This is a genomic window from Corynebacterium sp. TUM25020 (assembly GCF_056388495.1).
In genome coordinates this window covers 229,008-285,951 of the sequence record NZ_JBWJFG010000003.1, presented here as the reverse complement: position 1 = coordinate 285,951, position 56,944 = coordinate 229,008, and the positions used below count along the sequence as shown (strand labels likewise).

Sequence of the window (56,944 nt, the reverse complement as noted above, 5' to 3'; positions counted from 1 at the left end):
CGGCATGTCCGGCACGGAAGTCTGCCGACAGCTGCGCCAGACCTCCAGTGTTCCGGTAATTATGGTCACCGCTCGCGACAGCGAAATCGACAAAGTCGTTGGCTTGGAACTCGGCGCCGATGACTATGTGACCAAGCCTTATTTCGCCCGCGAGCTGATCGCCCGCATCCGCGCGGTGCTGCGCCGCGGTGGCGAAATCGAGGTTGAGACTCCAGCTGAGGATGGTTTAGTACTGCAGGAAGATCGCGTGATGATGGACGTTGAGCGCCACATCGTCACCGTTGACGGCCAGAAGGTTCCGATGCCGCTCAAGGAATTCGACCTGCTCGAATACCTCATGCGCAACAGCGGGCGCGTGCTCACCCGTGGCCAGCTGATCGATCGTGTCTGGGGCGCCGATTATGTCGGCGACACCAAGACCTTGGATGTCCACATCAAGCGGTTGCGTTCCAAGATCGAGCGTAACCCCTCGCGCCCAGAGATTCTGGTGACCGTCCGCGGCTTGGGCTACAAGTTCGAGGCTTAGAGCCCGCGCCGCCGTGCCTCCGCCGTCGCCGGGTGGATCGATAGTAGTGGGAATCCGCTCGGTGAGATCTGCGCCAGCTTCTCACGTTCCGCGCAGTGAGCCGCGACGACTTCATAGGCTTCTGCACCGATGAGCTCTGTCAGCTCCTCGCGCCCGGTGCGCCATAGCGCCTCGCTACCTGCGTGGCAGTTCGGATCCGAGGAGCAGTACCAATCGAAGTCCTCGCCGCCGTCGCCCCACCCGCGCCGGTTGTATTCAGTGACGGTCGTACGCAGCATCTCCACCCCGTCGGGCCGCGTTTCCCAGTCCTCGAGTCGCCGCAGTGGCACCTGCCAGCACACCTCGGGCTTTGCCGCAGGCAGTTCCACGTCGTTGCGCAGCGCCCAGGCATGCAATGCACACCCCTGACCCGCAGGGAAGCCCTGGCGGTTAGCGAAAATGCACGCACCGTTCGTGGTTACCGTCTTGAGGGCGGGTTCCATCTCGCCCTCGTCGTTTTCAAGCTCGTCCCATTCGAGCCATGGCTCGAGTTCGTCTGTGCTCTCGTTGTCGTTGCTGTAGTCGCTGTGTTTTTTATGACGCCCAGTCGCCTCCCATTCTTCCATTTCAGCGGGACGGTTCTGCCAATCTTCCGCGGTGAGCTTTTCCGCGACATTTCGCAGGGTCGCACGGTCGTCTTCATCCGTGAGAAATGCTCCGTGAGTGCAGCAGCCGACGTCCGGATTCTCGGCGTCAATACCTAAACACGCTTCGGTGCCAAACCGGCAACGGTACGTGGACAGCAACCAGGTGAGATCCACCTGAATAATGTGTTCTGAATCGGCGGGGTCGATGAATTCCAGCCATTCGCGTGCGTGGTCAGCGGGCATTTCGCGGCCGGCTCGGATGGAAAGATCGGCAGGGGTTCCCTCCGGGTAGCCGGTAGCCAGATTGTTGTTGGGACCTTCTGGCTGAACCGTCGAGGGGGTTGCAGATTCGCTTTCCATAGACGTTTCATTCACGAGTTCCACCGTAGACGCATTAGGCTGGGAGGCGTGCGATTAGGTGTGCTTGACGTAGGTAGCAATACAGTTCATCTGGTGGTCGTCGATGCACAGCGCGGCGGACCGCCGACCCCCATGAGCAATTGGAAAACACCCATGCGCTTGGTGGAGTACCTGGATGACAAGGGAGCGATTAACCACAAAGGGCAGGAAAAGCTCCTCAACGGTGTGGCATTGGCGAAGGAGATGTCCGAGCAGTTCCGCTGTGAGGAAATGCTGCCTTTTGCCACCTCCGCAATCCGTTCAGCGGAAAACTCCGACAAGGTGTTGGACAAAGTGGAGAAGGAAACCGGGGTGCGCCTGCGGATTCTTTCGGGGGATGATGAAGCGAGGCTGACGTTCCTGGCGGTGCGACGTTGGTACGGCTGGTCAGCGGGACGGATTTGCGATCTGGATATTGGCGGTGGATCGCTGGAAATGTCCATCGGAATGAACGAGGATCCGGATGTCGCCTGCAGTGTGAACCTGGGAGCTGGGCGGTTGACTCGCGAATGGTTCGATACCGATCCGCCGTCGAAGAAGAAGATTGCTGCGCTGAAGGAATTCATCGACGAAGAGCTGAATGATCCAGTGGAGAAGCTGTTGGACTCCGGTGATATTGACTTGGCGGTGGGTACGTCTAAGACCTTCAGAATGTTGGCGCGACTCACAGGTGCAGCGCCTTCTTCTGCAGGCCCGCGGGTCAAGCGCACGCTGACTCAGGCTGGTCTGCGCCAGTTGATTGCCTTTATATCCCGCATGACCGCCGCCGATCGCGCGGAGTTGGAGGGAGTAAGTGCCGAGCGCTCTCACCAGGTGGTTGCCGGTGCACTTGTGGCGGAAGCGACGATGCGCAAGCTAGAGATCGATGTGCTGCACATGTGCCCGTGGGCGCTGCGCGAAGGAGTGATCTTCCGGCAGCTCGACCATAGTTCGCAGACGAACTAACAATCCTTAACCTGGTTGATAGACCCCGTGGTGCTGTTGCAAAGTTGGGGCAGTAGGAAGAGCGACGTGAAATAGTCACAGCCATGGGTATCTTCTCCGGTTGTCATTTCCCCTCGTGGCATCATTCTGTGGGCAGTGCGGTGGTACTGCCGCTACGGGGTGAGCTACCGCGATCTGGAGGAAATGATGACTTCAGCGGGGCGTGCCGGTCGATCACACCACGATCTACCGCTGGGTCCAGAAATACGCCCCTGAGCTGGACAAGCAAACACGGTGGTACCGGCAGGTACCTGACTGGCAGGCTAGTTCCTGGCGGGTGGATGAGACCTATATCCGGGTCGGCGGCAGGTGGTGCTACCTCTATCGGGCGATCACCGCCGGTGGCCAGACCCTGGACTTTTACCTCTCTCCGAAGCGAAACGTGGCCGCAGCGAAGCGTTTCCTGGCCAAGGCCCTCAGATCCAATGCGTCAGCCGGGTATCCCAGAGTGATCAACACCGATAAAGCACCCTCCCTAGCCAGGGCAATCGCCGAGTTGAAGTCAGAGGGAATCTGCCCGCCAACAGTGGAATACCGGCAGGTGAAATACCTCAACAACATCCTGGAAGGCGACCATGGTCGGCTGAAGCGGATCCTCGGGCCGAAAGGCGCGTTTAAGAACCGGACATCTGCATATCGGGCGTTGAAAGGGATGGAGGCGATGCACTCATTGCGGAAAGGGCAAGGCGCGATGTTTGCCTACGGGCAACCGAACCCGGACGCGGTGATCGTCAACCGGGTCTTCGAGACGGCCTAACAACGCCCACACGCAGCGGCCATCAGGGAATGAGAAACTGAGTCTTCGCTGCTCTCCGCCCAACTTTGCAACAACACCGTTTTGAACTTCTTGCAGCTTCATATAGATGCGATGGCTCAATGAATAAGGCACCGCACCAGTCGGGTTCCTCTAACCTCATGAAAGCTAGGTGCACTAGCAGTCCACCGAAAGAATGCCCTATGACAGTAACCTGCCGGTTAGTTATCGTGTGGTGTGGTCGGCCCAGAACTGGATTTCTTATAAGTGGGGCGACAAGCGCCAGTTGCTCCAAGCCAGGTGCGGGGGAGTACAGTACTCTGTTTGAAGACATATGTTTAAAGTGACACTTGAGGGCAGAACGTAGGCGAATGCCTCGTGCCTCTGCTATTCAGGTGGTCAAGTGATGGGATCAATGGATGAGTGAGAAGCTGACAGTCGCCGAACTCCTCGCCCGCAATGGGCGAGAAAGCAGTTCCGCTGACACTGGCCGGCGTCGACGTCGTCACCGCAACTTGGAACAGGGCGGCGTGTCCGTTGCCGAGCTGACGGGTTCCATTCCAGTAGTCCAGACTGAGGACGACGTAGCTAAGGCAGCTAAGCCGGAAGACGCGGCTGCGAAGGTAACTGAGAAGCCCGCAGCACCGAAACAAGAGCCAGCAACTACGCAAGAGATCCAGCAGGATCAGCGTTCCGTGAGCCGCACTTCGGAGCGCCCGGAGGAAAAGACTGGTCAGCTTTCCAACGTTGAGTCTTCCCCAAAGAAGGCTGCCGAGGCGCCAAAAGAGCGAAAGGCAACGGAGCCTACCTTTGGAGATGTTGCGCGTGGTCGCGTAGCGGAAAAGCCCGCTGAGCCCACTCAGCCCACTCAGTCCACTCAGCCCGCTGAACCCGCTAAGACTACTAAGGCCACCAAGGTCACCAAGCCGATCAAGCCATCCAAGTCTGCAGTAGCCGGCACGGCCGCAGGAACCGCGGCTGCAGGCACCGCTGCGACTGAGGCGGCTTCGGGTACTGACGCTAAGACCCCTGAAAAGGGTGGCGTCACAAAGCGCGAAAAAGACAGCGCAAAGAAGAAGGCAGTAACAGCTGCAGCCGCGCCTGGCGTGTCGAGTGACGAGCGGGCGCAGTTCGCGGAGCTCGAGCGCACTCTCGAGGATGGCGAAGTCGTCGAATACGAAGACGACACGATTTCCTGGCCAATGATGATCCTGCAGGCGATCCTTGCTATCGCTGTGGGCGTGGGCGTGTTCTTCGGATTCAGCCTGGTATGGGCCAAGGCGCCGACGATCTTGGCACTGGTACTGGCAATCGCCGTGACGCTGCTGCTCGTCGGCTTGGTACACGCACTGCTACGCCACCGCGACAAGCTGCTGATGATCCTCGCAGCCGTCGTTGGACTCGTGCTCACGATCGGGCCGCGTTTGGTTCAGGGGCTATAGAAGCCCGATATGTTCACTGGCATGGGGGGAGCCAGCGGGGAGGTAGCAGGAAGCCGCCAATCCTGGCACGCTGGGTTATATGACTCAAATTGGAATTATTGGCGGAGGAAATATCGGCGAGGCCCTGCTGGCCGGAATCGTTGCGGATACGAAGGATGCCGCAGACGCTAAGAAAATCATCGTTGCGGATCCGTCGCAGGAGCGACTCGACGAGCTGAAGGATAAGTACGGCATGGTCACCGCCCACGAGGGGCGCGAGGCTGCTGAAGGTACCGATATCCTCTTCATCTGTGTGAAGCCCAACATCGTCCCCATTGTTTTGGATGAGGTGGCGGAGGTGCTGGATAGCAACTCGCAGGACACGATCGTGGTTTCCCTGGCTGCGGGCGTCACCATCGGCACTATGGAATCCACTTTGCCGGCCGGTACCACCGTGGTGCGCACAATGCCGAATACCCCAATGCTGGTCGGTCAGGGCGCCATCGGTATTGCGGGCGGTCGCTTTGCCGAAGAGGGTCAGCTGAAGACGGTGCAGGACATCATGTCCAAGGTCGGCGAGGCTGTCATCGTCAAGGAAAAGGACCTGGATGCGGTGACGGCTGTGTCCGGCTCTGGTCCGGCCTATATCTTCCTGGTTGTGGAAGCCATGATCGAATCGGCAGTGCAGCTGGGGCTGGCACGCCCGCTGGCGGAGCAGCTGGCTATCGCTAACGTGCAGGGCGCGGCCACCATGATGTCCCAGAACTTCGCCGAGGGCGGGGATACACCGTCTGTTCTGCGCACCAAGGTCACAAGCCCGGGCGGTACCACGGCGGCGGCTCTGCGCGAGCTGGAAGAGTCCGGCCTCCGCGGAGCCTTCTACCGTGCGATGGAGGCATGTAAGGATCGTTCTGAAGAGCTGGGTGCGCCGAAGCCGAGTGCACAGTCTGCGAACAACGACGACTAGTTCGGCGCATAGCGGTAGCGTCACGCCCATTTGGGGTTAGTTTCACCGCTACACAGTCGACCCCAGTGATCTTTTTAGACACATTTATTTAACACAAATCACGCCTGTTCAATCCAGTCACGAGCGATCACTGGCGTGAGCTTTATTACCCCGAGTTGCGTGAGTCACTCGGGGCAAACTGCCCTCAATGGTTCCCCTTGTTGCACATTGTTCACAGGTTTCACGTTATGATGGTTCGCGAGCGATCACGTGTGACGTCCTGCAGGAGGGGAAGCCTGCAGCGCATGAGAGCGCAAAAGAAAGAGAATGATCTATGGCTAACACCGATAATGGAACATTTCTGACCGTCGCAGAGGTCGCTGATCTGATGCGCGTGTCGAAGATGACTGTTTACCGCTTGATCCACTCGGAGGAGCTGCCTGCCGTTCAGGTTGGCCGCAACTTCCGTGTTCGCGGATCTGCCGTTGATGCGTACCTCGGAGCTTCCGAGTACAACCCCGGCCAGACCGGCTAAAGAACCGTACCTGTAGTTCTCAGATACGGTCTGATTTAGCAGAAACAACAGTCCTCCATTATCGGTACTCAGTGGCTTCGACCGCTGACCCGGTGATGGGGGATTTTTGTTTCTCCGCGGTGGGGGAGGCTAAACTGTGGAACATTCGTGTCTGCGAGTGTGAGCAAACTCTTATGCGGTCGCCCGTCGCGGCGGCTCGCGCACATTCGAGGACACATCTTCCCTGCCGCCGTAAAAGGTCCGGCGGTGGGGGAGCAGACCTTTGCATTGAAGAGATAACTAACCGAGAGAAACGAGGCTTACCCCATGGGTTCTGTCATCAAGAAGCGCCGCAAGCGCATGTCCAAGAAGAAGCACCGCAAGATGCTGCGCCGGACTCGCGTTCAGCGTAGGAAGCTCGGTAAGTAACCTCCGCTGCCGCATATAAATAAACCCACCGCGGACGCCCCGATATAAGGCGCAGCCCCGGTGGGTTTTTGCGTGCTTGCGGGGTGACACTGGGCGCTAGCGGGACTGCTTCCGCCAAACCCACGCCCAACCGCTAGCCAGCCCCAGTGCACCGGCTCCTAGGGCAAGGCGCAGGCCACCTACTCGTCGGAGCATGCGGCGTAGTCGCCGATAGTCACGTACCTCCCAGCCCCGCTCGGTCGCAGCCTTTCGCAGCTTCGAATCCGGGTTAATAGCCACCGCCGTGCCCACGGTCGACAACATTGGCAGGTCATTTACGGAATCGGAGTATGCGGTACAACGGCTCAGATCCAGCCCTTCGTAGTTCGCCAGGGCGATCACCGCATGCTTCTTTTCCTCACCATGCAGCAAGTCACCGACCATGCGGCCGGTAAAACGACCATTCTTTACCTCGGCCACCGTGCCCAATGCGCCGGTGAAGCCAAGCTCCTTAGCGATGATCTGAGCCAGCTGCACTGGCGAGGCCGTCACCAACCACACCTGTTGCCCTGCCTGGATATGCATATCGGCCAGTTCCTTGGTGTCCGGGAAAATTCGCTCCGCTATGGTCGCGTCCCAGATCTCCTGTGCCATCTCGATAACCTCGGACTCCTTACGTCCCTTCACGAGTGCCAGGGCTTGTTCGCGGCCACTGGAGATATCGTCGGCGCTTTCCTTACCCAATGTGCGAAACTTCAGTTGCACCCAGATGAAGCCAAGTAGCTGCCGGGCGGTGAAGAAGCGACGCTTCGCCAGGCCACGCGCGAAGAGCAAAATTGAAGCTCCTTTGATGAGCGTGTTGTCCACGTCGAAAAATGCACCTACGCCCGTGTCCTGCGGAATCGATGGATCCGGATGTTCCAGGTGGCGCGGCGGCATCGCTGCGATGCCCGCACCTTCCAGGTTCGCTAGGCCGGTGCGTAGCTGATTGCCGTCAATCGCGTAGTTGTGCGCGAGCTGATCCAGCTGCGCTTCGCTGAGCTCCCACAGTGCTTGTGGCGCCCCGGTGCCGTACCCGACCTGTAGGTTTGGAGACGACGCCACCTTTTCCTTTACTTCATGCTCAGTAGCGGCCTCATGATCTGCGTGGCGAACCTTTGCAGCGCGCTCGTCGCGGAGCTCGCGGAAATATGCCCTGGCGCTCAGCGACAGGGCGCGCAGGTAACCACGCCATTCGCTACTGGTATCGCGCCAACCCGCGCGCCAGCGAGGGCCTGGCTTGGGGGTGTTCGACGGTTCCAGATCAGGCGCTTCATTCACATAGACAAAGTTACCCTGAAAGCACCGCATAAGCGTCCCTCTGCAAGAGCGCTTGTTCCGTCCATGCTGACGGGTAGCATGATCACCCGTGAGTTCCGACAACATCGCAGCAGATAATGCTTTCGCCACAGCTGGGCAGCCGCAGGTACGCGTGCAGCTGATTACCCGTTCGACTTGCGGATCCTGTGCCCGCGTACACCAGCAAATCCTCCCCATCGCACATCGCTATGGCACGACGGTGGAAGTGATTGAACTGGACCGTGGTGGCGTCACAAAGGAAAAAGAAGAATTGGCACAAGAATTTGGCGATCGTGTACCGGTCGTGCTCGTCGACGACGAGGAAGTCGCCTGCTGGGAAATCGACGACGATGACCTGATCGCAGCGCTGGAACAGAACCACTAACTGAATCGATCGGGCGCAAGGGGAGCCCAGCGAGCCCCATATATCAGCCGTGGGAACTCGTTTTGGCAACGGGGTGGGTTAAGGGCTACCGTAGACACTCGTAACAACTTGGGGGTGAGCCACGTGCTGCCGCCCTAAGTGATCCCCGCAGGAGGCCTGAAGACAAATGAGTAGTAACACCCGGACTGGTTCCGCGTCGGTGTTGCTGGTCGGGCTGTCTTTCCGTTCGGCGCCGGTGACGATGCTGGAGCAGGCCTCGGTGGCTGATGCGGATCTTCCTAAGCTGCAGCTTTCGTTGGTGGATAACGATGTGATTTCCGAATCTCTTGTGCTGTCCACGTGTAACCGCATGGAGTTTTACACTGTCGCCAACGCCTTCCACTCCGGGTTGGATCATGTGGTGGAGACGGTTGCGCAGTTCTCTGGCTTGCAGGCCGCGGACTTGGAGCCGCATTTGTATGTGCACTACGCCGACTCCGCGGCGGAACATATGCTGAAGGTCGCTTCCGGGCTGGATTCCATGGTCGTGGGGGAGCAGCAGATCATCGGCCAGCTGCGCAGCGCCTATCAGTCCGCCAATGAAACGGGCACAGTCGGGCGCACCCTGCACGATCTGACGCAGCGCGCCCTGCGCACGGGTAAGCGCGTACACGCCGAGACCAGCATCGATTCGGCAGGTGCTTCCATGGTCTCCTTCGCGGTGGATCAAGCTCTGCGCTATGTCGAGCCCGCGCACGTTCTTTCCTCTGTTGTGGATGACGCCCCTACGTCCCAACCCCTGGCAGGCCACCGCGCGCTGATCATTGGAGCGGGAGCTATGGCCTCCCTGGCATCGACCTACCTGGGGAAGCTGGGTATCGACCACGTGACTGTGGCCAATCGCACGCTGTCGCGGGCGGAGAACTTGGTAAACCATGCTCGCGAAGCCGGGGTGGATGCCTCTGCTGTGCCACTTGATGGAGTGGCGGATTGCCTGAATGCGGTGGATATTGTGGTATCCGCGACCGGTGCTGTCGGAAATGTCGTGACCGAACAGGCCGTGCGAGCCGCGGTAGATGCCGGGGCTGGCTTCGGTTCTGCCTCCAGCGCCGGGACAAAGGTGCTGATCGATCTATCTATGCCGGCGGACATTGAGCGTTCCGTGGCCGACGTTGAGGGCGTCAAGCTGCTGAACATCGAGGAACTCACCACGATGGCGGGCGAACGTGTGAAGGACGAGGATCCCGCCCGAGAGATCGTCGCTAACGAGTTGCAGAGCTTCTTGGAACAGCAGCGTGCGCAGTCCGTGGTGCCCACTGTTAAGGCTCTGCGTAAGAAGGCCGGTGAGGTTATGGCCGAGGAGCTAATGGCATTGGAGCGCCTGACCCCCGACATGTCCGAAGCGGATCGCGCAGCAGTAGCTAAGTCGATGAAGCGTGTGGTGGATAAGTTGTTGCACACGCCGACGGTGCAGGCAAAGAAGCTTTCCGCCGGAGGCCAGCAGGTTAGTTACCCGGATGCGCTCGCGGCGTTGTTCAACTTGCCGAACGGCATGGTGGATTCTGTTACGCAGCCGGGGCAGGTTAAAGCAGGCACACCCCAGACTGTGAGATCTACTACAGGAACCGTTGCCCGCGCCGATCAAATCCCAAGCGCTGCCCGTATTAGCCAGGTAGCGAAGGAGGCTTAAGACTTTTCATGTCCAATACCACGCCTAACCCGACCGCTGAACACAGCCGCACTTTCCTGATTGGCACCCGTAGATCCGCCCTGGCAACCACTCAGACCAGTCATGTCCGCGCAGCCATGCTCGCTGCGGGCTACCAGGCAGAACTGCACCTCGTCCATACCCCGGGTGATGCCTCGCAGGCCGCACAGACACCGGTCGCGCAGATCGGCGTGGGCGTCTTCACTGAGACCTTGCGTAAGGCTCTCGAAGCTGGCGAATGTGATGTCGCCGTGCACTCCTTCAAGGATCTGCCCACCGCACCCGACCCACGTTTTCGCACCGTAGTCCCGCGGCGAGTGGATCCGCGTGAGGTGTTGGTGAGCCGCAATGGCGAAGCATTGCTGGAGCTGCCACAAGGCGCCAAGGTAGGTACGTCTGCTCCCCGCCGTGTCTCCCAGATTCGGGCAGTCCGCCCCGACCTGGAACTAATGCCACTGCGCGGCAATATCGATACCCGCATGGGTCGCACGGAAAAAGATCTGGATGCGGTGGTTCTAGCCCGCGCCGGGTTGGAGCGCGTCGGACAGCTGAACCGCGCTGCCGAGTCGATCGACCCGAGCACGATCATGCCCGCGCCAGCTCAGGGTGCGTTGAGCGTGGAGGTACGCGCTGACGATGACGCTGCCTGGCAGGCGGTTAGCCACCTGGATCACCTGCCCAGCCACATGGCTGCCGTCGCGGAACGTGCCGTCCTTTCCACCCTGGAAGCCGGCTGCACCGCCCCCGTAGCGGCGTATTCCCTGTGGACAGAGCCGGAGGACACCGCAGACAGTGCGCCGGAACAGCACGTTCTGCGCGTATTCGGTGGCGTATTCGCTATGGATGGATCCCGCAAATTAGTGCAGGTTGGCGAAGCTACCTTCGACATACCATCTCCCACCTCTGATAAGGGATTCCCGGCAGCTGAGGAACCCCGTTGGCAGGAGTACATAGATGCCGCCAGAGCCATAGGCACTGACATAGGCAAAAACCTTCTCAAGGATGGTGCCGCCGAGATAGTGGCTGAAGCCGATTAACTCACTTTCTTTGTGACGCCCTCAGGGGATGAATCACAGCCCTTTCAACTCGGCAGCGAAGTGCCAAAAGTCCTGGAGACATTCACATTTCCTGTTGAGCACTGCTTTCAAAAAATCTTAATAACCCCGACAAAATAGAAAGTTCCACCATGACCGATTCCGGATTTGCCCAGGTAGGAGGCACTGATTCCGCTACCGTGGCGTCAGTAGCCGACCTGGCTCCCACTGGACACGGCCGGATCCTCTTCGTGGGCGCGGGCCCCGGAAACCCGGAGCTGTTGACCATCCGTGCGCGCGACATTCTGGAGACCACCGCTCACGCTTGGGTCGACCCGGCTGTATTGGGATCCGTACGGAACATCATTGCCACCCGGCTCCCGGTGCCGCAGGCCAAGCTGGATGCCGCCGAAGCTGAGTGGGAGGCACAGGTAAAGGCAGCTAAGGAAGCTGGCGCTCGCCGTCGTCCGCCGCGCCCCGCCCCGCCGACCGCTGCCGAGATCGTGCTGGCTGCCCCGGCGGCAACGGAAAATACTCCGCAGGCTACGGAAGAACAGACCTCCGGCGAGTCCGCGGAAGAACTCGATTCCACTGGAGTTTCCCTGGCCGTAGCCCCAGACGTGCTGGCCGAGCAGATGATCGCCTGTGCAAAGGCAGGCAACGACGTTGTGCGACTCGTCGCCGGTAATCCGCTGAGCAACCCGGCCGTCATGGATGAGCTGCAGCACGTCGCGGCCAGCTCCGTGGACTTCCAGGTGATCCCGGGCATGACAGGTTCCGTGGCCGTGCCCGCTTTCACCGGCATCGGTGTAGGACCTGACGTTACCGAGGCGGACGTACGCGGCGGAACTGATTGGGATCAGCTGGCCGCCGCCGGCTTGCCGCTGATAATCACCGCAGCCCCGGACGACCTGGCCACAATCGCACAGGAACTGAAGTCCCGTGGCATTGCGGGAAACACCCCCGCGACAGTGACACTGCACGGCACCACCCGCCGCCAGCGCAGTTACGACGCCACGCTGGATACGATGAAGTCCATCACCACGCAGTCCGGCCCAGCCGCCAAGGACGGCGAGCTGCCTGATGAGCTGATCGTGACTATCGGTTCCCAGGTCGGCAACCGCTCCAAATACTCCTGGTGGGAAAACCGCGCACTCTATGGCTGGACCGTCCTGGTGCCGCGTGCGAAGAACCAGGCCGGCCCAATGAGCGCCCGTCTAGCCTCGCACGGCGCAATCCCGGTGGAGGTTCCCACGATCTCCGTCGAGCCGCCGCGCAGTCCCGTACAGATGGAACGCGCAATCAAGGGGCTCGTGGACGGTCGCTACCACTGGATCGTCTTCACCAGCGTTAATGCCGTGAAGGCCGTCTGGGACAAGCTTCGTGAGTTTGGCCTGGACGCCCGCGCTCTTGCAGGTGTGCGCGTGGCCGCTGTAGGGCCGAAGACCTCTCAGGCGGTGAAAGATCTGGGCATCACGCCTGAGCTGTTGCCCAAGGATGACGCACGTAATGCCGCTGGTCTGGTGGATGTCTTCCCACCGCACGATCCAGACCTGGATCTGGTGGACCGTGTGCTACTGCCACGCGCAGATATCGCCACAGACGTGCTGGTCGATGGCCTGATTGAGTTGGGCTGGGACGTCGAGGACGTGGTGGCTTATCGTACAGTCCGCGCCGCCCCGCCGAGCCCGGAGATCCGCGACATGATCAAAACCGGTGGTTTCGACGCGGTCTGCTTCACCAGTTCCTCGACCGTGAAGAATCTGGTGGGAATCGCCGGCAAACCGCATAACCGCACGATCATCGCCTGCATCGGGCCGATGGCCGCGCAGACCGCCCGTGAGCATGGCCTGCGCGTCGACGTGATGCCCGAAGCAGCTGGGGTACCGGAGCTGGTTGACGCCCTCGCTGCCCACGTCGCTGACCTGCGCGCCAAGGGACAACTTCCGCCGCCGCGAAAGCGGAGGCGGCGTCGGAAAAAGACCACCGAAAAGTAAAGCACTGACCGGCGGATAAGCACCTCGGCGACCGCGTGACGGGGCGATGAACTCCCGTCCGAGCGCGGGAGTAGCATCGTGGACATGACTTCGAACTACACCCCGTTTCGCCGTCCCCGCCGACTTCGTACGTCCCCGCAGATGCGTAATTTCACTGCGGAGACGGATCTGAACCCCAACAGGCTGGTGCTGCCGATGTTTATCGCTGATGGGCTGGATGCGCCACGCGATATTACGAGCCTGCCGGGGGTGCAACAGCACACCGAGGATTCGCTGTTGCGCGCAGTGGAAGAAGCTGCGGAGGCGGGCGTGGGCTCCATCGACCTGTTCGGTGTGCCCCGGGACGAAGACAAGGATGCAACCGGTAGCCAGGCGGTGGCCGAAGATGGCATTCTCAACCACGCGGTGCGCGCCGTTCGAGAGCGTTTCGGCGACGATATTTTGGTCATGGCCGACACCTGTCTCGACGAGTTCACAGACCACGGCCACTGCGGTGTACTTTCCACGGATCGCTTTGGCCACCAGATCGTTGACAATGACGCCACCCTGCCGCAGTACGCCAAAATGGCAGTAGCCCAGGCGGAGGCCGGCGCCCACATTGTGAGCCCCTCCGGAATGATGGATGGACAGATTCGCTACATCCGTGAAGCACTGGATAATGCCGGCTTCCAGGACGTGTCAATCATGGCGTATTCCGCGAAGTACGCCTCCGCGTTCTTTGGACCTTTCCGCGAGGCCGTTGGTTCCTCGCTGCAGGGCGATCGCCGCACCTATCAACAGGATCCGCGCAACCTACGGGAATCCATCTTGGAAACCCAACTGGATATCGACGAGGGTGCGGACATGGTTATGGTCAAGCCCGCAATGCCATACCTGGACGTGCTGCGTGAAATAGCTGATATTTCTCCGGTGCCGGTCGCGGCCTACCAGGTCTCCGGGGAGTACGCGATGATCTCCGCCGCCGCCCACAAGGGGTGGATTGACCTGGACGCTTCGATTATGGAATCCATGTACGGCATCCGTCGCGCCGGAGCAGACATCATCCTGACCTACTGGGCCACCCGCGTAGCCCAGACGCTCAATGGCAAAGATGCTTAAACGACAGTAATCACAGTAGGCTAGGTGGCTGTATGAACAGCACCGACAGCAGCGCACGAATGAATACCCAACAACAAGATCCACGCCAGATGGGTGGGCCGCACACCGGCTCCCAGCAGCGGCCACCGATGGCGCCACAGGGGTATGGCATACCCCAGGGAGCCCCAGGGCAGCAGGAGCCGCTGGGCACCTCGAAACCGCCGAAGCCGCCGAAGGTGGGCCGCAAAGACGGCCTAGCTCCGGATATCAAGAACGCGCCAGAGGACGTACGTTACGGCGTGTGGGCATGGCTGAGCGTCGCCGTTTTACAGCTCTTGGCCAGTGTGGTGCAATTCGTGGCAAACATTGTGGATCCACGTGCGCTGACGCAGAGCAGCCAGGGGATGCTGGACAGCCAAAGCGGCTTGTTCGCCAGCGTTTTGGCAGATCAGGATGCTTCGCAGATCGCCACGCAGGTGAACATCAGCTCGCTGGTGTGGGGCATTATTGCTTCCGCCGTCTGTGCATACCTGGCCTGGCGTGCGGGACGGGGCGCACCGTACTCGCGTCTCTTCCTCAACGTGGCCTCCGTGTTCATGATCTTCAATGCAGTGCTCATCACGTTTGCTAGCGGGCCAGAGTACATGCCCGTAGGGTTCGTGCTGATCATTGGCATCTTGACCATTCTTTCTGGAGTGGGTGCCGCGCTGGGACTCTGGTTTATGTCCCGCCCGGATAACCGTGATTGGTTGGGCATCCCCAGCGACAAGGAGATGGATAAGTACGCCAAGGAGCTCGACGAGTATCGGGCGGAGACGCGGCGTCAAAAAGAAAACCGTCAAAAAGAAAACAGGGACAGGGCAAAGGAAAAGGCGAACGCCAAGACAAACGCAGGCACGGGCGAGGACAGCGACCGCACCAACCACAACGACCACACCTGGGGAGGGCGCTAAGCATGCCTGCAATGTTCCCTTCGATGGTGCCGAGCGGTGACGACCAAAACCGCAAGGTCCACTATTGGAAGCCGGGCGACCCCACACCACGCATTGTTATTGTCTCGTTTGCGATGCTGCTGATCCTGGGGATACTGATGATTTTCTTTGGGGTTCTGTCGTTGACAGCCTCGTGGGATCGCGAACCGCTGAATCCCGAGGAAGCAGAGCGCATGAACTTTGTCCGCAACAATGTGCGCATTCTCGGTGCAATCAGCATCGTGGTCGGCGCCGTGTTGGCGTTCTTCTCCCGCGGCATACGTGATGGTAATCGCAGCAAGCGACGCCTGGTGCTGTGGGCTGGTGCGATCGGTATCTTCTTTATGCTGGCAGGGTGGGTTTTCCAGTTCACCGGACCGGGGCAGGCTGTTTTGGCGTTGCTGTTGGCCGTAGCGTTGCTTTTGGCCTACAGGCCCGCTGCCAATCCCTATTTTGACGCCGGGAAACCGTCGACCGAAGCTCCCGTCGAGGGCGATGGCACCCTTCCGGGAGACACACTGCGGGGCTAGGAGAAATGTCAGAAAACGATTCTCAGATCGTACCGACCAGTAGCCGAGTCGCGAGCAAATCTTCCGTGGAGGTCGACGACGTCGACGAAGCCATCCTGCAGGCACGCGAGGCTGCGGCGAAGGCTGGCTTCGACATGGATCGCTCTCCCCAGTCGCCGGAAGAAGTCGAACGCGCGACCCAGGAGCACTGGGGGTTGACCAGCTTCGCCTATCGAGTGGAGGGGCTGGAAAGCGCGGTGGATGCCACCACCGTAGAAACCGAACTCAACAACATCTCGGGCGTGCAGGCCGCCGTGGTGTACTCCACGGGAATGGTGTGGATCTCCGCAGAAGATCAGGTGAGCCTGACGCAGATCCAAGAGGTGCTGGAAAAACACAACCTAGATAGCTGGCTGACCGATTCCTCGCTCCGCCGTCGCGCCGCCAGGCTGGAGATTGAGGAAACCCGTCGACGTATGCGGCGCCACGCCAGTGCCCACCGACGCGCGTGGGCGGCAGCAGAAAGCCGCAAACGACGCGATGCAGGCAAGGTGGAATTCGAGCGGTTCCGGCGCAATAACCCCTTCGACCCGACGGAAGGATTACACACCGCCCGGCAGCTCATTACCCGCATGCGGCTGATCGTCGCTGTGCTGCTTGGGTTACCGGTGGTGGTAATGCAGCTGGTTTCCGCCTGGCAGTTCGACTACTGGCAGTGGATCTGCCTCGCACTAGCCACCCCGGTGGTCACATGGTGCGCGTGGCCTTTCCACCGGGCTTTCCTCGGTGGGCTTAGGCGCGGACAATCGGCACTCGACGGTGCCAGTTCCGTGGCGATTTTATTGGCCTATGTGTACTCGGCGTGCATGTTGATCTTCTCCTCGGCTGGCAATGTGGGCTGGCAGAGCCACCAGGTGCTGTTCGCAGGCGTGTGGTCTACCCAGCACCTCGAAGGTGCAGTGTTCTTTGACGTGGCCTGTGGCGGAACGATCCTGCTGCTGTTCGGCAGGTTGCTATCCCGCCGGACCGCGCTGCGCTCCAAGTCGATCTTGTCCGTGCTCACGGTGCCCGCGGCCAAGGAAGTCACGGTGGTGCGCAAGACACGCAAGTCGAAGACTGAAAAGAAGAACATTCCGATTGCGGAGATCCGCACGGGGGATGACATCATCATCCCCACCGGCATGATGGTGCCAAGTGATGGCGAGATCATTAGCGGTAAGTCCCTTGTGGACATGGGGCCGGTCGGTGGTTTGCACCGTACCTTTGAGGTCTCTGTTGGCGATCGGATTTACGCCGGCGCCCGAAACCACGGCGCCGCATTGAAGATGCGCGTGCATGCGACAGGTTCCTCTACCCGCCTGGCCGCGATGCACCGGTGGGTGCGCGGTTCAGCTTTGGACGAAACCCGTTTGTCCCAGCTGACAAACCGCACCGCCAGCCTGCTGGTGCCGTGGGCGTTCGGCCTGGCCATTGTAGACTTCATTGCCTGGTTGGCGATCACCAAGTCCGTTGACGCAGCAATGGCAACGGTGCTTTCGTTGTTGGCCGTCGTGGCTCCGGTCGCATTGGCTCTGTCCGCTCCGCTGGCGCTGCGATTGGGACTTTGGCGTGCTGCCACTTCCGGCGCGTTGCTGCGCGATACGGGTACGATTCACAAGCTCGCTGAGGTTGACGCCATTATCTTCAACCGAGTCGGCACTCTCACTGAAGGACCGATGCACGTCATCGGCGTAACCCCTTCCAAGGGAGAGAACCCGGATCTGATCCTGCGCGTGGCGGGAGCGCTTTCCCTGGAATCGAACCACGCCGTTTCTCGCGCGCTGGTGCGTGCCGATCGAGAAGCACGTGACGCGGGTACAGGTGGGGAGGGGATCCCGCATTGGTTGGATGTCGGTGAAGTGAAGATCACCAAGGACGGCACGTTCGAGGGCATGGTAGAGCTGCCAGTGGAAGGGGAGATGCGCAATGTGAAGGCGCGTCTGTGGCGTCCGCATGACCTCGGTGAGGTGCGCGATCCACACCTGGCGACTGCCGTGCTGAGCGGCGGTTCCCCCGTCATCGTGAGCTGGAAGGGCAAGGACCGCGGGGTAATTAGCCTGGCGGATAGCTTTAAGGACGATGCCCCGGCTGCCATTGATCGGCTGGAAGACATGCAGTTGGAGACCTATATGCTCTCCCGCGACATCTACCCGGTGGCTCGCCGCACAGCTAACTCTATTGGCATCTCCACGGTGCTGGCAGGTATTGCGCCGAACCGCAAGGAGGCGACGGTGCGCGGTGTGCACGCCGCGGGTGTGCGCGTGGCAATGGTGGGTGACAGTGATGTGCTGGGTGCCCTACGAGTGGCGGACGTGGGCATCCTCATGGCCTCTTCGAACCGTATTGACCCGACTGCTTCTGAGGTGGCGGACGTGGTGATGCAGCGCGAGGACGTATCGGCTCTGCCGGAGCTGGTGAATTTGGTTCGCCACGTGCGCAACACCACTGACTGGAATGTGTGGTTGTCCTGGACCTATAACGTCGTCGGCGCGATGCTAGCCGTTGCCGGTGTGCTTAACCCACTGTTGGCAACTTTGTTTATGCTGCTCAGCTCTACGCTGATCGAAAGTCGCAGCGCGCGTATCCTGCACCGCAATTACGCGCGGGGCACATTGCGCCAGACGCACTCGTGGCAGGGATGGGTAGCCCGTCGTAGGGAGATCCGCGAACTGCGCAAGCAGGAGAAGCAACGCGCCGAGGCTATTTCTCTAGCCCGTGCTGAGGCATTGGACGAGGAGATTGACCAGGCACAGGCCTAGCCGCGCTAGGCTGGTGGGGATTGCAAGCTAACCACTTTTCCGGAAGTGGCGGAAAGGATTCCTTTCGTGTCTGTCAACGTCGATGCGCAGCACTCTGACAACTCCAACCATCAGGCCAGTGCCGAGGCCATGGATCGGGCACGTGCCCTGATCCCGGGCGGTGTGAACTCGCCAGTTCGCGCCTTCGGGTCGGTAGGCGGAACCCCACCGTTTATCACCTCCGCGCAGGGATCCACGCTGAACGATATCGACGGGAACTCTTATGTGGATTTGTTCTGCTCCTGGGGGCCGATGATTCACGGTCACGCTCACCCGCAGATCGTCGAGGCAGTCCGTGAGGCCGCAGGCCATGGCCTGTCCTTCGGCGCCCCGACCACGGTGGAGGTGGATCTGGTGGAGGAGATCGTCCGCCGCACCTCGGTAGAAAAGGTGCGCTTGGTCAACTCGGGTACTGAGGCCACCATGTCCGCTATTCGTCTGGCGCGAGGCTATACGGGACGCGACAAGATCCTGAAGTTTGAGGGCTGCTACCACGGCCACGTGGATTCGCTACTGGTTGCGGCTGGTTCAGGCGTCGCTACCTTTGGCCTGCCGGATTCCCCGGGCATCACTAAGGCCGCCGCCGGCGACACTGTCGTGGTTCCCTACAGCGACGTGCAGGCCGTCGAGAATGCTTTTGCCTCCCACGAGGGCGAAATTGCCGCGATCATTGTCGAAGGCGCGCCGGGCAACATGGGCACGGTAAACCCGCAGGGCTTCAATGCAGAGCTGCAGCGTATCGCCCACGCCAATGGCGCTCTGCTTATCGTCGATGAGGTCATGACTGGCTTCCGCGTCACCGAGTCCGGCTGGTTCGGCAAGGACGGTGTGGCCGGCGATCTCACAACCTTCGGCAAGGTTGTTTCGGGCGGCCTACCTGCCGCCGCATTTGGCGGTAAGGCGGAGATCATGGACCACCTCGCGCCGGTCGGCCCGGTGTATCAGGCAGGCACGTTGTCGGGCAATCCCGTCGCCGTTGCGTCGGGTCTGGCCTCTTTGAAGCTCGCTGACGCCGCCGCGTACCAGAAACTCGATGCGAATGCCGACACTTTGGCAGGCATCCTGTCCGATGCTTTGACCAAGGCCTCCGTCGCTCACAACATCCAGCGTGCAGGAAGCATGCTGAGCGTGCGCTTTGCCGAGGGGGAGGGCACGAACTTCGCCGATATGAAGGCAGCAGATACCTTCCGCTACCCGGCGTTCTTCCACACCTTCTTGGACGCTGGGGTATTTGCTCCGCCGAGCGTGTTTGAGACCTGGTTCGTCTCTACGGCGCTCAGCGATGCGGACTTTGAGAAGATCGCGGCAGCTGCCGCTCCAGCCGCCGCGGCTGCTGCGGTAGCCACCCCCACCCGCTGAAGCCTGATACCACAAAGCTAAAACCCCAGTAAGAACCCCTTAAAGCAGGGATCGCCTTACTTGGGTTGAGGTGGTCGGCACGCTAAGCTAGGTGACCATGGCAACGATCGTTCACCTTGTACGGCACGGAGAAGTGCACAATCCGGATCGCATTCTCTATGGCCGTCTGCCCGGTTATCACCTCTCCGAGCGAGGACGGAACATGGCACACGCCACCGCCTCTGACCTCGCTGATCACGATGTGGTTTACCTGGCCGCGTCCCCACTCGAGCGGGCGCAAGAAACCGCCCGCCCCTTTGCAGAGAAGCTCGGGCTGGACGTAACGACGGACGAGCGGATCATCGAGGCGGGTAACGAATTGCAGGGTCTGCACATCAAGGGTGTGCGCAGTGCTCTGTGGAATCCGAAGCGTTGGCCGATGCTGAAGAACCCCACCATTCCCAGTTGGGGTGAGCCTTACCAGGAGATCGCCGAACGCATGTGGCAGGCCATTGACACCGCGCGTGAAAAGGCGCGAGGGCATGAAGCCGTATTGGTGAGTCACCAGCTGCCCATCGTGATGATCCAACGCGACGTCCAGGGGCTGCCTTTGGCACACAACCCAGCGGATCGACAGTGCGAGCTGGCATCTGTGACCTCGCTGGTGTACGACGGCGGACACCTGACGGATATCTTTTACTCCGAGCCAGCACAGGAGATTTAACCGTGCGTAAAACCACCACCGCAGCGCTTGCGGTCTGCCTCCTTGCCAGCGGCGCGGCACTTGCTGCGTGCGGCGAAGACAACACCGCAGGTACTAATGCCGTGGCTAGTGGCGGCAAGTTTGAATTCGTGTCTCCCGGCGGACAGACAAGCATCCACTACAAGCCCGAGGAGCGCAAAGAGGTCGCTGACTTCACCGGCACAAACCTGAATGGCGACAAGGACATCAACCTCAGTGACTTCGAGGGACAAGTCGTGGTGCTCAATGCCTGGGGTCAGTGGTGTGGCCCCTGCCGTAGTGAATCCGATGACCTGCAACGAGTGCAGGAGAAGCTGGAGAAGCACGGAGGCGGTACCGTCCTGGGCATTAACGTGCGAGACAGTGTTAAGGAGAAGCCACAAGATTTCGTGAAGGATAACGGGATTACCTACCCGTCGATTTACGATCCGCCGTTTAAGACTGCTCTGGCACTAGGCGGCGTGCCGGCCTCCGTCATCCCCACCACCATTGTGTTGGACAAGAAGCATCGCCCGGCACATATCTTCTTGAAGGAAATCACGGATAAGGAACTGTGGGAGCAGGTCGAACCGCTGTTGAATGAGGACAAATAAATGATCCTCGCGGAGTCGATTGGAGAGACCTTCGCGGATACGGCAGCCGCCGGTCCGTTGTTGCTTGCACTGCTGGTCTCTGCGGCTGCGGGCCTGGTTTCCTTCGCCTCGCCGTGCGTCATCCCACTCGTGCCGGGCTATATCTCCTACCTAGCGGGAGTCGTTGGCGCGGAAACTGAATTCACCGAAGAAGGCACGGTGGTTAAGGCCAGGCGTGGCCGGGTGGCCACTGCTGCACTGTTGTTTGTGTTGGGCTTTACCGTCGTATTTGTGCTGGCCACGGCCACAGTCTTCGGCGTGATCAGCGCCCTGACTTTGAACCAAGCACTCTTAATGCGCATTGGTGGCGTGGTGACGATCGCCATGGGTGTGGTGTTCATGGGGTTCATCTCCCCGCTGCAACGCGACACACGCCTGAGTCCCAAGCGCTGGACGACTATCGCCGGCGCGCCTCTGCTGGGCGGAGTTTTCGCCCTGGGCTGGACCCCCTGCCTAGGCCCCACGCTTGCTTCGATCATTTCGGTTTCCGCCGGTACCCAGGGGATGACAGCCGCCCGGGGTGTGATCCTCATCGTCGCCTATTGTCTGGGGCTCGGGCTACCATTCATTGTCGTGGCATTGGGATCCTCCAAGGCACTGACGGGGATCGGCTGGCTAAGTAAGCACTCCCGCACAATCCAAATGATCGGTGGCGCACTACTTATCATCGTCGGTCTGCTGCTGGTCACCGGCCAATGGTCGGTGTTTGTGGATTACATCCGAGAGGTCTTTATCTCGGATAAGACCTTGCCGATCTGATCTGCCCGGGTTACTGACCCGAGCGGGGCGTCGAAAAAGTAGGCGTCAATAAAAACGAGAAAGCGAAAGTACGAGAGAGCAACCATGCTGAAGACGATCCTGAGCCTGCCGAAGAAGGGCTGGCTGTGGCTCACGAAGATGAAGACTGCCCTGGTGCTGCTTTTCCTCCTGGCGCTGGCTGCGATCCCGGGAGCGCTGCTACCACAGCGGTCGCTCAACGAGGGCAAGGTTGCCGAATATATTGACGCCAACGGCAAGACCGCCCAGGTCTTCGACAAGTTGCAGCTTTTCGATGTCTTTAGCTCTACGTGGTTCGTGGCCATCTACGTGTTGCTCTTCATTTCCCTAGTCGGCTGCATCCTGCCACGCAGCATTGACCACTACAAGGCACTGCGTTCCTCCCCACCACCGGCGCCGAAACGCTTGGACCGCATGCCGTATCACTACTCCGGCACCGTCGATGAACCGGTGGAAGAGGTACAGAAATCCCTGCGGAAGGAATTCAAGGGCTGGAACCTCAACGAGGTCGATAAAGATAACGACCGCGCCGGGGCATGGTCCATCTCGGCGGAAAAGGGATATCTGCGTGAGGCTGCGAACCTGGTGTTCCACTTGTCGCTGGTTGGCATTCTCATCGCCGTGGCGGCGGGCAAGATGGTCTACTACGAGGGACAAGTCATCGTGGTGTCCGGCACCGAGGGCGAACAGTCGCAGTTCTGCAACTCCGCGGTGTCTAACTACGATTCTTTCCGCAATGGTCCGCTCTTCGACGGCACAGGGCTGACCCCCTTCTGTGTTCACGTCAAGGACTTCAAGGGTGACTATCTTCCAAACGGCCAGGCAGTGGGCTTTGAGTCCAACATTGACTTTGCCGACAAGGAGACCGCCTTTAAGTCCACGGATCAGTGGCAGCACGAGACGCTCAAGGTGAACCACCCACTGCGCTTCCAGGGCAACCGTGTGTACCTGCAGGGGCACGGTTATGCTCCAACGTTCACCATTACGTGGCCGAACGGAGAAAAGCGCACCGAGACCGTACAGTTCCGCCCGGACGACATGACCTACTTCTTGTCCTCCGGTGCGGTGCGCTGGGACCCGCCGGCAGGTATGTACCCCGACCTACAGGAACGGCGCAAGCACCAGATTTCGCTGCAAGGACTATTTGCACCGTCGGCAGAGTGGACCGGTCCAAAGGGGAAGATCCTTTCCTCCAACTTCCCGGCGATGCGGGATCCGGCAGTGGCCATCGACGTCTATCGCGGTGATACTGGCCTGGACGGTGGCCGTAGCCAGAACATCTTCTCGCTGGATCGTGAGGCTTTGCATTCCGGTCAGATGCAGATGCTGGACCGAGTGAACCTGACGAAGGGTGAGTCCGTCACCTTGGACGACGGCACGAAGATCACCTTTGATGGGGCAAAGGAGTTTGTGAATCTGCAGATTTCCAAGGACCCAACTACCACGTGGGTTCTGGTGTTCGCCCTGCTCATGCTGGTTTCCTTGGTCGGCTCCCTGGCTGTGAAGCGTCGTCGTTTCTGGGTACGCGTGACCCCTGAGGGTACCGGCACGCGTATCCAGATCGCCGGGCTTTCCCGTACAGATTCCGCCGGTTGGGGTAAGGAATTCAACCGTCGCGCCGAGCGCGTACTGGGGTTGGAAGAAGAAGCCCTCGACGAGGATTACGACGTGGACACTGCCGATTGGGAAGATCACGTGGACGATCACCTGTCTTCTCACCCAGATAGGTGATTGTGGAAGCGCGTGAACAGGGGCTAAGCTGTCACTTTGTAGCGATTTAAGACTTTTCTTTAGAAGGATTTTCGATGCAGATCGATCCACAGCTATCCGATTTCTCCGACTTAGCCTTCCGCACCGCGGAGGCTTTGTATCTGCTGGCCCTTGCCGTGTCGCTTGTGTTCTACGGCATTGTGCGTATGGCCAATGACCGTCGCCACCAGCGCGCCGTTGAGCTGGAGAAGCTACGTGCCACGGAATCTGCGAAGGTCAACTCCACTGCGAAGGTCGCCGTCGGTGCGGGCGTTGGCGCTGGGGTGGATTCGGTTGCTGACGAAAGTAGGGCCGAGGAGCCTGACTATGCGGTTTTCGAAGCACAACTGCCCGAGCGCCTGCGCTCTGAGCAGGTAACCAAGTCTCTGAATCGCGCGGACAAACTGGGTGGTATTACTCAGGCTCTGGTCTGGCTGGCCGTGGCGATGCATGCCGTGTTCGTGGTTCTGCGTGGCATGGCTACGAACCGCTTCCCGTGGGGCAACCTCTTCGAATACGTCGGCGTGGTCACGTTGTTTGCCATGGTCATCGCTGCGTCTATGGTGCGCCGTAAGGCCATGCGTGTGATGTGGCCATGGATTCTGACCCCGGTCGTGGGTCTGCTGTTCTACGCAGGCACCAAGCTATACGCAGAGACCGCTCCGGTGGTACCGGCGCTGCAGTCTTACTGGTTCGTCATCCACGTATCCGTGGTCTCTATTGGCGCCGGCATCGGCTTGATCTCCGGCATGGCTTCGCTGATGTATCTGGTACGCCGTGCACAGCCGAAGGGCGAGGAAAAGGGTTGGCTGCGGACGTTCGCCGCTCCGCTGCCAGAGGCTAGCAAGCTGGACGCGCTGGCTTATCGCACCGCCGTGTGGGCGCTGCCGATTTTCGGCCTGGGCGTCATCTTCGGCGCCATCTGGGCGGATGCTGCATGGGGACGCTTTTGGAACTGGGATCCGAAGGAGACCGTATCCTTCATCACTTGGATTCTCTACGCCGCTTACCTGCACGCCCGCGCCACCCCGGGCTGGCGTGGCCCGAAGTCGGCGTGGATCAACGTCTTCGCCTTCGCCACGATGGTATTCAACCTCTTCTTCATCAACATGGTGGTCTCCGGCCTGCACTCCTACGCCGGCCTGAACTAGTCACCAAAGGAACAGCGTGAGCACTTTCTCTACTGTCCTCGTCACCGGCGGGGCGGGTTTCATCGGAGCTAATTTCGTCCACCGCACGCTGGAAACCAGGCCGGACGTCAAGGTTTTTATTTTTGACGCCCTCACGTATGCCGCTAATCCGCTGAATTTACGGACGGACGAGGGCATCCCGCTGGAGGATGCCTATCCGGGGCGGGTGGAGTTCATCGAAGGGGACGTGGCAGACGCCCCGGCATTCCGGGCCGCCTTGGAGCGAGTGATCGCGGCGAGCGGCACCAGCGGGCAGCCTTCCTCTGAGAGGGTAGCGATTGTGCACTTCGCGGCGGAAAGTCATAACGATAATTCGTTGGCCACACCGGCGATTTTCGCCCGCACAAATGTGGAGGGCACCTTGAATGTTGCTCAGGCTGCCGCTGATTTTGGTGTGCGCCTGCACCATATTTCTACCGATGAGGTTTTCGGCGACCTTGCTTTGGATGACCCGAATCGTTTCACGGTGGATACCCCGTACAATCCGTCCTCGCCTTACTCGGCTTCGAAAGCTGCGGCGGATCACTTCGTACGCGCGTTCGTCCGCTCGCGGAGACTGCAAGCGACGATTTCGAATTGTTCAAACAACTACGGGCCACGCCAACACCCCGAAAAATTCATCCCTCGCCAGATCACCGGCCTAATCGAAGGGCACAAGCCCCGGTTGTACGGAACAGGTGAGAACGTGCGCGACTGGATTCACGTGGATGATCACAACGACGCGGTGTGGGCGATCCTCGACTCCGGAAAAGTGGGGCAGACCTACCTGATCGGCGCGGAGGGGGAGCGATCCAACCTACAGGTGGTACGCGATCTACTGGAGATCTTCGACCGTCCGGCGGATGATTTTGTGCATGTTACGGATCGCCCAGGCCATGACCGGCGCTATGCCATCGACCCCAGCAGTATCGCCGAGCTGGGGTGGCAGCCGCACTTTACGGATTTCGCTTCCGGGCTCGCCAAGACAGTGGAGTGGTATCGCCGCAATGAGAAGTGGTGGGTTGAATCCAGGGCGGCGTCCGAAAGAAAGTACCGGGATAACGAGCAAGAGATAGATCCCGCGTAGCGCCGCTAAAGTAGAAGCTATGAGTGATACGACCTCGCGCACCGATGAGCTACTAGCCGCCGCTGAACCCGGCAGCATCGTGGATTTACCGATCCCCGGAACCTGGGCGTATGTGCCTCGCGTGCATGGCGACGGCCGGGGCAGTTTCCACGAGAGCTTCAAAGCGGAGGCTTTTGGTGAGAAGCTCGGTTACCCCTTCGAAGTAGCACAGGGGAATCTCTCGCGCTCGTCGCGAGACGTGGTGCGTGGCATCCACTTGGCAGACGTTCCTCCGGGACAGGCGAAGTTTGTCAGCTGCCTGGCGGGTGCTATTACCGACGTACTCGTGGATGTGCGGGTGGGGTCGCCGACATTTGGCCAGCACATCACCGTGGAGCTGTCGGCGGAGAATAATGTCAGCGTCTACGTACCCTTGGGCGTAGGACATGGTTTCCGTGCACATGCAGACCACACGACGGTGAACTACCTGGTCACCGAAGCGTATAACCCAGAGCGGGAATACGGCATCGACCCGTTTGATACGGAACTGGCTGTGGCGTGGGGCGTCACGAAGGAAGAAGCCGTGCTCTCGGACAAAGACCATGCGGCGCCGAGCCTCAGTGAGGTACGCGATCGTTTGCCGAACTACCGGGAGGTACGCGCATGGGAAGCACAACTGCGCGCGGATTGGGCCGAGGCGCTGCAGTCGGCTGATGAGTGGGCTCCCGAGCAGGGAGATACCAACTAATGAAGGGCATCATCCTGGCCGGAGGAACCGGTTCGAGGCTTTGGCCGATTACACAGGGCGTCTCCAAACAGCTAGTGCCCGTGTACGACAAGCCGATGATCTACTACCCACTGACCACCCTGATGCTGGCAGGGATCCGCGACATCCTGGTGATCACCACGGGTGCGGATGCGCAGCAGTTCCGCAGCCTCCTCGGCGATGGCTCGCAGTTCGGAGTACAAATCAGCTATGCGGTTCAGGATCAGCCGAATGGTCTGGCTGAGGCCTTTATCGTTGGCGAGGACTTCATCGGCGATGACTCCGTGGCTCTGGTTCTGGGCGACAACATCTTTTACGGCACCGGCCTGGGAACCCAGCTGCGGCGCTTCCACAACCCCGAAGGCGGAGCGATCTTTGCCTACTGGGTGGCCGAGCCAGAAGCCTATGGCGTGGTGGAGTTCGACCGCGAGGGCACGGCGCTGAGCTTGGAGGAAAAGCCCGCCGAGCCGAAGTCCAACTACGCGGTACCGGGGCTGTACTTCTACTCCAACGACGTAGTGCAGATCGCTAAATCACTGGAGCCCAGTGAGCGCGGGGAGCTGGAAATCACCGACATCAACCGTCGCTATTTAGCCGAAGGACGCCTGCATGTGGAGGTACTGCCGCGCGGAACCGCCTGGTTGGACACCGGAACGGTAGATGATCTCGCTGCTGCCGGCGACTTCGTCCGTGCCGTAGAACAGCGGCAAGGCCTGAAGATCAGCTGCCCGGAGGAAGTTGCTTGGCGCCTGGGGTATATCGATGATGCACAACTGCGGGCGTCAGCAGACAAACTAGGCAAAAGCGCATATGGACAGTACCTCAGCGCATTAATGAAACGCGGAAAAGAGCGGTAGACAAGTGGCTATTTCTATCGAGACGATCCCAGGCCTGGTGGCGCGCACATGGCGCGATCTGGAGTGGTCGGGGCAGCGGGTGCCGAAGCAGGGCATCGACCACGCGGTGGTGATTCTGGACGGGCTGAGATCCAAGGAATACGAGCTTAACGACATGCTCCCGGAATCTGTCGTGGTTCGCGTGCCCTTTGAAAAGGAATACCGAGCACAAGCCATGCTGGAATCTTCGCTGATCGCGCAGCTGTTCCGCCGCACCAAGGTGCGCGTGCCGGGGACGGTGCGGCAGGCCTACGCGCGCGGGACTTTCAACACCGCCGAACCCGTGATGCTGACCATGCAGACGGAAATGCTGGGCGAACCACTGAGCGCGGAATTGTGGCAGTCGCTTTCCGCCAGCCAACGTGCCTGGGTAGCCGAGCAGCTGGGAAGTCTACTGGCCACGATGCACGCCTTCGACCCCGATGTCCTGCCAATGAGCCGAGTGGATTCCTGGTGGACTGACGGTGCTGCGACCTCCACTCTGAGCCATGCCCCGCGCACTCTTCCGGGCAAAAACGAACTGATGAAGTCTCGGGTGGAAGCGAATCTGGTTCCACACCTCACGGCCGCGGAGTTGGACTTCGTAGAGCAGGTATTTGGCCAGATTGATGACCTTTTCGCCCGGCCGAACCAGCAGCGGGCGCTGACTCATGGCGAACTACATGAGGAACACATGCTGTGGAACGCTGAGGGCGGCGTGGGCGTCATCGACTTCTCCGACATGACGGTCGGTGACCCAGCGCTGGACTATGCGCATTTCGCCGGGATTTCTCCAAACCTTCCGGAGCTGGTGTTCGAACAGGCGATCATTCAACATGAACAGCGTCGCCAGGCACCTGCCGTGCCAGGCGTGCCGCCGCCGATGCCTGGACCGTTGTATCGAGCGGCCGACGGAGGCCGGACCTCGGAAAGCTCCGAGGATACGGACGTGTTGCGCCGTGCTGAGATCTACAAGAACTGGGACAATATCTTCCTGTTGATCGATCACTATCGGACAGGGCGCTCACCCCGCGTGGAGCTTTTGTAGGTTCGCTAGCGCTACTCCTGCTCAGGATCGTTGTTGCTCTGGTTCGGGTTGTGCTGCTCTGGTTCCTGCTGCTCGCGTCGCCGGAGTTCCTCCCGTCGCTCCACGCGTCGTTGACGCTCAGCCTCTTCGGCTTCCTTGGCCTCTTGTGCACGCCGCTGCTTGAAGCGCTCTTTCTCGATGTTCCATAGAAAATCCGGGTCGTCGTCCGGCCCCTTGTGGTTCTTCGCCACTTCGTTGTTTCTATTGACGCCCCCACGCCGGCGCTGCTGAGCATTTCCCCAGGTCTGTGGACCGAATGCTTTCCACAGCAGTACGAGAGTGACGATGAACAAAGCGAGCAAAAGAAGTCGACCCATGTATACAATCCTAAAGGATCCTCAGACGAGCACCTGCGGCTTGACGATTAACGGAACTTCACGGGCTAAACGTAGTGTGGTGTGCGTGGCTAACGAAGATGTGAATGCGAAGAACCAGGCTAAGGCTTCGGCTGATACTGCGGCCGCTGGCGATGAGGGCGTCAACAAGAAAGACGGCAAGAACCTCGACAAGGGCAAGGCGGTCCGTGACGTAGCGCTATATGCCTTCCTGCGCCTGCTGCTGTTCCTGGTGCTGACGTTCATCATCCATTCGATCGTGATTTTGCTGGGCATGGCAGACTACTTCCCACTGCTGGTGAGCATGACGCTGGCGCTGATCCTGGCGCTGCCTCTGTCGATGTTTATGTTCAAGGGGCTGCGCCTGCGCGTCACCGAACAAATCGCGCGGTGGGATGCCGAGCGCCAGGCTCACCGGCAGGAGCTACGCGACCAGCTGCGCGAGCGCTTGGACGATTAATTTCTCTACAGTTTGTCCACCGATCTTGGTGGCGGTCATCTGCGGATTAGACTCGCTGCTATGAACGGCAAACCGCGGGACGTGGTTGTATGGGCAGACTCCCGTCACCAACGCAAGAAGCAGATCGGCGGCGCTACGATAACGTGGCGAGCAGGGCTTACCCGCGAGATCGAAGCGAAGGTTCGTTTCCACGGGGTGGAGTTTCGCTAGGCCAACAGCGCGGCGACAAACTCCAGGATCGACCACAGCAGCATTCCACGCCCCAGCATGCCCAGCACGGGGATTAGCGCCTTTCCTTCGGCGCCACGAGTTACAGGGCTGGCGGCAATCACAAACAGCGGCACAGCCAGCAGCGCAAGCAGCCCCCACCAGTGGCCGACGCTAATGCCGATAGTCACCACTACCGCCAGGGCGACCAGCCCCACCCACAGTCGGCGGGTGTTTGCATCCCCCAGACGCACAGCCAACGTGATCTTTCCGGTGACAGAATCAGTGGGAATATCGCGCAAGTTGTTGGCTAGGTTCACCGCGCTGGAAAGGCTACCGACGGCAATGGCCAGCAGCCCGCCCCGCCAGCTCACGGCGCCGGTCTGGGTGAACTCCGTGCCCAGCACCGCCACCAGGCCGAAGAAGACGAACACAGCTACTTCGCCTAGTCCCCGATAACCGTACGGGTTCTTTCCACCGGTGTAGAACCAAGCGCCCGCAATGCAGGCCACACCTACGAGTACTAGCCACCAAGCGCTCAGCACGCTCAGCACAATGCCGGCAACGGCACCCACTCCGAAGGCGGCAAACGCGGCGTACTTCACCTTCCGCGGTTCCACAAGGCCACTGCCGGTCAGACGCAGCGGCCCGGAACGGTCGTCGTCCGTTCCCTTGATGCCATCGGAGTAGTCGTTGGCGTAGTTCACGCCCACGATCATCGCGAGGGCAACAACCCCGGCCAGAACCGCCCGCAGTGGGTTGGCGGCACCCTCCAGGGTGGCGGCAGCTGTGCCCGCAAGCACAGGGGAAATGGCGTTGGCCCAGGTGTGCGGGCGTGCCCCTTCGAGCCACTGAGCTGGGGTTGCTCCGGGGTGCTGCCTGCTGGTGGAGGTCATGGTTCGCCTTTCTAGAGCTCACACTCTTAATGGCACTTGTACAAAAACCTTTATTCTAGTCCCCCAAGAGGCGCGGCTTTCTTAGTGCTCTCCTGCAACATTGCGCGCAATATTTTCGCGGCCCGTTGGCGGTCGGTTTTCCCCGGGCCGGTGGTTGGCATTTCGTTGATTACCCAGGCGCGCCGGGGGAGTAGTTCGGGCTTCACCTGCCCGCGCATGGCTGTACGCACCATCTCGGTAATGTCGGGCGCGGTTATGCCGGACGCAGTGGTGTCGGGCACGGTGGCTCGGGCAACGCCGTCGTTGAGAACTACCAGCACCCCAATCGATTCGCCGAACTCTGCATACTGTGGGTCTTCTATGCCCGCGGCAAAGGCAGCTTCCGCGCCGGGAACGCTTTGACAAAGGGCCTTTTCAACCTCCTCGGGAAGTACCTTGTATCCGCCCGTGTTGATCGCCCCGTCGGCGCGCCCCAGAATCCGCAGCACGTCACCGTCCAGCACTCCAATGTCGGAGGTTAGAAACTCTCCCGCAGTCGGGAACGCCTCTGCTGGGTTCACGTTGCGGTAGCCGTCGGCCACCATCGGTCCCGCGATCCGCACCCGCCCGGCTCCGCGCTCGTCGGCGTCACTAATCCGCACCCGTGCTCCCGGTAGGCAATGCCCGTTGTATACCATCCCTCCGGCCGTTTCGCTCGACCCGTAGGTCAGTGCGATCTTCGCTCCTGCTTCCGCCATCTTCTTTATGACGCCATCACGCGCTGCTGCCCCGCCCACCAGTACACAGGCGTAGCGTGTCAGTGCTTGCACGGCGGCGGGGTCTGTGGCGATCCTTTCCAGCTGTGCGGGGACGAGGGAAGTGTAAAGATCTGCACCTGGATAAGTGTCTGCGAGGTGCAGCGTGTCCGCGACGAAACCAGCTGTGTTGAAGTGCGATCCCTGCTGTAAGTGCTGGGCTGCGATGGGAGTATAGCCCGCTCGGAGGCTACGGAGTAGGACTTGCAGCCCGGCGATGTGATGCGCTGGAAGTGTGAGCAGCCATGCCCCTGGTTGGGCTTGAAAGTGGTGCTCCATGAAGGAGACGGTGGCGTCCGCACTGGTGGTGAGTTGGTTGGGGCCGAGCACTGCGCCTTTCGGGGTGCCTGTGGAGCCGGAGGTACAGGCGATGAGTGTGCCCGGCGCTACGCTGTCTGCTTTGTCTGTGCTTCCCGCGCGCATTTGTTCCGGCAGGTCGGGGCAGGTTTGTTGCCAGTCCGCAGGGAGTGGGAGGAGGGAGAGTTCCTCTGCGAGGAGTTGCTGGAGTGCCTCCAGGGAGTCGGCGAAGAGTTCGGGCGAGGAAGCGCTGATGACAGTTGGCTGCAAGGGAACGGAGGCGGGATTTCCGGTCATGCTGACCAATGTACAACCTGCCTAGATGTACTGATCGGGGACGTTTGTTAATCGCGTGAAGGGTGGCTGGTTGCCGCAGGCGGTGTGGGGCCTGTGGTGGTTGTAGTAGTGCAGCCAGCCCTCGAGCTCACCGCGGCGCTCGGCTTCAGAGGTGTAGCAGCGGGCGTAGGCCCAGCCGTCGGCCAGGGTGCGGTGGAATCTCTCGATCTTCCCGTTGGTCTGCGGACGATAGGGCCTGGTGCGCTTGTGCTTGATCCCGAGCTCATGGCAGGTGTCTCGCCACAGGTGTGAGCGGTAGGCGCCTCCATTGTCGGACAACACCCTCTCGACGGTGACGCCACGCTGGTTGAACCACTCGACAGCCCGGACCAGCACGGCAGTGGCGGTGAGGGCGGTTTCGTCGTCATGGATCTCGGCGTAGGCGACACGGGAGTGGTCATCGATGACGGTGTGGACGTACGCCTTTCCCATCAACGGGTCCCGCCACTTGTTGCGAGGCTTGTCCGGGGTGGCAGCGCGGTTGCGGTCGCCTTGTTGTCGGCCGACGTAGCGCCAGCCCCGCCGTCAGGGATGTTGCCGAGCTTCTTCACATCGACGTGCAGCATCGCCCCGGGATGGTCGTGCTCGTAACGGCGAACGGGCTCTCCCGTGGCGCGGTCGACATGGGAAAGCCGGTTCAGGTGCGCGTCGACCAGGGTCCGATGGACCGTCGACGGGGCGATCCCGAGCCGGCACGCGAGCTGGACCGGTCCTTCGCGCAGGCGCAGGCTGAGCTGGATGCAACGCCTGGTCGTGGCTTGGCTGGTCTTGTTCGGCGACCGGTGGGGCCGTGAGGAGCGGTCCTGCATGGACTGGCCGGTGCGGTAGCGGTCGGCCCAGCGCTTCACGGTGGGCCAGGAGACCTGGAATCGGGCTGCGACTTCGCTGACCGGCCAGCCCTGGTCGACCACGAGCCGGGCGACGATCAGTCGGTGGCGGGGTGTGAGGGGCAGCGTTGGGGTGGCTCATCGCGGGTTCTTCCTCGACCTGCGGGAGCGGGTGAAAGTGACCAAGACCAGGACGGCTGCTCCGACCCACCAAAGTCCTGCTGCGGCTCCGGTTCTCACGAGCAGCGGCGTTCCGCTCCACCATCCGGCTGCCCAGCTTCCGAGGGCCACGCCGAGGCTGGTTCCTGCCTGTCGGAGGGCGTTGTTGAGCCCGCTGGCCACTCCTGGGCGGCCAGGCCAGGCGGACAGGCTTTCGCCCACGATGGCGGAGGTCATCAACCCGAGGCCGACCCCGATGCCCAGCAGCCCTGGGGCGAGACCCATGGTTCCCGGCAGCCGGCCCAGCGTCGCGAGTCCCACGGCGCCGACGGCGAATCCCAGGGCAGCGACGCGGCGTCGGCCGAGGCGGACGACAGCCCTCCCCGAGAGGGGGCCGAGCACGACGAATGGCGCTGTGGCGAGCAACAGCAGCAGTCCAGTCGGCCCGGCACCCATCCCGAGCCCGGACTGCAAGTGGACCGTGACGGCCTGGAGAGTGCCGTTCGCGCCCGAGGTCATCATCGCTGCCGCGATCACGGACCCGACCAGCGCACGCTTGGCCATCTCGCCTCGACCAGCGGCGGCGGGCGGGCCGGCGTGCAGGACCGCAGGGCGAGCCGCATGCAGCTGGCGCCCGGTCCCCCACGCGGCGAAGAGGCCGAGGGGCACATTGATCCAGAACACGGCCCGCCATGACAGCGCGGCGACGAGTAGACCGCCCACGGCGGGTCCCAGCGCGGTCGCCACGGCGCTGATGCTCGACCAGGCCCCCAAGGCCTTGGCTCGCTCACCGGGCTCGGGCCATGCCTGGCTCAGGGCGGCCAACCCGGCCGGCAGCATCACGGCAGCAGCCAACCCCTGACCCCAGCGGGCCGTCAGGACCACGAGCCATGTCCCGGCCAGCCCTCCGAGCAGCGACGCGGCGGTGAACACGGTGATGCCGACCAGCAGGGCGCGACGTGGCCCGATGCGGTCGACCAACCACCCGGCGGGCAGCAGCGCGAGGGCGAGGGGCACGGTGTAGGCATCCACGACCTGGGCCCAGCGCGCCACGGGCACATGGAAGGTGCGGCCGACCGTGGGCATCGCCACGTTCATGGCCAACACATCCAGCAGCACCAGGAACATGGGGATGCACAACACTACGAGCAGGAATGTCCCGCCGTTGCGGCGGGCACCACCCCGGTGTGAGGCGGGGGCATCAGGAGAGAGGTTCATGTCGACCACGATAAGGTATGGACGCTTCGGTGGCGGTCGAAGTGTGACGGGGTGAGAATGGGTGACATGGACCCACAGCCAGACATCGCCTCGGTGGCCGCGCACTTCGCCGATCGGTCACGCGCCGCGATGATGCTCGAACTGCTCGACGGCAACGCCCGCCCCGTGACGCGCCTGGCCCAGGTGGCAGGGGTGCGCACCTCCACCGCCAGCGAGCACCTGTCCCGCCTGGCGGGGGCAGGACTGCTCGTCGTCGAACCCGAGGGACGGATGCGTCGCTACCGGCTCGCAGGCCCCCACGTCGCGGTGGTCCTGGAGTCGTTGATCCCTCTGGCGTCCACCCCTGGCGTCACGGGGCTACGCCAGGCCAGCCAGTGGGACCGGTTGCGGGTGGCGCGCAGCTGCTACGACCACCTGGCCGGCAGTCTGGGCACCGACATCCTGGCGGGCCTGGTCGAGGTCGAGACGCTGCGCCGCACCGACGGCATCCAGGGCACCGTTCGGGGTCCGCTCGATGCCATCGCCGGCCCGACGGCCACCGGCTACGTGCTGGGTCCCCACGCTGCCCAGCACTTCGCCCGGATCGGTATTGACCTCGCCGTGGTGCAGGCTGGGCGTCGTCCCCTGCTGAAGGTGTGTACGGACTGGACCGAGCAACGCCACCACCTCGCTGGAGGACTCGGAGCCGCGCTCATGCGCGCCCTCATCGACCGAGGGTGGATCGAACGCCGCCCCGGACGGCGCGACCTCCTAATCCACAAACCAGAGGACATTCAAGACTGGCTCACCACTGCCTGACTCGATCAACATCTCCGGTCAGTACACCTAGAGGTGTGCCCTGTCCCTGTGACGGCTTGTAAGGGGTGCGACATTCGGAGGAGGGGGAGGGGGCGAAGCAAAACCCCCGCGCGCAAGAGGTGCGCACGAGGGCTATGTTGCTCCGGCGAGGGGTTAGTCGGCCTGAAGACCGAATTCCTGGACGCGCTTTACAGTGGCTTCCAGCTCCTCCGGGCCGGGTAGACGCTTATGGATGGCCAAGAAACTAGCCTGTACATCCTGGCGAGTGGCCGGGGTTTTCCCGGTGTCGATGAGGTAAGCGACGATGTCGAGGTAGGAGGGGCTGCGTGTATCCAAGGCGTTCAAAGAAGGGGTCGGGAGATCGTTGTTTGCCTTTAGGTAGTGGCGATACTGTGCGGGAAGGAGGAGGGAATCTGTCTCGGTTGGTGCGTGTGTGTTGCGTGTGCGGTGTGCATTTGCGACGCGTGTGCCGGCGGCGTGAATCGACGCAAAATGCGCAGCCGGATCAGGGCCCTTGGTGGTGACAGCGGTTCGGAGCTTAGCTCGGAGCTGGTTGAATGGGTTAAACATGATGCCTACCCTCCTTCCTTCGACGACGTTGAGTTTCTAACGATAGAACATAGGGTAGTTAACAACTGTTGGGAACGTCAAGTATTTTTTGTTCCAACCTTAAGTTCGTACTTGAAAGCAACAAAACCCGCCGGGAAGCTATCAGCTCCTCCGGCGGGGTAGTGGTGGGCGAGCCTTAAAAGTGGCTCGCGGATGGCGTTTGGCCTTTAGTCGCCACCGCCGCCATCTCCGCCGCCGTCACCGCCAGCATCGGAGCCACCGTCAGAGCTGGAACCAGAACCAGAGCTGGAGAAATCGCCGAAGCTGTTGCTCGACGGTCCATTGCCCTGGTTGCTGTTCCACTGGGTGGTAGGCGCATCGGCATTGGAGCTGTCGCCATATTGGGAGCTACCAAACGGAGTGGCATTGCTGCCGCCGATGACACCGGCACCACCCGCGGCGGCGCTGGTGTCGCGGCGTGCGTTATTCCACATGTTGTTGCTCTGGTTGTTAGCACCTTGGTTATTCAGGCTCTGGTTGTTAGCGCCTTGGCTATTCAGGCCCTGGCTATTCGAGCGCTGAGCCGGGGAACCGTAATTGCCGAAAGGATTCTGCCCCGGATTCTGCCTCTGAGCCTGACCCTGCGCCTGCCCCGAATTCGGAGCCATATTCTGATTCCCGACCGATCCAGCCGGCGCACCTGCGGGTGCAAAGTTGCCGTTGTTTAGGCCGAAAGCTTCATTGCCCCTAGCCGTTTCAGCCTCCTTGGCCGTCTTTTCCTTACGTTCCTTACGGGCACGTACGGGCGTCATAAAGAGGTAGTCCAAGCTAAAACGGCCGGAGCCATACGCTGCCAGGGCGAGACCCGCGGCGCCCAGAAGACCGACAAGCTCCCAGCCGCCATCGGAAACGAAGGCACCCTTACCCCAGTGCGCGAAACCAAATGCGAAGACCATTTGCACAAACAAGATTGGGCCGACGATCCGAACCAGCAGACCCAGGATAAGCAGCACACCGGCAGCGAGTTCGAAATATGTTGCGAACTGTGCGGAAGCGTTCGGCCATGGGACGCTCATGGACTCGAAGGATTTAGCGGTACCGTCGATGGTCCAGGAATTGTATTTTTGCCAACCATGCGCCAGCAGCACGATGCCCACCAGGATGCGGGAAATGGTGATGCAAACATCTTTATAAATGTTCATGCTGCTAACGCTACCAAGTTAGCGCTGCTCCGGGCTGGCTAAAAGCAAGAGCGGCTAAAAGCAAGGGCGCACCCTAGTTAGCCCTAGTAGTAATAAGGGAAGGGCTCCCAGCGTGGCTCACGCTTCTCCAAAAAGGCCTCCTTGCCCTCGACCGCTTCGTCGGTCATGTAGGCCAGTCGTGTGGCCTCGCCCGCGAAGACTTGCTGCCCCATCAGACCGTCATCGGCCAGGTTGAAGGCGAACTTCAGCATGCGCTGGGCAGTGGGGGACTTCGTGTTGATCTCGCGAGCAGCTTGAATAGCCTCGTCCTCCAAGCTGCCGTGGTCAGCGACGATATTCACCGCGCCCATCTGCTGCATCCGCACGGCGCTATATGTCCGGCCCAGGAAGAAGATCTCACGCGCGAACTTCTGCCCCACCATCTGCGCCAGATACGCCGAGCCATAGCCTGCGTCGAAAGACCCGACATCCGCATCGGTTTGTTTGAACCGCGCCTCCTGCCGGGAAGCAATTGTCATGTCGCACACCACGTGCAGCGAGTGTCCACCACCTGCAGCCCAGCCGTTAACCACGGCGATGACAACCTTCGGCATCGTTCGGATCAGACGCTGCACTTCCAGGATGTGCAGGCGGCCTCCCTCGACCTTTTCGCGTGCCGTATCCACACTCGACTCATCCGCCGCTGCCACGTCCCCAGTGTGCTCGGTGGCATAGCGGTAGCCAGAACGACCACGGATACGCTGATCGCCGCCGGAACAGAAAGCCCAGCCGCCGTCCTTCGGGGATGGCCCGTTGCCGGTCAGTAGGATCGTGCCGACATCCGGGGTGCGACGCGCGTGATCTAGCGCCCGGTACAGCTCGTCGACGGTATGAGGACGGAAAGCATTGCGCACTTCAGGGCGGTTAAATGCGATACGCACGATACCATTCGCCCGCCCCTCGCCGACGTGGCGATGGTAGGTGATGTCGGTGAAATCGTTGACACCGGGGGTGTCCACGGGTCGCCATAGTTCGGGCTTGAAGGGATTGCTGCTGTTTTCGCTCATGTTCGCCATTCTATCGGGCAGCAATTTTTGGCAAGGTAGGGAGAATGAACACTGAGACTTCCAAATCCGCTGCCATTGCCCTACCGCCGCTCGCCGAGTTGCTTGAGCGCTCTCATGTGGTTGCTCTGCCGATGCGGGTACCTTTCCGCGGTGTGGCTGTCCGTGAGGCCTTGCTTATTGACGCCCCGTCCCAGTGGGCAGAGTTCGCTCCTTTCCCGGAATATGAGCCGGCGGAAGCCTCCTTGTGGCTGCGCTCGGCGATTCAGTTCGGATACAGCGAGCAGGGTGAGCAGGAGGAATGGGTTCCCGTGAATGCCACCATCCCCGCAGTTGATGTGGCGGCACAGCCCGAGATCATTGATGACCTCATGGCGCGCTACCCCGGTTGCACTACGGTGAAGGTCAAGGTTGCGGAAAAATCTGCTTTGGCGAAGGATCCTGGGATCAGCATGCAGCAGGATATTCAACGCGTCCGCGCGGTTCGAGAATGGTACGCCGACCAGGGGGTTGTGGCTCCGAAGATTCGCATGGACGCTAACGGCGGCTGGACCGTACAGCAGGCATTAGAAGCGGTGGAAACCCTCGCTGCGGACGGTCCGTTGGATTATGTGGAGCAGCCTTGTCGCACCATCGCCGAGCTGGCGGAGGTACGCCAGAACCTCATGCGGCGGGGGCTTTTTGTGCGTGTGGCCGCAGACGAGGCCATTCGCAAAAGCATCGACCCGATCGCCGCAGTCAAAGAGGTAGCGAGCGCGGGCGCATGCGACGTTGCCGTCCTCAAAGTGCCACCGCTGGGAGGTGTGGACCAATTGCGCCGGGTAGCTAGCGAGGTAGCCAAGCGTGGGGTATCCATCACGGTGAGTTCTGCATTGGATACCGCAGTGGGGCTGGGAGCGGGGCTGCGAGCAGCCGCCAGCCTGGCGCATATAGATGACGACGGCATGGTTGCCGAACCCAATGCAGCCGGCTTAGCCACAGGTACTCTTTTCGTCCGCGACCTCGCTGAACGTCGGATCGTGGATGGGCGTATGCACGCCGGCGCAGTTGCTCCGGATCCGGACCTCCTCAACGAGTTCCGCGTCACCGGCGAGCGTCGTGACTGGTGGATCAACCGCCTGAGTGCGGCCTATCGCTTCCTAGAGTGAGCGGATCCTTCCGCGAGGCTGTCCGAGGTGAAAGGTAAATTGAGGAACTGTGACTAACACCGATAGTTCTTCCCAGGATTCTTCTCCTGCGGCTGCTGAGCCGCTTCCCAGCCCTGTCGCCGTCCACGCTGCCTTAGTGTTGGTGGATCAACTAATTCGGTGTGGCGTGCAGGAGACAGTGCTGTGCCCCGGCTCGCGAAATTCCCCGCTGAACTTGGCTTTCGTGGAGGCTGAACGGGTGGGACGGGTGCGCCTTCACGTGCGTACGGATGAGCGTTCTGCAGCCTTCTTGGCTCTGGGGCTGGCGAAGGTTTCCCGCCAACCCGTCCCGGTGGTCATGACTTCCGGAACAGCCGTGGCTAACTGCCTGCCGGCAATGGTAGAGGCCACGCTATCCGGCGTACCGTTAATTGTTCTCTCGGCGAATCGGCCGCTTTCGATGCTGGGGTCTGGCGCAAATCAGACCATCGATCAGGCGGAGATTTTCGGATCCCATTCAGTGTGCACCCTGAATACAGGAAACTTGGCGCTGGAAGGGGAAGACATCAAAGCACCGGACGATGCCGATGCCTCCCGAGCCGGCGGAGCTGCCGCGCAGCTACGCGATCTGGTCTGTCAGTTAGTCGCTGCTGCGGTTGACCCCATCGACGGCGGTGGCGTGCATTTGGATGTTCCTTTGCGGGAGCCGCTGGTGCCACCGACTCTCGACGAGCTTTCGCTATGGGCCAGCGCGGTCACCGGCAATACACCGGAACCCCGGGGGGTTCGCTCGCTTCCCTTTGGGCAGGTTGAGGTTGATCTTTCACGCCGTACTCTCGTCATTGCCGGTTCGGTAAGCGATGTTGCCTGGGCGCGAGCGATCATGGATGAATTGGCGGACGTGCCGACCATTGCGGAGCCTATTGCCCCCGCCCCGGACTTCCCTGTCCATAGCGCGGCCGTTGACATGTTTAGCACCCAGGTCGTCGGTGATGGCGAGTATTCGGCGGTCACCACCCCGGAACAGATCGTGGTGATCGGCCGGCCAACCCTCCACCGTGGCGTCACAAAACTCCTGGCCAACAAGGACATCAACGTCATCGCCCTCAGCGACACCCGTAACGTCACCGATGTATTCGGCAATGTGGACGAAGTCGGCAGTTCTGTCCGCCCGCACGGCGAGCAACCAGAAACGTGGCTTCAAGTAGCGCGCGCCATTAGCGACATGGGAGCTGGACAGGTGCGCGACGCACTCGCCGAGCACGAACCCTTCACGGCGGTACACGCTGTCGCCGTTGTTGCTGACGCCCTGCGCGACGGTGACCTCTTGGTACTAGGGGCTTCGACAGCGGTGCGAGATGCCTCCCGCGCCGGGCTGCCCTTTGACGGCGTGCAGACTATAGCTAATCGTGGGGCGGCGGGGATCGACGGGACGATCTCCACCGCAGTGGGGGCCGCGATGGCTCACGCTCATGCTGACCCGACGGCTATCCGCGCACCGCGCACGATCGCTGTGATGGGGGATCTGACTTTTGCCCATGATCTCGGTGGGCTGAATATCGGACCATTGGAACCGCGCCCCGATAACCTGCTTATCGTGTTGACCAACGATAGCGGCGGCGGGATATTCGAGACCTTGGAGCCGGGGGCAGAGAACTTGCGCACCTTCGCTGATGGCACCGCGGCTTTCGAACGGGTCTTCGGTACTCCGTTGGACTTGGACTTTGCAGAGCTTTGCGCTGGATTTGGGGTAGAGCACAAACTAGCGACCAACGTAGAGGAACTCGCAATGGCCATCGATGAGCATGCTGAGATCGGGGCACATGGGATCACGGTGCTGGAAGTGAAGGTGAGCAGAGGTGGGCGTCGAGAAATAGAAAAAAGAATTGCGGGCGCTTGATGAATCGCTTGAGAAACCACGAGCTCACCCCGAAGCAATTTCGAATTGCCCGCCGTTTAAGGCGAGTCAAGCAGGTGGTGATCGGGCTTGCGGCAATAGTGATTTTGGTCTGCGGTGGCATGATCGTCACCTCTGCGATTGATGACTATGCGATCTCGCGGGATAAGGGGGAGGCGACGGCGGAGGTTGTGTCGGTACAAACCCTGCGAACGACCGTGCGTTTCCGCGATGCAGAAGGCAATTTTCGGCAGCCGGAGGAAGGGCTAAAGTACTCGTCCGGTCTTGTTGAAGGCCAGAATGTGCGCGTGGAATACCAGGTCAGTGACCCGGAAAACGTCAAAGTGCAGGGGCGAGGATGGACGTTGGCATTTCTTCCTGCGTTGTCTTCAATGACCGTGGGGCTTGCCGTGTGCGCTGTTCTGATGCTGCTGATTCGGCGATGGGAAAAGAAACATAAACTTTGAGTAGCGAAAGTAACCTTTTGTTTCCCTAGACTTGTTAATGTTTTTACCCAGACGAAACGCGGGCGTGAACTACAAAAGGGATGCTGAAGGGTATGCGAGTTGCGATTGTTGCCGAGAGCTTTCTGCCCAATGTTAACGGGGTTGTAAATTCCGTACTCCGCGTGCTGGAACACCTGCGAGCCAATGGGCACGAAGCGCTAGTTATTGCACCGAGTGCGAAAGACGGGCAAGAAGAAATTGCGACTTATGAGGGGTTCCGCATTGCGCGCGTCCCTGCTGTCGATGTGCCGGGTATTAACTCTCTGCCGATCGGCGTGCCAATGCCGAGCGTGTACACCGAACTGAAGAAATTCCAGCCGGATGTTGTGCATCTGGCTAGCCCTTTCGTACTGGGTGGTGCGGGTGCTGTGGCGGCTCGGGCGCTCAAACTTCCCTGCGTGGCGATTTTCCAGACTGACGTGGCGGGATTCGCCAACAACTACAAATTGAAGTTCCTGTCCAAAATGGCTTGGCGCTGGGTGCGTGTCATGCACAACATGTGCGCAATGACGTTGGCGCCAAGCTCCGTAACGATGCGCGAGCTGGAAGAAAACAAGGTGCGTGGTGTGGCCCATTGGGGTCGCGGGGTGGATACGGAACGCTTCCACCCCTCGAAGCGCTCGTCGGAGCTGCGTCGTGAGTGGCTGCTGGCTGGTGAAGAAAAGCGCTGTGGAAAAGCAGGCGAAACCGACGTGGTGGAGCTGGAGAACCGCCGGAAGATCGTCGGTTTCGTGGGGCGCCTGGCTGCTGAGAAGTCCGTGGAGCGCATGGCAGCGTTGAATGGACGAGACGACGTGCAGATCGTCATTGTTGGCGATGGCCCAGAGATGGACTCCCTGAAAGCACTGATGCCCACCGCGGTGTTTACCGGCGGACTCTACGGCGAGGATCTAGCCCACGCATTTGCCAGCCTGGATATTTTCGTACATACCGGCCAGTTCGAGACGTTCTGTCAGGCCATTCAGGAGGCGCAGGCTTCCCGTGTGGCAACCATCGGCCCGGCAGCCGGGGGTCCGATCGATTTGATTAAGCCCGGCCACAACGGCTTCCTGTTGAACGTGGAGAACTTCGAGGCCGAGCTGGTTGACGCGGTAGATACCATCCTCGCTGGGGGAGTGGATTCCTACCGGGACAACGCCTTCGAAGGTGTGCAGAACAAGAGCTGGTCTAGCCTATGTGACCAGCTACTCGGCTACTATCGTTAAGCCATTGCACAGGGCGGCAAGGCTGCACCCCGCACCAATTCGCAGCGCGACTTCACCGGTGTACGCGAGGTACGTCAGACCACCGTCGAATCCCAGTCGGAGCAGGCGGCTGTAGAAGCAGACCTAGTGGCCGAAACGGAAAGTTCCGCAGAACCAGTGGTGCGCTAACGCGACCCCCAATCCGCGGATAGCCCCGCCCCCCTTAGCCGGGTGCGATCGGGGTATGCATCGAGGCACGCTAAGATGTGTGTCGTGTCTCGGGCAAGTTTGGAAAAGAAACCGCAGGAAGTTGCGTCGATGTTCGACGCAGTGGGTAAGAAATACGACCTCACTAATACGGTGTTGAGCTTCGGCCAGGATCGCTATTGGCGTAGCCGCACCCGCAAGCGCCTGGACCTAAAGCCCGGCGACCTGGTGCTCGACCTTGCTGCTGGTACGGGCGTATCCACCGAAGAGTTCGCCCGTACGGGAGCGACATGCATCGCCTGCGACTTCTCCTTCGGCATGCTGTCCGCGGGCTCCCACCGCGACGTGCCAATGGTGTGTGCCGACGGCACCAACCTTCCTTTCGCAGACGAGACCTTCGACGCCGTAACGATTAACTACGGTCTGCGAAACATCGTGGACTTCCGCGCTGGCCTGCGTGAAATGGCGCGTGTGACAAAGCCAGGCGGCAAGCTCGCCGTGGCAGAGTTCTCCACCCCCGTCATTCCCATCTTCAAAACTGTCTACAAGGAATACCTCATGCGCGCCCTTCCGAAGGTCGCGAAGGTCGTCAGCTCTAACGCTGATGCCTACGAGTACCTTGCCGAGTCAATCCGCGCCTGGCCCGGCCAGGAGGAACTTGCCGCCGAGATCCGCGAGTGCGGTTGGGACGAAGTCGGCTGGCAGAACCTCACAGGCGGAATTGTCGCTCTCCACAGCGCCATTCGCCGATAGTCCTGCGCTACTAGCCCAGCGCCGGTAGTTCTGCGCGTCTAGCCCCGCGCGGCGAAGGGCTTATCGATCGGCGCGAGGTTCACCACGCGCCCCGCACCTCTCCAGATCCGCGCAGCAAAATCGCGATCTTCCGGGCTGACCAAATTCCCCATCAGGCGCGTCGCCACCCCCATCGTGCGGTTCGCCAGCGGCCCGCGCATACCCAGCGGCCCGAGTGCACTCATTAGCCCCGGCATCGTCAGAACCACCGCCAGTCGCCGCGCCAACCCGAATGCCTGTCCATACTGTCTTTCGAGCTCGGCCGTCCATTCTGGCTCGATGCCGGCGCCGTTGTTGCCCTTAATTCGGGACGCCCACTTCTCCGGCCTTCCCCATTCCTCCACCAACAACCGGACGAGTAGTTCCGCGGATTCCAAGGCATAGTCGATGCCTTCACCATTCAGCGGATTAACCAGCGCCGCAGTATCGCCAATTGCAGCCCAGTTCGGCCCTGCCACCCGGCTAACGGCACCGCCCATCGGTAGCAGTGCAGAGGTGATAGATTCCGGCTCTCCGTCGATTTCCCAATCCTCACCAACCTGTTGGGCATAATCGCGCAGCAGCTTCTTGGTATTCACCTTTGCCGGGCGCTTAGTGGTGGCCAGCACACCACAGCCGAGGTTAGCCCGGCCGGTATCACCGCTATTGCCTAGCGGGAATACCCAGCCGTAGCCAGGCTGCGCGGTGCCGTCAGCATCGTTGAGCTCCAGATGCGAGTGAATCCACGGCTCATCGCCGAAAGGAGTGTTGACGTAACTGCGGGCGGCAATGCCATGGACCAGACCTTTATCCCACTTCACACCTAACTTCCGGGCGATGCCACTTCGCACGCCTTCGGACAGCACAAAGAAACGCCCGCTCAGCCGCAAGTGTGTGCTTGCTGTTGACTTGCTCTGCACTCCTGCACCGGTGCGAGTGCCCGTCACCTCGATGAGTTGCTGGGTGGTTGGATCGCAGGTGGCGTCACTCACCTTGGCCTGGATAAAACGCGCACCCGCAGCGATGGCGAGCCTTGCTAGGGAAGCATCCAGGCGTGAGCGGGAGATAGCCGAGCCACGGAGTGGAAAGCTGCCCACGGGCCACGGGGCAGTAATGGAACCGCCGAAACCATGCAGTTTAAGGCCGCGGATGTGGGGCGCATCGTCGAGGAGATTCGCTGCGCCCATTGATTCAAGTGCGGCGACGGCGCGGGGAGTTAATCCATCGCCACAGGTCTTATCGCGCCCAGTGGATTGGGTGGAGGAATTCTCGGCGGATAAAGCGCCGGTGCCGGGGACATCAGCCATGTCCACCAATGCGACATCCAGACCTGCGCGGGCGGCGTGGAATGCGGCGGCGGAACCGGCTGGTCCTGCGCCCACGACGACGAGATCGGCGTCGACCTTGGCAGGCGCATTCGTGGGGGTTTCAACGAAAGGGGAATTCATCGACCACCATTGTTTCACGGAGGTGGGGCGGAGGTGGCGTCGGTGCTGGGTAAACGGTAGCGGAAGTAAGAGACGTGAAGTATGCATGTGGGTTAAACACCGTCCCGCCGATCGACTAAAGTGTCGATAGACATGTAAAAAACACATGCGAAGTACACGGTTGTACCAGCATGTGGCGTTAAAGAGGAAAAGTCGAGGCTGACCACGGACATGCCAAGTGCCACACCCCGTAAACCGGCGCTCCCTGACGTCGGGGACGCGCAACTAAACGAGGCCTTGGGCCAGTCGATGCAGCAGGTGGAACAGCTGCTTAAGGATCGACTGTCGGTTGGCGAGTCCTTCCTTACCGACAAGATCAGCCACCTTTTCGACGCTGGTGGCAAGCGCTTCCGTGTGATGTTTGCGCTGCTTGCCGCCCATTATGGTGAGGATCCTAGCTCTCAAGAGGTGCTTGAAGCGGCTGCGGTGGTGGAGCTGACCCACCTGGCGACGCTGTATCACGACGATGTGATGGATGAGTCTGATCAGCGTCGCGGCGCGGAGTCTGCGAATAAGCGATGGAACAACTCTGTCGCCATCCTGGCAGGCGATTATCTGTTCGCCATTGCCAGCGACATTATGGCGCAGCTGGGCACTGACACGGTGCAGCACTTTGCGGAGACTTTCCGCGAGCTCGTCACTGGCCAGATGCGCGAGACCGTCGGCGCCCGCGAGGGTGAGGATGAGATTGAGCACTATCTGACTGTGATCCAGGAGAAGACTGGTGTGCTCATTGCTTCTGCTGGTTGGCTGGGTGCGCTGCACAGCGGTGCTTCGGACGAGCACCGCGAGGCGCTGTTTAAGTTTGGCCGCAATGTCGGTCAGATCTTCCAGATCGTCGATGACATCATCGACATCTGGGCTGATCCCGAAGTCTCCGGAAAGGTGCCTGGCACGGACTTGCGCGAGGGCGTGTTCACCCTGCCGGTTCTTTATGCACTGCGACAGGATGACGCCACAGGGGCGCGACTCCGCGAGATTCTCACCGGACCTGTGACTGAGGATGCCTTGGTGGACGAGGCTCTGGAACTTATCCGTGGTTCGGAAGGCCGCGAGAAGTCGTTTGAGGTGGTGCAGCGCTACCGCCAGTACGGTGAGCAGGAGCTGGCGAAACTGCCGGATAACCAGGTGACCCATGCGCTGCGACAGCTGATGGATTTTGCCTTGGAGCGACTGGGATAGTCGGCTGGGGAGTCCGCCGGTTGTCTTCCTTTCGGTGGCTAGGGGTGGATTCGGACGGTTTTTGGTGGGGCGGGATTCCGGTGGCTTGAGTGTGTGGTCTGAAGGTGGGTGTGGCCTCCCTGTGCAGGCGATTTGCATAAGTTGGGGCTGTTCGTAGTAGAGTTACCAGCGCACCGAATGGTGCATGCCAGATTGCCCGAGCGGCCAAAGGGAGCGGACTGTAAATCCGCCGGCTCTGCCTTCGTTGGTTCGAATCCATCATCTGGCACAGCGCCGAATGGCAAAAACAACAACCCGGTGGTTGCTTCCCGATGCGGGAGGTGGCCACCGGGTTTTGCTATCTGGAGTTCTGGGGTTTGCTGTGTGAGTGTGGGTTTTTCCGGCTCAACGGGGCAGGGACAGTGGGAATGTCGCTAGAACGGGAAAGTGAAGACCTACATTTTTGGTGACCGAAAAATGGAAGCATCTGAGCTGGGGTTATGCATACATGAAAACCAGATGCAGTAACAGATTCCCGATCTAGCGACATTTCTCGCTAAATGGAGGTGCATATCCACAGTTGGGGGCGAGGGCGGAAATTGGGGCAAGAGTTGGGTGACAGAAGTTCGTGCGACGCGAGCTACTGGCGCGCAATAAACTATCGGCACGCAATGAGGAGTTAGCGCGTGATGTGCCGTCGGGGCACAACAAGCTATCGGCTGAAAGCTTGCAAAGGTAGTCGTGAATGAGTCTGAAATCTCTATCTGAGCTGCCGATTTGTGTAAAACGCTGCTAGGTGGTTAAGCTAACTCAGGCTTCAAGCGATGCGGTTAAAACAAACTGCAATGCAAACGAAGTAATGCCCCCTTAGCTCAGTCGGCAGAGCGTTTCCATGGTAAGGAAAAGGTCGACGGTTCGATTCCGTCAGGGGGCTCTGTCATTTTATGCGCCCCGTCACGCGACGTTAGACACAGACCGTTGGCGGTCCGTATCAAAGTGGCGACGATGGCGGTGTAGCTCAGCTGGTTAGAGCGCACGACTCATAATCGTGAGGTCGAGGGATCGAGTCCCTCCACCGCTACCAAAACAAAGCACCCGGAGATGGAAAATCTCCGGGTGCTTTTTCGTTTTCGGAAGATGCTGCATGTAAGGGGGCGTGGGCATGGTGGCATTCTGGAATGCTCCATGCACTACGCGCGCAAAGCATGTGCAAGACCGGGGAGGGGCACGCGCCATATGAGGACAAGTTCTGAGAAACCCGCGCCCTATTTGGTTGCAGGCTTAGAACCCTGCTATTGTTCTTGAACGTTGCACTGAATGTGTGCCGTGGAAGCAATGCCCCAGCAACTGGACGCTGTATCTTCCCCGTTCACAGGACGTTGCTTCACCTACGTTGGTCTGATCACGTACACTCGTGAGTCAGAACTTCGATAGGGGCGTGGCTCAATTGGCAGAGCAGCGGTCTCCAAAACCGCAGGTTGCAGGTTCAAGTCCTGTCGCCCCTGCACGATCTTCCTTGTAGGTACCTTTAAGGAGAACTTAGACGTGAGCGACGAGAGCAAAAAGACCGCAGCCGGCGAATCCGGTAATGGCGGCAGCCTTCGTCCGTCTGGCAAGCGCCAGGTGGCTGGTCAGGCCACCACGTCTCGCGCTGTTGCCAATTCCAAGTCCAAGGCGCCAGAGGTTGTAAAGACCCGCAAGAATCCCTTCAGCGCCATCGTGGATTACATCCGCGGTGTTGTCTCTGAGATGAGCAAGGTTATCTGGCCTACCGGTCGAGAGATGGTGAACTACACCATCATCGTCCTGCTGTTCCTCATCTTCGTATGCCTGCTCGTTGCTGGCAGCGATTGGGTTGCTAGCTGGGGCTTGCAGCAGATTATGCGTTAATTGTGCTAAGCTGACGAACATCAACTTTTATACCGCCTTCGCCGCCCCGGCGAGAGGCGGATTTTTAATGATATGGAGGGTATTTCCATGGCAGAGGAAAACCAGAACGACCAGGCCGTTAGCGCCGAAAGCTTGGCCGCAGCCGCACAGGAAGACGTGCAGCAGGCGGTAGCTGAGGCACAGAAGGATGCTGCGGGTGCTGAGACTGAGGGCGTCACTAATGGTGACGCCGCAGCGCCAGCTACCGAAAACAGCGAAGAAACCGCCGCAGCTGCACCGGCCGACGCGGAGCAGACAGAGGGGGCAGACGACGCTGAACAGTCTGCAGAGGACGCAGCAATGGAGGCGTACAAGACGCGCCTGCGTCAATTCATGCGCCAGCTGAAGAAGCTGCCGGGCGACTGGTACATCATTCAGTGCTACTCCGGGTACGAGAATAAGGTGAAGACCAACCTGGAGATGCGTGCGCAGACCCTGGGCGTAGACGAGCAGATCCATGAGGTCGTGGTACCGATCGAGGAGGTCGTGGAGCTGCGCGACGGTAAGCGCAAGCTGGTTAAGCGCAAGCTGCTGCCAGGCTATGTGCTGGTTCGTATGTCTCTTGAGGACGCCTCCTGGTCCGTCGTTCGCGATACCCCGGGCGTGACTAGCTTCGTCGGCAACGAGGGCAAGCCCACCCCGGTGAAGATCCGCGAAGTCGCAAAGTTCCTGCTGCCTCCGGAGACTGCGAAGCCGCAGGAGACCGAGGACGGCGAAGAGGTTCCAGCTACCGGAGTGGACGTTTCCGCTACCGGCGTGGCTACCCCGCCGAAGCCGGCCAGCGAGCAGGTTGTGGTGGACTACGAAGAGGGCGAGTCCGTCACCATCCTTACCGGCCCGTTCGCCTCCGTCTCTGCAACCATCAGCGAGATCGACACCGAGAACAACCGTCTGAAGGCCATGGTCTCCATCTTTGGCCGTGAAACCCCGGTTGAGCTGGAATTTGATCAGGTAGAGAAGCTGAACTAAAGTTATGCAGGTTGCCTGTGGCTAAACGCCGCAGATCGACACGCAAGTTTTCCATTTTCCGGTGGCCGGTGAAACTCCGGCATCCGGTCGACGCGATAGCTCTGCACTGGCCATCAATGGTGCAGTACCGTGTGCTGATCATTCGCTTTGATAGTGAATCGCCCGCGGATTGCGTTGATAACAGAAAGAAGGTTTAAAGATGGCAAAGAAGAAGGTCACCGGCCTCATTAAGCTGCAGATCCAGGCAGGCCAGGCTACCCCGGCACCGCCGGTTGGTCCGGCTCTGGGTGCCCACGGCGTGAACATCGTTGAGTTCACCAAGGCATACAACGCTGCAACCGAGTCCCAGCGCGGCAACATCGTGCCGGTGGAAATCACCGTCTACGAAGACCGCTCCTTCGACTTCAAGCTGAAGACCCCGCCGGCAGCTAAGCTGCTGCTGAAGGCTGCGGGTATTCAGAAGGGCTCCGGCGTTCCGCACACCGACAAGGTCGGCTCCGTTACTTGGGATCAGTGCAAGGAGATTGCAACCACCAAGAAGGAAGACCTGAACGCTAACGACGTTGAGGCTGGCGCTGCCATCATCGCCGGCACTGCTCGCTCCATGGGCATCACCGTCAAGGACGCTCCGCAGAAGTAGATTTTTCAGACCGTGGTAAGGCTACTTGCTTCGCCTGCACCACAACTCCAACGTTTCAATAGATTGGAATCATCATGAGCAAGACCTCTAAGGCATACCGCGCGGCAGCGGAGAAGATCGACGCTGGCCGCCTGTACACCCCGCTGGCAGCCGCAAAGGCTGTCAAGGAGACCTCCTCCAAGAACTTCGACGCCACCGTTGACGTTGCGATCCGCCTGGGCGTTGACCCGCGCAAGGCTGATCAGCTGGTTCGTGGCACCGTATCCCTGCCGAACGGCACGGGTAAGGAAGTTCGCGTTGTCGTCTTCGCTGAAGGCCCGAACGCTACCGCTGCTGAGGAAGCTGGCGCGGATGTCGTTGGCACCGCTGAACTGATCGAGAAGATCCAGGGTGGCTGGACCGACTTCGACGCTGCGATCGCTACCCCGGATCAGATGGCCAAGGTTGGTCGCGTGGCTCGCGTGCTGGGTCCCCGTGGCCTGATGCCGAACCCGAAGACCGGTACCGTCACCACTGACGTTGCCAAGGCTGTTTCCGAGATCAAGGGCGGTAAGATCTCCTTCCGCGTGGATAAGGCTGCTAACCTGCACGCCATCCTGGGCAAGGCCTCCTTCTCCGAGAAGCAGCTGGCTGAGAACTACGGCGCTCTGATCGACGAGCTGCTGCGTCTGAAGCCTTCTTCCGCTAAGGGTCGCTACTTCAAGAAGATCACCATGGCCTCCACCAACGGCCCGGGTGTTCCGGTGGATAACACCATCGTGAAGAACTTCACCGAAGAGGACTAGTCTTCTCTTCCTAGATTTTTCTAGGGGTTTATAGCGCCCTCGTTGCCTTCGGGTAGCGAGGGTGCTTTTTGTTTCTTTTGAGCCTTGACAGTGCTGCAGGGGGGCGAGGGGTGGACAGCCGATCCGACCCCGTGTTTGAAAATGATTACCGCTTCACTATAGTCCTTAATGAAAACTAGACTCATTGTTTATTAGAAGGGCTATAGCTGGTGCACAACTCACCCCTCACGGCCTTTGGCCAGCGCGGCGGCGCCGCACGCCGTCCCCTTGCGGTCCTCGCAGCCGCATTTCTTACCGCTTTTACCGCCTTCATCGGCGCTGGCAGCTTTGGGCTGCAGAGTTTGCCTCAGGCAAAGGCTGAATCTGTGACCCTTAACCAGGGGCACATTGATGCTTTCCATGTGACTTCTTCTGGCTCCGGCAACCTCAAGCTGGATCTCACCGAGGATGCCACGGGTTCCCACGTTGTACGTGATCCGAATAACGTCACTCTGGAAATCGGGGCACAGGCCTATGAAACCCGTACAAAGGATATTGAAGGGATCGGCGCGCCGACCTACTACCTTCCGCAGACACAGCAGGAGAATTTGATCTGGCCTGGCTGGGATACGCAGGGCGTTGCCCCTCACTACCAGGGCGTAAACATCAACTTCAACCGGGTGTGCGGCCCAGGCCGAGTGTTTATGTGGAGCCAGGTGGGAAGTGACATGGCACCGCTGCTCACGGATGGCATCGAGGTGAAGTCCGGCAATAGCATCAACCAGTCCTACCCGAGCCATGTCCACGCCAACTGGGCCTTCGAGCGCCCCGGCCGTTACTCCATGCAGGTGCAGGCTACCGCGGACGGAGCGAAGTCCGAGGTAAAGACCTACACCTGGGTAGTGGGCAAGTCCGATCAGGATGAAAACGCTGATCAGCCTGCCGAAGGTGCAACCCCATGCGGTAGCGAAGACGCCGCTGGTGGTGGCGGATCGGCTGACGGAGACAGCACCTCCGGCGGTGCCACAGGTGGAGGAACTACAGGCGCAACTGGCGCTAGCAGCGCACAAGGTACGTCCAACAAGTCCACTTCCAACGGCAAGTCCAGCAGCAACTCCACCTCCAACAACAAGTCCGCATCCACTGCCAGCGGTAACAGCACTTCTTCTACTTCGAGTGCAAATGGAAAGTCCGAAGGCTCCGCTACTTGCAAGAAGGGCGAACCAGCCCTACGCCCGCAGATCAAGGACGACCGCACCCAACCGCCAAAGTGGACCAACCCCACTGCGCTCAACTTCGGCCTCGGCTCGGCAGCCAAGACGAACCTGCCTCAGGCCCTTGGCTCTGTTGGCGCCGGCACTGCATGGATGATCGGCGCCACCCAGACCAACGGCGTGCCGTGGGTGGGTGTCAACACCATGCACCCGGATCTTCTGGCTAACACGCAGGGAGACGTCACATTCCAGCTGACCTCTTTCAGTGGCCCCGGAAGTATGTACGTCTTTGAACAGGGCAACCTCGGTCAGGTCGTGGGCAAGGAATGGTTCAAGGCTTCCGGCGGCAACCCTTCCGGCTCCCACGTTGTTCCGCGCAACTCGCATGTCCACCCGAACTGGGTGTTCTCCAAGCCTGGCACGTACAAGGTAGGCATCACGCAGACTGCCACCACGAAGCAAGGCAAGAAAGTAAGTGCACCCGCTACGCTGACCTTCACTGTCGGCGGCAGTGGCAACGCCAATAGCGGCCACTTCGACTTCGGCTCAAGCATCACCACCGACGGTGACTGTGCTGCCGGTGCTGATGGTGCAGCTGGTGGATCCGGTTCCGCCGACGGTGGGGCTGGCGGATCCGGCTCGGGCGCAACGAACTCCGATGGCTCCCTGGCGGACACCGGATCTGCCTCGGCAATGCTGGCTCTCGCCATCGCAGGTGCGGGTCTGATCGCCCTCGGCGCAGGTGTGGTGTACATGCTGCGCACGAATACTCTGTCGTCCGAGACCTTGCTGCCTTCTCGTTCTATGACGCCCCCTCGTTCCAAAGGCTCCAAGTTTTAGGGATGGAGCGTCACGATTCATCGCGTAGGGGAGCAGCCAAATCCCTTTGCGCAAACGTCAGCGCAGCGCTGCTGGCTACCGGTTTGGCGGGCTGTGCGGTGGCAGGCGGTGAAAGCCTGCCCAGCCGCGAGGATGGCATCACCGATGTCGTGGCTTCTACCCCAATCATCGCCGATATCGCTCGCCACGTGGCGGGAGACTCCGCCCGTGTAACTTCGCTGATTCCGAACACCGCGGACCCGCACTCCTACGAACTAACCCTGCGTGATGTGCGCAATCTCGCCAACGCCGATATTGCCTTTAATAACGGGCTTCTGTTGGAACAACAGTCGGTGCTACGAACCATGGACAACGGTGTATTGCCCGGTGTGGAGGTCGTGTCTCTCGCGGATGTCGCTGCCAACCAGGGCGCCACAGTTATTCCGCTGGTGGAGAACATGGCGCTCGACACGGTGTGGCTGGGCATTCGAGCTCAGGGCATTGGCGCTAAACACGGTGGTTCCGCACACTCCGAAATGCACCTCAGCGTCACTGATGTTGAAGGGCCAGGAGATTCTGCGGCGTATATCACCGGAACATTTGGTCAACCGGAAGTGTTCTTCAACTCCCGCGATGGTTTCGATGCCTCCCGCGGCTACGAGGGCGATACCGCCACGCTGCCTGTCGACGCGCACACCCACATGAGCTGGTCTTTCTCCAAACCTGGCACATACACCCTGCACCTTCGTGCTTCTTTGGTTCCGGATGAAGGCAAACCGCCGCAGCATATCGCGGACCAAACTGTGAAATTCAATGTGGGCACGGATGACGGGGCGTCCAAAAAGATAGACAGTGGGCACTACGACATTTCGGTGAATGCGGACGAAAACAGCATCAACCTTGTAGGCGACGGCGGCACTTTCGACCCCAAGCAAGCAGTGGTCAATGTGCCAAACCAGACGTTGCAGCCGATCCCGGGAGACCCAACTTTCCGCTTTCTTGGGAACGCTGGGGATGAGACGTACCTGCTGCCGCAGGCTGTGCTGGGCAAGCACGTCCACGGCGAGCTCGACCCGCACCTGTGGCACAACGCGAAGAATGCGATGGCATACGTGAAGGTGATTCGCGACAAGCTCATTACTGTGGATCCCGATCACGCCGCGGACTACCAGGAGAACGCGCAGAACTACCTGGATCAGCTGGATCGCCTTGATCGTGAAATCAAAGGCGAGATCCGCACAGTTCCGGAGCACCGCCGCCACCTCGTGACGGCTCACGATGGCTATGCCTATTTTGCGGACGCCTACGGCCTGGATGTCGCAGGTTTCGTTACTCCGAACCCGGAGATCGAGCCGAGTACACGGGACCTTGTGAGTCTGACGCGCACTCTGGAAAACCTGAAGGTTCCGGCGGTGTTTATCGAGCCGACGATGGCGGGGCGCACCCGTGAGCTACAGCAAATCGCCGACCGATTGGGAGTCAGCGTATGCCAAATTCGCAGCGACACACTCGACGATAAAGCCCCGACATATGTGGACCTGATGCGCACCAATGCCGAGTCGATGGCCGACTGCCTGAGCAGCGCATGATTCGCAGTCGCGGTGGATTCGATGGTCACGCGGGCGAAGCGTCGAAGACGTCCTTCAAGAACTTTTAGAACAACCGACGAACACAAAAGTCAGACGACAAGAGGAAAAGAGTAATGGCAACAATCAAGAATTCAGCAGCTAAGGTTTTCCTGGCGCCGGCGACGGCCATGCTGCTAGCCGGGGGAGTATTAGCAGCAGGCTCTCCAGTGGTTCTGCCGGTAGCGGCGGCGCAAGGGGCGCAAGGAGCAGAAGATCCCGCGCTGAAGCAGACCGTGACGGACAAAGAAGAGCACATCCCCGCCGGCACTGCGCATGTATTCGATCGCGGACATGCGGACCTGGGCATGCGCTTGGACGGTGGAAAGCTGGATGTGCAGCTGCGCGACGATGCGGAAGAAAAGCCCGTGTGGCGTGTGCTGGACGATGTCGTCTTCGACGTATCCGACAAGGCCAAGCAGCAGCTGCCCGCCGATGGCGGCTATGAGTTCACCGGCGCGCAGCCGGGGCAGGAAGTCTGGGTGTTGCCGCAGACCGAGGTGCAGGGCGTGCCGTGGCTGGGATGGAACACGCAATCCCCAGCACTGATCGCACAGGCAAACCGCGGTGTGACCATGGAGTACCTGGGCCACCAGGGGCCGGGACAGATGAGCATGTTCCTGCAGGCCGGTGGTTTCGAAAAGCCCCAGGAGCTGTGGAACTCCGCGCAGCCCACTCCGCAGGATCTCTGGGTGGATCTCAACACGCACACTCACGCGAACTGGGTTTTTACCGAGCCGGGAGTGCATCGCGTTGCGATGGGAGTGCGAGTGAAGATGAAGGATGGCTCTGAGAAGACCACGACGAATGTGCTTACCTTCGCTGTGGGAGTGGATCCTGCTGAGGCCCAGAACTCTGGTTGGGAAGGCGAGCTGCCGAAGGCCGGTGCTGCTTCTTCGGGTGACGCCAACGCTTCCAATGCCAACAATTCCAACTCCGACAACGACGCCGATGGAAATTCGAACAACGCCAGCGACGAGGACTCCTCGGAGAAGAGCTCTTCCGCCCTGCCGTGGATCCTCGTTGGTGTGGGCGTGGTGGTCGTCGCGGTATTGGTGCTTGGCTTCCTTTCCCTGCGAAAGGGCGCCAAGGAGCGCAAGCGCATTGAGGACGAACTGTGGGGTCAGCTGAAGTGACCGCACTCCAGATAGCGGACCTGCACGTGCGCCTGGCGGGACGGCAGATCCTCACCGACGTGAACCTGGAGGCACGTCCCGGTGAGCTGATTGGCCTGCTGGGGCCGAACGGCGCGGGCAAGACCACGTTGATGCGCAGCATCCTGGGGCTAATTCCGCGCACCAAAGGCAGCATCAAAGCCGCCAGCGTGGGCTATGTTCCACAGCGCCACGAGTTCGCATGGGATTATCCCATCGACGTGCGCCACACGGTGCTCAATGGCCGTGCCGGCCTGATCGGTCCGCTGCGCAGATCCCGCCGGGCGGACTTCGCAGCGACGGCGCATGCCCTGAAGCGCGTAAACCTGCAGCATTTGGCGGATCGGCCCATCGGACAGCTCTCTGGCGGCCAGCGTCAGCGCGTGCTGGTAGCCCGCGCCCTGGCCGTGGAACCCACTCTGCTGCTATTGGACGAGCCTTTCACAGGCATGGATTTCCCTAGCATCGAAGCTTTGGTGGAGATCCTGCAGTCCTTGGCCGCCGATGGCATGAGCATCCTCATGGTCACCCATGACCTCGCACAGGCGGTGCATGTATGCGATCGCCTGGTGTTGCTGAATGGGCGGATTATCGCTGATGGTTCGCCTAGCGAACTGCAGAATGCGGAGCCGTGGATGGAGACTTTTGACGTTCAACCTGATTCGCCATTGCTGCGGGGAGTGGGGTTGTCACAATGATTTCCTTCTCCCAATTCTTGGCTGACCTGACCAACCCTGCGTTGGCTTTCCTCCCGAAGGCGCTGCTTGTGGCGGTGCTTTCTGCATTGGTCTGTGGCGTTATCGGAACCCATGTGGTGTTGCGCGGTATGGCTTTTATCGGTGATGCGGTGGCACATGCCGTGTTCCCCGGCCTCGCAATCGCTTTTGCTTTGCAGTTTTCTGTCATCGCCGGTGGTGCAATCGCCGGTGCCGTGGTCGCTTTGCTGATCGCCCTGTTCTCGCAGCGCAGGCGTGTCAAAGAGGACACGGTCATCGGTATTTTCTTCGCCGCAGCCTTTGCGCTGGGGTTGGTCGTGATCTCGAAGGTGCAGGGCTACACGGCCAGCCTGAATAGCTTCCTTTTCGGCTCTATTACGGGTGTGTCCAACGAGGACATCATCTTCAGCGCCGTCGTCGGAGTCACCGTGATCGTTGTGGTGGCTGCCTTGCACAAAGAGATCGTTGCCGTCTCCGTCGATCGCGAGACAGCAGCTGCCATGGGAATCCGCGTGTTGCTGATCGATGTGGTGTTGTACCTGGCTGTCACAGCTGCAGTGGTGATGTCGGTGCGCACCGTGGGCAACATCCTGGTGCTTGCATTGCTGATTACCCCGGCTGCTGCTGCACGTCTATGGACCGACCGACTGGTCGTGATGATGGGCTTGAGTGCGTTCATCGGCACGGTCGGTTCCTTCGTCGGCGTGTATGTCTCATGGGCCATTGATGTGCCCACGGGTGCGACGATCGTCCTGGTGCTCACCCTCGTTTTCCTCCTCTCCTTCTTCCTAGCGACGCCCATTCGCGCCGCCAAACAATCCAACAACCCCTCACAGGTGGTAGCTACTGATGCAGAATAAGCGTGATCTTCTCAAGCAGCTGCGGTCGAAGCAGCTGAATGGCCTTGAACGGGCACACCTTGCCGAGCTCAAGCGCAGCCAACATAAGTCCGCGCGGATGATGTGGGCGGCCAAGTCCATGTTGGCTGTATTGGGAGTGCTGGTGTTGACGGTGGTGTTCGGTGCGTGGAATGCGGCGT

General features: G+C 60.4%; 53 protein-coding genes, 4 tRNA genes and 2 pseudogenes (2 of these 59 only partly in view). 48 read left to right on the top strand and 11 right to left on the bottom strand.

What is annotated here, in order from left to right:
- Positions 1-526, top strand: the 3' portion of a protein-coding gene (locus AC05K6_RS05820) for a response regulator transcription factor (protein WP_293790818.1). 167 nt of this gene lie to the left of the window's left edge; only the last 526 of its 693 coding nucleotides appear in the window; the start codon falls outside the window, past its left edge; its stop codon occupies positions 524-526.
- Here AC05K6_RS05820 and AC05K6_RS05815 read toward each other — a convergent pair.
- Entirely contained in the window at positions 523-1,512 is a 990-nt protein-coding gene (locus tag AC05K6_RS05815; protein WP_476728037.1) for a DUF3109 family protein, read from the bottom strand. The two genes, AC05K6_RS05820 and AC05K6_RS05815, sit on opposite strands and share 4 nt — an antisense overlap.
- A 48-nt stretch (positions 1,513-1,560) precedes the next feature.
- Here AC05K6_RS05815 and AC05K6_RS05810 point away from each other — a divergent pair, with 48 nt between their 5' ends.
- The 6 genes and pseudogenes from AC05K6_RS05810 (at position 1,561) to AC05K6_RS05785 (ending at position 6,599) form a co-directional block, all read left to right on the top strand.
- Positions 1,561-2,496 (top strand): Ppx/GppA family phosphatase, encoded by a 936-nt coding sequence (locus AC05K6_RS05810; RefSeq protein WP_476728017.1) that lies wholly within the window; start codon positions 1,561-1,563, stop codon positions 2,494-2,496.
- 83 nt (positions 2,497-2,579) lie between these two features.
- Positions 2,580-3,292, top strand: a pseudogene (locus AC05K6_RS05805) (IS6 family transposase).
- A gap of 416 nt (positions 3,293-3,708) precedes the next feature.
- Positions 3,709-4,731 carry a DUF2157 domain-containing protein gene (locus AC05K6_RS05800; RefSeq protein WP_476728016.1) on the top strand — a complete coding sequence of 341 codons (1,023 nt, stop codon included), beginning with the start codon at positions 3,709-3,711 and terminating at the stop codon, positions 4,729-4,731.
- A 79-nt stretch (positions 4,732-4,810) separates the two neighbouring features.
- A complete protein-coding gene (gene proC / locus AC05K6_RS05795) occupies positions 4,811-5,677 on the top strand; it encodes a pyrroline-5-carboxylate reductase (protein WP_448307801.1) in 867 nt (288 codons plus the stop codon).
- Positions 5,678-5,990: 313 nt separating this feature from the next.
- On the top strand, positions 5,991-6,191 hold the full coding sequence (locus AC05K6_RS05790) for a helix-turn-helix domain-containing protein (RefSeq protein ID WP_293792386.1): 201 nt from the start codon (positions 5,991-5,993) through the stop codon (positions 6,189-6,191).
- A 306-nt stretch (positions 6,192-6,497) separates the two neighbouring features.
- Positions 6,498-6,599 (top strand): 30S ribosomal protein bS22, encoded by a 102-nt coding sequence (locus AC05K6_RS05785; RefSeq protein WP_003855542.1) that lies wholly within the window; start codon positions 6,498-6,500, stop codon positions 6,597-6,599.
- Positions 6,600-6,695: 96 nt separating this feature from the next.
- Here the strand turns inward: AC05K6_RS05785 and AC05K6_RS05780 are convergent, their stop codons facing one another.
- The gene (locus AC05K6_RS05780; protein WP_476728015.1) at positions 6,696-7,898 is read right to left on the bottom strand and encodes an HAD family hydrolase; all 1,203 of its coding nucleotides are present in this window, start codon (positions 7,896-7,898) and stop codon (positions 6,696-6,698) included.
- Positions 7,899-7,986: 88 nt separating this feature from the next.
- Here AC05K6_RS05780 and AC05K6_RS05775 point away from each other — a divergent pair, with 88 nt between their 5' ends.
- The 18 genes from AC05K6_RS05775 (at position 7,987) to AC05K6_RS05690 (ending at position 28,575) form a co-directional block, all read left to right on the top strand.
- Complete coding sequence (locus AC05K6_RS05775; RefSeq protein WP_476728014.1) at positions 7,987-8,301, top strand: glutaredoxin family protein; 315 nt, start codon at positions 7,987-7,989, stop codon at positions 8,299-8,301.
- 166 nt (positions 8,302-8,467) lie between these two features.
- Positions 8,468-9,970 (top strand): glutamyl-tRNA reductase, encoded by a 1,503-nt coding sequence (locus AC05K6_RS05770; protein ID WP_476728013.1) that lies wholly within the window; start codon positions 8,468-8,470, stop codon positions 9,968-9,970.
- Between the two features lie 8 nt (positions 9,971-9,978).
- A complete protein-coding gene (gene hemC / locus AC05K6_RS05765) occupies positions 9,979-11,025 on the top strand; it encodes a hydroxymethylbilane synthase (RefSeq protein WP_476728012.1) in 1,047 nt (348 codons plus the stop codon).
- Positions 11,026-11,174: 149 nt separating this feature from the next.
- Positions 11,175-13,019, top strand: a complete 1,845-nt coding sequence (locus tag AC05K6_RS05760; protein ID WP_434828317.1) for a uroporphyrinogen-III synthase — start codon at positions 11,175-11,177, stop codon at positions 13,017-13,019.
- 84 nt (positions 13,020-13,103) lie between these two features.
- Positions 13,104-14,117 carry a porphobilinogen synthase gene (gene hemB, locus AC05K6_RS05755; RefSeq protein ID WP_476728011.1) on the top strand — a complete coding sequence of 338 codons (1,014 nt, stop codon included), beginning with the start codon at positions 13,104-13,106 and terminating at the stop codon, positions 14,115-14,117.
- A 32-nt stretch (positions 14,118-14,149) separates the two neighbouring features.
- Positions 14,150-15,049, top strand: coding sequence for a hypothetical protein (locus AC05K6_RS05750; RefSeq protein ID WP_476728010.1), 900 nt, complete (start codon positions 14,150-14,152; stop codon positions 15,047-15,049).
- Positions 15,050-15,060: 11 nt separating this feature from the next.
- Entirely contained in the window at positions 15,061-15,597 is a 537-nt protein-coding gene (locus AC05K6_RS05745; protein WP_476728009.1) for a hypothetical protein, read from the top strand.
- Positions 15,598-15,602: 5 nt separating this feature from the next.
- Positions 15,603-18,374, top strand: a complete 2,772-nt coding sequence (locus AC05K6_RS05740) for a heavy metal translocating P-type ATPase (protein ID WP_476728008.1) — start codon at positions 15,603-15,605, stop codon at positions 18,372-18,374.
- 66 nt (positions 18,375-18,440) lie between these two features.
- Positions 18,441-19,772 (top strand): glutamate-1-semialdehyde 2,1-aminomutase, encoded by a 1,332-nt coding sequence (gene hemL / locus AC05K6_RS05735; RefSeq protein ID WP_476728007.1) that lies wholly within the window; start codon positions 18,441-18,443, stop codon positions 19,770-19,772.
- Positions 19,773-19,869: 97 nt separating this feature from the next.
- Positions 19,870-20,475 carry a histidine phosphatase family protein gene (locus AC05K6_RS05730; protein WP_448307812.1) on the top strand — a complete coding sequence of 202 codons (606 nt, stop codon included), beginning with the start codon at positions 19,870-19,872 and terminating at the stop codon, positions 20,473-20,475.
- Between the two features lie 2 nt (positions 20,476-20,477).
- Entirely contained in the window at positions 20,478-21,086 is a 609-nt protein-coding gene (locus tag AC05K6_RS05725) for a TlpA disulfide reductase family protein (RefSeq protein ID WP_476728006.1), read from the top strand.
- Positions 21,087-21,884, top strand: a complete 798-nt coding sequence (locus AC05K6_RS05720) for a cytochrome c biogenesis CcdA family protein (protein WP_476728005.1) — start codon at positions 21,087-21,089, stop codon at positions 21,882-21,884. It begins immediately after the preceding gene.
- 84 nt (positions 21,885-21,968) lie between these two features.
- A complete protein-coding gene (locus tag AC05K6_RS05715; protein WP_476728004.1) occupies positions 21,969-23,633 on the top strand; it encodes a cytochrome c biogenesis protein ResB in 1,665 nt (554 codons plus the stop codon).
- 74 nt (positions 23,634-23,707) lie between these two features.
- Entirely contained in the window at positions 23,708-24,802 is a 1,095-nt protein-coding gene (gene ccsB / locus AC05K6_RS05710) for a c-type cytochrome biogenesis protein CcsB (protein WP_476728003.1), read from the top strand.
- A 16-nt stretch (positions 24,803-24,818) separates the two neighbouring features.
- On the top strand, positions 24,819-25,907 hold the full coding sequence (rfbB, locus tag AC05K6_RS05705; RefSeq protein WP_476728002.1) for a dTDP-glucose 4,6-dehydratase: 1,089 nt from the start codon (positions 24,819-24,821) through the stop codon (positions 25,905-25,907).
- 19 nt (positions 25,908-25,926) lie between these two features.
- On the top strand, positions 25,927-26,634 hold the full coding sequence (locus tag AC05K6_RS05700) for a dTDP-4-dehydrorhamnose 3,5-epimerase family protein (RefSeq protein WP_476728001.1): 708 nt from the start codon (positions 25,927-25,929) through the stop codon (positions 26,632-26,634).
- Positions 26,634-27,509, top strand: a complete 876-nt coding sequence (gene rfbA / locus AC05K6_RS05695; protein ID WP_293792191.1) for a glucose-1-phosphate thymidylyltransferase RfbA — start codon at positions 26,634-26,636, stop codon at positions 27,507-27,509. The genes AC05K6_RS05700 and rfbA overlap by 1 nt, the downstream gene beginning before the upstream one ends.
- A 4-nt stretch (positions 27,510-27,513) precedes the next feature.
- Positions 27,514-28,575 carry a phosphotransferase family protein gene (locus AC05K6_RS05690; RefSeq protein WP_476728000.1) on the top strand — a complete coding sequence of 354 codons (1,062 nt, stop codon included), beginning with the start codon at positions 27,514-27,516 and terminating at the stop codon, positions 28,573-28,575.
- 11 nt (positions 28,576-28,586) lie between these two features.
- Here AC05K6_RS05690 and AC05K6_RS05685 read toward each other — a convergent pair whose 3' ends face one another.
- Complete coding sequence (locus AC05K6_RS05685; protein WP_476727999.1) at positions 28,587-28,931, bottom strand: hypothetical protein; 345 nt, start codon at positions 28,929-28,931, stop codon at positions 28,587-28,589.
- 85 nt (positions 28,932-29,016) lie between these two features.
- Here AC05K6_RS05685 and AC05K6_RS05680 point away from each other — a divergent pair, with 85 nt between their 5' ends.
- Entirely contained in the window at positions 29,017-29,409 is a 393-nt protein-coding gene (locus AC05K6_RS05680; protein ID WP_293792185.1) for a DUF4229 domain-containing protein, read from the top strand.
- Between the two features lie 60 nt (positions 29,410-29,469).
- Entirely contained in the window at positions 29,470-29,619 is a 150-nt protein-coding gene (locus tag AC05K6_RS05675) for a hypothetical protein (protein WP_293792184.1), read from the top strand.
- Here AC05K6_RS05675 and AC05K6_RS05670 read toward each other — a convergent pair.
- The 4 genes and pseudogenes from AC05K6_RS05670 to AC05K6_RS05655 form a co-directional block, all read right to left on the bottom strand.
- Positions 29,616-30,512, bottom strand: a complete 897-nt coding sequence (locus AC05K6_RS05670; protein ID WP_476727998.1) for a 1,4-dihydroxy-2-naphthoate polyprenyltransferase — start codon at positions 30,510-30,512, stop codon at positions 29,616-29,618. The genes AC05K6_RS05675 and AC05K6_RS05670 overlap by 4 nt on opposite strands.
- 50 nt (positions 30,513-30,562) lie before the next feature.
- Positions 30,563-31,900 carry an AMP-binding protein gene (locus AC05K6_RS05665; RefSeq protein ID WP_476727997.1) on the bottom strand — a complete coding sequence of 446 codons (1,338 nt, stop codon included), beginning with the start codon at positions 31,898-31,900 and terminating at the stop codon, positions 30,563-30,565.
- Between the two features lie 21 nt (positions 31,901-31,921).
- Positions 31,922-32,908, bottom strand: a pseudogene (locus AC05K6_RS05660) (IS481 family transposase).
- Positions 32,905-34,143 (bottom strand): MFS transporter, encoded by a 1,239-nt coding sequence (locus tag AC05K6_RS05655; RefSeq protein ID WP_473963880.1) that lies wholly within the window; start codon positions 34,141-34,143, stop codon positions 32,905-32,907. The pseudogene AC05K6_RS05660 and the gene AC05K6_RS05655 overlap by 4 nt, the downstream one beginning before the upstream one ends.
- A gap of 66 nt (positions 34,144-34,209) precedes the next feature.
- On the opposite strand from AC05K6_RS05655, the gene AC05K6_RS05650 reads away from it, so the two are divergent.
- The gene (locus tag AC05K6_RS05650) at positions 34,210-34,941 is read left to right on the top strand and encodes an ArsR/SmtB family transcription factor (RefSeq protein ID WP_476727996.1); all 732 of its coding nucleotides are present in this window, start codon (positions 34,210-34,212) and stop codon (positions 34,939-34,941) included.
- 153 nt (positions 34,942-35,094) lie between these two features.
- Here the strand turns inward: AC05K6_RS05650 and AC05K6_RS05645 are convergent, their stop codons facing one another.
- The 3 genes from AC05K6_RS05645 to AC05K6_RS05635 all read right to left on the bottom strand — a co-directional run bounded on the left by AC05K6_RS05645 (position 35,095) and on the right by AC05K6_RS05635 (position 37,738).
- Complete coding sequence (locus tag AC05K6_RS05645; RefSeq protein WP_448307824.1) at positions 35,095-35,511, bottom strand: hypothetical protein; 417 nt, start codon at positions 35,509-35,511, stop codon at positions 35,095-35,097.
- Between the two features lie 206 nt (positions 35,512-35,717).
- Complete coding sequence (locus AC05K6_RS05640) at positions 35,718-36,692, bottom strand: DoxX family protein (RefSeq protein ID WP_476727995.1); 975 nt, start codon at positions 36,690-36,692, stop codon at positions 35,718-35,720.
- Between the two features lie 83 nt (positions 36,693-36,775).
- Complete coding sequence (locus AC05K6_RS05635; protein ID WP_476727994.1) at positions 36,776-37,738, bottom strand: 1,4-dihydroxy-2-naphthoyl-CoA synthase; 963 nt, start codon at positions 37,736-37,738, stop codon at positions 36,776-36,778.
- A gap of 44 nt (positions 37,739-37,782) precedes the next feature.
- On the opposite strand from AC05K6_RS05635, the gene AC05K6_RS05630 reads away from it, so the two are divergent.
- The 5 genes from AC05K6_RS05630 (at position 37,783) to AC05K6_RS05610 (ending at position 43,409) form a co-directional block, all read left to right on the top strand.
- Complete coding sequence (locus AC05K6_RS05630; RefSeq protein ID WP_293792176.1) at positions 37,783-38,883, top strand: o-succinylbenzoate synthase; 1,101 nt, start codon at positions 37,783-37,785, stop codon at positions 38,881-38,883.
- 49 nt (positions 38,884-38,932) lie between these two features.
- Positions 38,933-40,762, top strand: coding sequence for a 2-succinyl-5-enolpyruvyl-6-hydroxy-3-cyclohexene-1-carboxylic-acid synthase (gene menD / locus AC05K6_RS05625; RefSeq protein ID WP_448307827.1), 1,830 nt, complete (start codon positions 38,933-38,935; stop codon positions 40,760-40,762).
- The gene (locus AC05K6_RS05620; protein ID WP_448307828.1) at positions 40,762-41,226 is read left to right on the top strand and encodes a DUF3592 domain-containing protein; all 465 of its coding nucleotides are present in this window, start codon (positions 40,762-40,764) and stop codon (positions 41,224-41,226) included. Before menD ends, AC05K6_RS05620 begins: the two co-directional genes overlap by 1 nt.
- A 92-nt stretch (positions 41,227-41,318) precedes the next feature.
- Positions 41,319-42,470 carry a glycosyltransferase family 4 protein gene (locus AC05K6_RS05615; protein WP_476727993.1) on the top strand — a complete coding sequence of 384 codons (1,152 nt, stop codon included), beginning with the start codon at positions 41,319-41,321 and terminating at the stop codon, positions 42,468-42,470.
- A 252-nt stretch (positions 42,471-42,722) separates the two neighbouring features.
- Positions 42,723-43,409, top strand: a complete 687-nt coding sequence (locus tag AC05K6_RS05610) for a demethylmenaquinone methyltransferase (RefSeq protein ID WP_448307830.1) — start codon at positions 42,723-42,725, stop codon at positions 43,407-43,409.
- 38 nt (positions 43,410-43,447) lie between these two features.
- On the opposite strand, the gene AC05K6_RS05605 is transcribed toward AC05K6_RS05610, so the two are convergent.
- A complete protein-coding gene (locus tag AC05K6_RS05605) occupies positions 43,448-44,875 on the bottom strand; it encodes a geranylgeranyl reductase family protein (RefSeq protein ID WP_476727992.1) in 1,428 nt (475 codons plus the stop codon).
- A gap of 210 nt (positions 44,876-45,085) precedes the next feature.
- Between AC05K6_RS05605 and AC05K6_RS05600 the strand changes: the two genes are divergently transcribed.
- From AC05K6_RS05600 to AC05K6_RS05530, 15 genes are all read left to right on the top strand, one after another.
- Complete coding sequence (locus tag AC05K6_RS05600; protein WP_476727991.1) at positions 45,086-46,096, top strand: polyprenyl synthetase family protein; 1,011 nt, start codon at positions 45,086-45,088, stop codon at positions 46,094-46,096.
- A 186-nt stretch (positions 46,097-46,282) separates the two neighbouring features.
- Positions 46,283-46,364, top strand: a tRNA-Tyr gene (locus tag AC05K6_RS05595).
- A 572-nt stretch (positions 46,365-46,936) separates the two neighbouring features.
- Positions 46,937-47,009: transfer RNA gene (locus AC05K6_RS05590), tRNA-Thr, on the top strand.
- A gap of 73 nt (positions 47,010-47,082) precedes the next feature.
- A tRNA-Met gene (locus tag AC05K6_RS05585) sits at positions 47,083-47,159 on the top strand.
- Positions 47,160-47,507: 348 nt separating this feature from the next.
- A tRNA-Trp gene (locus AC05K6_RS05580) sits at positions 47,508-47,580 on the top strand.
- Positions 47,581-47,620: 40 nt separating this feature from the next.
- The gene (gene secE, locus AC05K6_RS05575) at positions 47,621-47,965 is read left to right on the top strand and encodes a preprotein translocase subunit SecE (RefSeq protein WP_293791657.1); all 345 of its coding nucleotides are present in this window, start codon (positions 47,621-47,623) and stop codon (positions 47,963-47,965) included.
- An 87-nt stretch (positions 47,966-48,052) separates the two neighbouring features.
- A complete protein-coding gene (gene nusG, locus AC05K6_RS05570; protein ID WP_293791655.1) occupies positions 48,053-48,973 on the top strand; it encodes a transcription termination/antitermination protein NusG in 921 nt (306 codons plus the stop codon).
- Positions 48,974-49,172: 199 nt separating this feature from the next.
- The gene (rplK, locus tag AC05K6_RS05565; RefSeq protein ID WP_293791653.1) at positions 49,173-49,613 is read left to right on the top strand and encodes a 50S ribosomal protein L11; all 441 of its coding nucleotides are present in this window, start codon (positions 49,173-49,175) and stop codon (positions 49,611-49,613) included.
- Between the two features lie 74 nt (positions 49,614-49,687).
- Positions 49,688-50,398, top strand: a complete 711-nt coding sequence (rplA, locus tag AC05K6_RS05560; protein WP_293791651.1) for a 50S ribosomal protein L1 — start codon at positions 49,688-49,690, stop codon at positions 50,396-50,398.
- Positions 50,399-50,607: 209 nt separating this feature from the next.
- Entirely contained in the window at positions 50,608-52,431 is a 1,824-nt protein-coding gene (locus AC05K6_RS05555) for a TIGR03773 family transporter-associated surface protein (protein ID WP_476727990.1), read from the top strand.
- Between the two features lie 2 nt (positions 52,432-52,433).
- On the top strand, positions 52,434-53,999 hold the full coding sequence (locus AC05K6_RS05550) for an anchored repeat ABC transporter, substrate-binding protein (protein ID WP_476727989.1): 1,566 nt from the start codon (positions 52,434-52,436) through the stop codon (positions 53,997-53,999).
- A gap of 113 nt (positions 54,000-54,112) precedes the next feature.
- Entirely contained in the window at positions 54,113-55,171 is a 1,059-nt protein-coding gene (locus AC05K6_RS05545; protein ID WP_476727988.1) for a choice-of-anchor M domain-containing protein, read from the top strand.
- Positions 55,168-55,887 carry an anchored repeat-type ABC transporter ATP-binding subunit gene (locus AC05K6_RS05540; RefSeq protein ID WP_448307837.1) on the top strand — a complete coding sequence of 240 codons (720 nt, stop codon included), beginning with the start codon at positions 55,168-55,170 and terminating at the stop codon, positions 55,885-55,887. Before AC05K6_RS05545 ends, AC05K6_RS05540 begins: the two co-directional genes overlap by 4 nt.
- Positions 55,884-56,765 (top strand): anchored repeat-type ABC transporter permease subunit, encoded by an 882-nt coding sequence (locus AC05K6_RS05535; protein WP_293791644.1) that lies wholly within the window; start codon positions 55,884-55,886, stop codon positions 56,763-56,765. Before AC05K6_RS05540 ends, AC05K6_RS05535 begins: the two co-directional genes overlap by 4 nt.
- On the top strand, positions 56,755-56,944 hold the 5' end (the start) of the coding sequence (locus AC05K6_RS05530; RefSeq protein WP_476727987.1) for a choice-of-anchor M domain-containing protein. Its footprint extends 2,564 nt past the window's final position; the window shows 190 of its 2,754 coding nt (coding positions 1-190); it begins with the start codon at positions 56,755-56,757; the stop codon falls past the right edge of the window. Before AC05K6_RS05535 ends, AC05K6_RS05530 begins: the two co-directional genes overlap by 11 nt.

Excerpts from the sequence above, each read along its gene's own strand:
- AC05K6_RS05535 (WP_293791644.1), top strand. The coding sequence starts at position 55,884 with ATGATTTCCTTCTCCCAATTCTTGGCTGACCTGACCAACCCTGCGTTG.
- AC05K6_RS05800 (WP_476728016.1), top strand. The coding sequence starts at position 3,709 with ATGAGTGAGAAGCTGACAGTCGCCGAACTCCTCGCCCGCAATGGGCGA.
- nusG (WP_293791655.1), top strand. The coding sequence starts at position 48,053 with ATGGCAGAGGAAAACCAGAACGACCAGGCCGTTAGCGCCGAAAGCTTG.
- AC05K6_RS05720 (WP_476728005.1), top strand. The coding sequence starts at position 21,087 with ATGATCCTCGCGGAGTCGATTGGAGAGACCTTCGCGGATACGGCAGCC.
- hemB (WP_476728011.1), top strand. The coding sequence starts at position 13,104 with ATGACTTCGAACTACACCCCGTTTCGCCGTCCCCGCCGACTTCGTACG.
- AC05K6_RS05665 (WP_476727997.1), bottom strand. The coding sequence starts at position 31,900 with ATGACCGGAAATCCCGCCTCCGTTCCCTTGCAGCCAACTGTCATCAGC.
- hemC (WP_476728012.1), top strand. The coding sequence starts at position 9,979 with ATGTCCAATACCACGCCTAACCCGACCGCTGAACACAGCCGCACTTTC.
- AC05K6_RS05650 (WP_476727996.1), top strand. The coding sequence starts at position 34,210 with ATGGACCCACAGCCAGACATCGCCTCGGTGGCCGCGCACTTCGCCGAT.
- AC05K6_RS05635 (WP_476727994.1), bottom strand. The coding sequence starts at position 37,738 with ATGAGCGAAAACAGCAGCAATCCCTTCAAGCCCGAACTATGGCGACCC.
- AC05K6_RS05670 (WP_476727998.1), bottom strand. The coding sequence starts at position 30,512 with ATGACCTCCACCAGCAGGCAGCACCCCGGAGCAACCCCAGCTCAGTGG.
- AC05K6_RS05770 (WP_476728013.1), top strand. The coding sequence starts at position 8,468 with ATGAGTAGTAACACCCGGACTGGTTCCGCGTCGGTGTTGCTGGTCGGG.
- AC05K6_RS05790 (WP_293792386.1), top strand. The coding sequence starts at position 5,991 with ATGGCTAACACCGATAATGGAACATTTCTGACCGTCGCAGAGGTCGCT.
- AC05K6_RS05740 (WP_476728008.1), top strand. The coding sequence starts at position 15,603 with ATGTCAGAAAACGATTCTCAGATCGTACCGACCAGTAGCCGAGTCGCG.
- AC05K6_RS05550 (WP_476727989.1), top strand. The coding sequence starts at position 52,434 with ATGGAGCGTCACGATTCATCGCGTAGGGGAGCAGCCAAATCCCTTTGC.
- AC05K6_RS05620 (WP_448307828.1), top strand. The coding sequence starts at position 40,762 with ATGAATCGCTTGAGAAACCACGAGCTCACCCCGAAGCAATTTCGAATT.
- AC05K6_RS05750 (WP_476728010.1), top strand. The coding sequence starts at position 14,150 with ATGAACAGCACCGACAGCAGCGCACGAATGAATACCCAACAACAAGAT.
- rplA (WP_293791651.1), top strand. The coding sequence starts at position 49,688 with ATGAGCAAGACCTCTAAGGCATACCGCGCGGCAGCGGAGAAGATCGAC.
- rplK (WP_293791653.1), top strand. The coding sequence starts at position 49,173 with ATGGCAAAGAAGAAGGTCACCGGCCTCATTAAGCTGCAGATCCAGGCA.
- AC05K6_RS05785 (WP_003855542.1), top strand. The coding sequence starts at position 6,498 with ATGGGTTCTGTCATCAAGAAGCGCCGCAAGCGCATGTCCAAGAAGAAG.
- AC05K6_RS05640 (WP_476727995.1), bottom strand. The coding sequence starts at position 36,692 with ATGAACATTTATAAAGATGTTTGCATCACCATTTCCCGCATCCTGGTG.
- AC05K6_RS05600 (WP_476727991.1), top strand. The coding sequence starts at position 45,086 with ATGCCAAGTGCCACACCCCGTAAACCGGCGCTCCCTGACGTCGGGGAC.
- AC05K6_RS05645 (WP_448307824.1), bottom strand. The coding sequence starts at position 35,511 with ATGTTTAACCCATTCAACCAGCTCCGAGCTAAGCTCCGAACCGCTGTC.
- AC05K6_RS05745 (WP_476728009.1), top strand. The coding sequence starts at position 15,061 with ATGTTCCCTTCGATGGTGCCGAGCGGTGACGACCAAAACCGCAAGGTC.
- AC05K6_RS05730 (WP_448307812.1), top strand. The coding sequence starts at position 19,870 with ATGGCAACGATCGTTCACCTTGTACGGCACGGAGAAGTGCACAATCCG.
- ccsB (WP_476728003.1), top strand. The coding sequence starts at position 23,708 with ATGCAGATCGATCCACAGCTATCCGATTTCTCCGACTTAGCCTTCCGC.
- AC05K6_RS05655 (WP_473963880.1), bottom strand. The coding sequence starts at position 34,143 with ATGAACCTCTCTCCTGATGCCCCCGCCTCACACCGGGGTGGTGCCCGC.
- AC05K6_RS05760 (WP_434828317.1), top strand. The coding sequence starts at position 11,175 with ATGACCGATTCCGGATTTGCCCAGGTAGGAGGCACTGATTCCGCTACC.
- proC (WP_448307801.1), top strand. The coding sequence starts at position 4,811 with ATGACTCAAATTGGAATTATTGGCGGAGGAAATATCGGCGAGGCCCTG.
- AC05K6_RS05615 (WP_476727993.1), top strand. The coding sequence starts at position 41,319 with ATGCGAGTTGCGATTGTTGCCGAGAGCTTTCTGCCCAATGTTAACGGG.
- AC05K6_RS05675 (WP_293792184.1), top strand. The coding sequence starts at position 29,470 with ATGAACGGCAAACCGCGGGACGTGGTTGTATGGGCAGACTCCCGTCAC.
- AC05K6_RS05605 (WP_476727992.1), bottom strand. The coding sequence starts at position 44,875 with ATGAATTCCCCTTTCGTTGAAACCCCCACGAATGCGCCTGCCAAGGTC.
- AC05K6_RS05685 (WP_476727999.1), bottom strand. The coding sequence starts at position 28,931 with ATGGGTCGACTTCTTTTGCTCGCTTTGTTCATCGTCACTCTCGTACTG.
- AC05K6_RS05715 (WP_476728004.1), top strand. The coding sequence starts at position 21,969 with ATGCTGAAGACGATCCTGAGCCTGCCGAAGAAGGGCTGGCTGTGGCTC.
- rfbA (WP_293792191.1), top strand. The coding sequence starts at position 26,634 with ATGAAGGGCATCATCCTGGCCGGAGGAACCGGTTCGAGGCTTTGGCCG.
- AC05K6_RS05630 (WP_293792176.1), top strand. The coding sequence starts at position 37,783 with ATGAACACTGAGACTTCCAAATCCGCTGCCATTGCCCTACCGCCGCTC.
- AC05K6_RS05700 (WP_476728001.1), top strand. The coding sequence starts at position 25,927 with ATGAGTGATACGACCTCGCGCACCGATGAGCTACTAGCCGCCGCTGAA.
- AC05K6_RS05545 (WP_476727988.1), top strand. The coding sequence starts at position 54,113 with ATGGCAACAATCAAGAATTCAGCAGCTAAGGTTTTCCTGGCGCCGGCG.
- AC05K6_RS05815 (WP_476728037.1), bottom strand. The coding sequence starts at position 1,512 with ATGGAAAGCGAATCTGCAACCCCCTCGACGGTTCAGCCAGAAGGTCCC.